This is a genomic window from Nostoc sp. (assembly GCF_036917315.1).
GTDB lineage: Bacteria > Cyanobacteriota > Cyanobacteriia > Cyanobacteriales > Nostocaceae > Nostoc.
In genome coordinates, this window is the sequence record NZ_JBALDR010000071.1 from 173,015 (window position 1) to 230,685 (window position 57,671).

Consider the following 57,671-nt stretch of genomic DNA (forward strand, 5'->3'; position numbering starts at 1 on the left):
ATTAAATCGCGGATATCTGGTTCATCGTCCACTACCAAAACTTGAGTGTCTGCAAGCAGCGAGGATTCCGGCTCAGAATATGAAGACTGATTTTCTTCACCCCGAACCTGTTCGCTTCTAACCAAAAGCGGTAAATCGACAGTGAAGCTTGCACCCAATCCTTCTCCAAGACTTTCGGCTTGAACATTTCCCCCATGCATTTCTACAACCTTACGCACAATCGCTAGTCCTAAACCTAGTCCACCAAATGTGCGTGTAGTTGTGCCATCAGATTGACGAAAGTAATCGAACACATAAGGCAAAAAGTCCAGGCTAATTCCCTTACCTGTATCGCTGATCTGAATTTGAGCCTGATTACCAGCTTCCATGAGTCGAATTTCTACCCGTCCGCCTGTTGGTGTAAATTTTACCGCATTAGAAAGCAAGTTCCACACAACTTGTTGCAGCCGATTTGGGTCGCCCATCACTTGTCCCAAATTGGTATCAAATACGGTCTGAATTTGAATTGACTTGGCTTGTGCTGCTAATTTTACCGTTTCTAGTGCTGCTTCAACTACCATTACCAAGCTGACAGGACAGATATTCAAGTTTAATTTTCCTTGGAGAATGCGCGACACATCCAACAAATCTTCAATTAGCTGGGTTTGTAACTTGGCGTTGCGTTCAATGGTTTCTAAGGCGTGGTGAGTAGTTTTTTCATCAAACTTGCGAGTCCGCAGCATTTTCGACCATCCCAGAATAGAGTTGAGTGGGGTTCGCAGTTCATGGGAGAGAACCGCCAGAAATTCATCTTTAATTTTGCTGGCAATTTCTGCTTGTTGTCGTGCTGTCTTTTCGCACTCTAGTAGGCGATCGCATTCTTTTTCAGCCAATTTGCGCTCGGTGATGTCGAGTACAAAAGCAACACCATGTTCTTGAGAATCATTCAGCAAGGCTACCCCTAAAACAATCGGTACTCGCTTGCCGTCGCGGTGGATGTACTCTTTCTCATAAATTTTGGAAACTCCGGTGGTTTGCACCTCCAAAATGGCGCGATCGTCTAAATCTTGATACTCAACAGGAGTAAGTTCTTTCCAATTAATTCTGCCTAAAGTAGCAAACTCATCACGAGTGTAGCCAGCTAGTTGAAGAAAGGCATCATTGGCATCAATCACAAAGCCATGCACATTCCAAAAAGCGACCCCAATCAAGTTAGATTCAAACAAACGCCGAAATCGCGCTTCACTTTCACGTAAAATTTTTTCTGCCCGTTTGTGTTCGGTAATATCGCGAGAAACAGTAATTACGCCTTCAATAGTTTGGTCAACATTCCGTAATGGTGTGAGAATATATTCATAATAATGTAGCCCATCACGATTAACATATTTACACTCATCTTTAATCGGTTGACCCGTTTTCATTACAGCAAGTCGTTGATTCTCTACCTGCGTGATTAGGTCTGCGGGTAAATCCATTTCTGACAACGTTTTACCGATAATATCTTGGGTATCTAAACCTAGTATAGTTGCTCCATCACGGCTGACATACTGATAACAACCTTGGCGATCAAAAATATAAATATGATCCACTGAAGCGGTAAGGATGGCATTTAAAATATTTGCCTGTTCTTGGACTTGTGTCGTGAGTTCGCGAGTACTTTCTACTGCTTGCTTACACACAGTAGTTTCCATACAAACGCCGATCATTCGCACCGCTTGTCCTTGAGAATTATAGATAAATTTTCCGTTGGCAGAAATCCAATGTGTACTTTGGTCTGAGCGAACTATCCGAAATTCATCATTGTAGTCAGTCTTTTGTGCCAAAGCCTGAGCGATCGCTTGCATTACAGATTGGCTATCTTCAGGATGAACGAACTTTTGAAACGTCTCATAAGGGCTATCAAAACTACTTGGAAGTAGACCAAAAAGCAGTTCATAATTTTCCGACCAGATGACTTGGTTGGTAACAATATTCCAATCCCACAAGCCCATCTGGGATACATCTAGAGTTAGCCTCAGCCGTTCTTCACTCTCCCTGAGAAGTCCTTCTAGCTGCTGACGCGCCGCAATTTCTTGTTGGAGTTGCTCTAAAATTACTGCTACCTCTGTTGACAGATTGAGATGTACAGATGTTTCCTTAACTTCAATCTGAGAATTTTCTGCTTCTACTGGCAGCTTTCTTTTTAGTTCTGTTAATTGTTCCTCAAGTGCTGCTTGCCTTTGTTGATAAAATCTCTCTGATTGCTCTAACTCAGCTATACGCTGCCGTAAAATTGCTAATTCATCAGTGAGTTGAAAGTTAACTTTATCAACATTTTGCATTTTGTACACCGCTAATATTTAACTATATCGACTTGAAGATTATGTATTCCCTAGTTTGATCTATGAATTTTTCAACTATCAAATGTAATCTATCAAAGGTTACATAAAAATAAAATTAAAAAATAAATAATAATTATACTAATCATTTTGCTTATTGAATATATGCTTTATTAAGCAAAAACAGTTGAGTAATTTCAGCCAAAAGGTATATATGAGTTTTGATAGCTGTAGGGTAAGCACTGCCAAAAATATTAAAATTGAGCTTTGTGACATCAGTTAGTTAATAGTGCCCACCCTATAAAAATAGCTAGATAGCTAAATAAAGTTTATCTCTTCAATCGAATGAAGGCTGCGCCAATTAATAATCCCACAACCTGCCCTAAGAAGACAACACCCGATTGATTTACGCCAACAGGAGGAATATTTAAGCTACCGATACCATAAAATAATTGTTGTAAAAACCACCAAAATATATAGAAGAAGGCTGGTATTTGGATAGGGATATACAAGATTATTAGGGGTAAAACAGTGTCAATTTTAGCTTTAGGAAACTTCATAACGTATGCTCCTAAAATAGCTGCGATCGCACCATTTGCCCCAATCAATGGAACTGTCAAACTCGGTTCAAGCAGAATTTGTATTACCTCTGTCATTACACCAGCAGCCAGATAAAACCCTAGATAGCGTCCATGTCCTAGAAGATTTTCTACAGTTTTTCCAAAAACCCACAAAAATAGCAGATTTCCTAATATTTGACTAAAACTCCCGTGTAGAAATATGCCAAAAAATAGGGTAAATACCCGCCAAATGACAACTATCCAAGCAGCAGAGTTGAAAAAGAGAGCATTGGTAACTGCTCCACTAATCTGCGCTGGAATCATACCCCAAGTATTCACAAAATAACCTAATTGACCGCTAAACTCTAGTTGAAGTTCCCATAAAAATACAGCCAGATTAATGGTAATCAACCAGTAATTAATAATTGGTTTACTTCGACAACGAATATTATCACTAATAGGAATCATATAGATTGGTCATTTGTCATTTGTCATTGGTCATTGGTCATTGGTCGTTAGTTTTCTATTTCTGCTCCTCTGCTCCTCTGCTCCTCTGCTCCTCTGCTCCTCTGCCCCTCTGCTCCTCTGCTTCCTACTCCCCCACTCCCTCCACTCCGTCAGTCCTCCTTAACCTGTGGCAAGATTGAAATCAGATCGCATCCCACTTAACTAGGCAAACAAGATGCTAGGAAACACACTTGTAGGAAGATACCAAATTATTAGTAACTTGGGAGGTGGGGGTTTTGGTGAAACTTTTGTGGCTTGTGATACCCAATTACCTGGTTCACCTCTATGTGTTGTTAAGAAACTCAAACCCCAGTCCAGCGATCCGGTAACTTTGGAAACAGCTAGACGTTTATTTGATACGGAAGCACAAGTTCTGTATAAATTAGGAACTCACGATCGCATTCCCCAACTTTTAGCTTACTTTGAGGAAAATGCCGAATTCTATCTTGTACAGGAATTGATCGAAGGTCATGACCTGAGTAAAGAATTAACATCAGGTAAAATCCTCAGTCAAGAGGAAGTAATTTCACTTTTACAAGAACTTTTGGCAATCTTAGAATTTGTCCATCAACAGAATGTAATTCATCGTGATGTTAATCCCCACAATATCCTCAGACGCCAACCAGATGGCAAATTAATTTTAATTGATTTTGGTGCAGTTAAACAAATTGCAACTCAAGTTATTACTCCCCAAGGTCAAACTTTAGCAACAGTAGCTATCGGTACGCCTGGATATATTCCTGGCGAACAAGCTCATGGTACGCCAAAATTAAGCAGTGATATCTATGCTGCGGGAATAATTGCTATTCAAGCTCTCACTGGATTATCACCAGAAGAAATAGTAAAAGATGCTGATACTAATGAAATTATCTGGCACGATAAAGCTACAGTAACACCAGAATTTGCTAAATTCTTAGATAGAATGGTCTGCTACGATTTTCGGCAACGCTATCCTTCGGCAACGGTGGCATTACAAGCGCTGAAAGAGTTAAGACAACCACCTGTTCAGACAATAGCGTTAACTCCTCCTTCTCCACCAAAAAATATCAACAAACCTGAACCAAAAAAAGGTATTTTAGGTAAAATTTTACTAACAATATTTTTCTTTGCTGTTGGCGGAGTAGCATCAATATTTATTTGGAATTACATTAATTCAAATAATGCCATAGAATTATCTAAACAAGGAAATACGTTTTTTGATTTACAACGCTATCAAGACGCGCTAGAAGTATATGAAAAAGCCGTTAATATTAGACCAGATTATGCTCAAGGTTGGAATGGTCAAGGTAAAACACTAAATAAATTAAGAAAATACAAAGACGCATTAGTGGCGTATGATAAAGCAATTCAAATTCAGCCAGATTATTTAGATGCTTGGATTGGACGTGGTACTGTATTGGGAAATTTACAGCGATATCAAGAAGCGATCGCCTCTTTTGACAAAGCCTTAGAATTAAAGAATGACAACTCAGAAGTCTGGAATGCTAGGGGTGAAGCTTTCAGTAATTTAAACCAATACGACCAAGCAATTAAATCTTATGAAAAGGCAATTGAACTCAAACCAGATAATTACGAAGCTTGGTATAAAAAAGGATTAGCTTTGCAGAATTCTAGGCAATATGAAGAAGCGATCGCAGCCTATCAAAAAGTCGTTGATTTAAAACCAGACTACGAGCAAGCTTGGTATAATTTGGGTAATGCACTAGTCAATTTAAAACGCTATCAAGATGCATTTGCAGCTTATGATAAATCGGTGCAATATCAGCCAAATTATTACCAAGCTTGGTTGTCCAGAGGTAATATACTGCTGAATTTACAACGTTATCCAGAAGCGATTGAATCTTTTAATCAAGTAATTAAATACAGTCCGAGAAACTATCAAGCTTGGTATAATTTGGGATGGTCGCTGCATCAAAACCAACGCTATGAAGAAGCAATAAAATCTTATAATAAAGCGGCAACGATTAAGCAAAATGACTATCAACTCTGGTATAATTTAGGGAATTCACAATACATATTGCAGAAATACGAAGATGCGATCGCGTCTTATAATAAGGCAGTTCGATATAAAGTAGACCATTCCGAAAGCTGGTTTAGTAGAGGCAATGCTCTATTAAATTTAAAACGATATCAAGATGCGATCGCTTCTTACGATCGAGCAATAAAATACAAACCTAATTACCAACAAGCAATAGACGGCCGCAATCAAGCCCAAATTCAACTGCAAGGCGAAAAAGCAAAACCTGTACCTGTAATTGTACCAACTCTTCCATTTCCTAATTCCACTAATCCACCGCAGACAACACCCTAAGCAACCTATCAAATTGACGGGTTAGGATTGGATCGTGTTTATTGAATTGCCATAATAAAAGAACCTCAAAGAGTTTATTGTCTAATCAATCCTGCGACTAGGTAACTTAGTCCCGCACCTCTGACAAAACCCAGCATTTACATCATGGAAAGCTAAACCACAACCCGAACAAACTATTTCTACCTGATTAGCAGTTTTCACCACTTGTTTAATTAAATCCCCCACTTGCCAAGGAATCAGTGCGATTCCGGTAAAAATCATCAATACTGTTAGCAAACGTCCTAATTCCGAAATTGGAATAACATCACCAAATCCTACAGTTGTCATTGTGACAACAGAGAAGTAGAATGCATCCAAAAATGTACCGTAATTTTCAGGATTAACCGGATGCTCGACTTGATAAATTAAGCCAGAATAAATAAAAACAATTGCAAACAATGTAAATAATATTCGCGCGAAAATCATCCCATCTTCACTGCTGATACTAGCGAATAAAAACTTTCTATCTATAAATCTAATTAATCGTAAAATCCGAAACCATCGTAATAAGCGGATAAAACTAATATCCACCATACCTAGAAAAAATGGCAGAATCGCCATTAAGTCAATAATCGAATAAAAACTAAAAATATACTTAATTTTGTTTTCCGCACTCCACAAGCGGAGTAAATATTCCACAGCGAAAATGATGACGATCGCAGTATCAGCTACATTTAACTGAAACCTCATATAATCAGGAATGTTATATGTTTCTGCCACAAAAATTCCTGATGATATTAGCACCAAAGAGGCAAGGGTTAAATTAATCGCTTTACCTATTGGTGTTTCTAGGTCTTCTAAGTAAAACTCTGTTTCTTGTCTGCTCAGTAACATATTCGACCATTAATACATCTTAATTCCCAGTTATAACATTAGAAATACGATATTATTAACCATTATCCTTATGTTAACCTCAGCTTATATGAACCCAGAATCTTTTATGCGTTTAGCATTGGCAGAAGCAAAAGAAGGTGATGCGCCCTATGGTGCAGTGATTGTTAAAGATAACGAAGTCGTTGCCGTAGCTCATAATACTGTGAGGAGAGACAACGATCCATCAGCCCATGCAGAAATCAATGCTATTCGTAGTTTAACAGCTAAACTGAAAAACCCCTCTTTAGAAGGTTATAGCATATATACAACTGGCGAACCTTGTCCGATGTGTGCAACTGCCTGTGTTTGGAGTGGTTTATCAGAAATTGTATATGGTGCTTCAATCCAAGATTTAATTTCAGTAAATCAATCACAAATTAATATATCTTGCGAAGAGGTAATCGATAATTCATTTAGGAAAATAAAAGTCACAAAAGGCGTTTTAAAAAATGAATGTTTGGAGTTATTTAAATAAGCTATAGCGCTTCTTAGTTGAGTTCAATACAGACCTAACCCTCAGCCCCTTAAGAAAGCTAGCGTTGGGGAGTAAGCCTCAAAACCTCTCTCTTTTTAGGAGAGAAGAATGCAAGCAAGGTGAGAGTGTATTGCATACCAACAAGAAGCGCTATATCAAAAAACTTATTTTTAGGACTAGCCCTTTGAACTACTTCTGTTAATGTGTAAGTCCTCAAATGATTCAAAATCTTTTACTGTAGCACTCGTCCTCTGGTTATCCAAACCGAGTTCCCTACAAATAATTTTATAAATCTCTGGAGGAAATCCCCCAGGAAACTCCCATTCTGTACCTCCATCTTCCATTGTCACAATACCTGAGATATTTGGATACCTATAACCAAGTCGATATCTTACAATATGTTTCGAGAGTTGCCCACTATGTGTAAAACCTAAAGGACGCATCTCCGTTAGTAGTTGATGCAACTCATCAGCCTTCGTTTTCTCTAAGCGATGCTTCTTAGCTATTCTTGCAATTTCATTTTGGAGTAAAGCTTCTGCCTCCCTGCGTCGCTCCTCCTCTGCTGCTCTAAGTTGGCTCTCTAAGTTATCTCGCTCAACACTTAGTTCATCCCTGCGATCAACTTCAAGCAACTCTATCGTTACAAGGTCAAGCCAACTAGGTTTTGGAGAGTCTACATTTTTCCAGATACTCTCTATTTTTTGGATCAAACCACATAATTCATGTCTGTAGCTTTGAGGAATATTTTCTTTGCCTAGCCAAAGTTTACTAACTTGTTCGCCTTTTTCATTTGTTTCAATTTCATACCAGAAATTAACTGTTTCAAAAGCAACTTCGCTATTATCCAATTTTTGGGCTAATTCAGGATGTTCTTTCTTGATTTTTTTGATATGGAAGAAAACTTTTCCATTAGGATTAGAAAAAGTACGACCGACAAACCCAAATCCTCTATCACCATTGTAGCTTTTGATACTGCCGAAGTCTATCATCATAAAACCAAGCCATGCTCCTAAACTTGATTGATAAATTAAAAAAATATAAATTTAGGTGTTGTGATCGCCTACAACGGAGCATTAGCGCAGCTCGCAACACTATTAAAATCACCTACTTCCTTTCGCAATAAATCTGGCATATCTTTTTGAGAGGTAGAGTATGGTGAACAACCCTTAATTCCTAGTGGGACTGCTTAAATAGGTTGTTCTCAATCAGCTTCCTGATTACCTTGATTATACTTTGGTAAATATTGATACCAAATCGCATGATTACGGGTGTTTTTATTTTTTACATATATTAACTCAGTATATTTGGGGGTTCTCTTGTTGCAAGCTTAATATTTGTTGGGATCGAACGCTGCCCACCTATAAGTAGTAGTAATTTATTTGTTGGAAATCCCTTACTTAGGGAAAAGTAGCTGACTTCACAATAATTACTTAGCTTTACAGCAGTTTTCATGTATTTGAACAACATCTGTCATAGGGGCACAGCAATGCTCATTGGTGTCAACTTAAGCCTTGGCGAATGGAATTCGCTACACAAACAAAGTCCACCTTCGTGGACTAATACAAAATCAAGGATTCTTAACCCACGAAGGTGGGTTTTGTCTGTGTAGACGCGGTTTCTAACCGCCCTTTTAACGTTAAGTTGACACGCATGAGCAATGCTGTGCCCCTACCGCGTGGTCTATTTACCTGAAAATAGCTGTAACTTGGTCTTTATAAAAAGAACCGTGGTATTGACAAAATAAAACTTTAAAATAATAAGCACAATATTAAACACTAATCACCCTTACTAATATAGGTAATAACTGCTATTGTTAATTTTAAATTATTTAACTTGGCTCATTCAAATAGGATAAATAAGTATTTGCCCAAATTGCAGCTTGAGTGCGATCGCGCAAATTTAATCTGTTTAAAATATTCGTAACATGATTTTTTACTGTCCCCTCAGAAATGTAGAGTCCGTGAGCAATTTCTCGGTTACTAGCGCCTGTGGCAATTAAGCGCAAAACCTCTTTTTCTCTGGGAGTAAGTTCAGCTAAACTAGATGGTAAAGGTGGTGAATGAGTTGGTGCAACAGGAGAAAATTGGGTCAACAGCTTTTTAACTATACCTGGGCCCAAGTGAGTATATCCTTTATGAACGGCACGTATAGCAACAGCTAATTCTTCTGATGGTGTATCTTTCAATAAATAACCCATTGCCCCATTCTTTAAAGCTGCTGACACATATTCATCATCATCAAAAGTCGTTAGTACTAAAATTTTAGTTTTGGCAAAACGTTTTTGAATCTCCTTTGTGGCTGCAACTCCATCCATAATCGGCATTCTGATATCTAGCAAGATTACATCTGGCTGAAATTCTGCAACAAAATTAATCGCTTGTTCGCCGTTTTCTGCTTCTCCAACTATTTCTAAATCTGGTTCTAGTTCCAATAATGCTCTTAATCCTTGACGAATTAAACTTTGGTCATCTACCAGCAATACTTTAATCATTATGTTAACCATGTTAATGGAATATTAACTGTAATTTTGCAACCAGAGCCAAGAGCGCTATTAATATTAAACTGACCCCCAAGTGCTAAGGTGCGATCGCGCATACTATGAAGTCCAAAACCAGTAGTATTTTGCCCTACATCAAAACCTTTACCATTATCCTGAATTATCAATCGCAAATTGCCTTTAGTCGTAGTGAGTTCCAATTTTACCTCTGTTGCATACGCATATTTAGATATATTAGTTAAAGATTCTTGAGTAATCCGGTAAATAGCAGTATTTATTTCAGGTGGTAGAGAATATTCCAGGTTGATTTGATAAATTGGTAATATTCCATTAAAGCGATGAAAATTTTCTGAAAGACTAGCGATCGCATCTTCTAAAGATTGTTCTTGTAAGGGATTAGAACGCATAGTAGAAACAGATTGACGGACATCTTTTAGCGCCTTTGAACCCAATTCCTTTGCAGTTGCAAGAAATGTTTCAGCCTTACCTGGGTTAGATTGCCATAGTTTTAAAGCAGTTTCTAATTGCAGATTTAAAGCAGTCAGAGAATGTCCTAATGAATCATGAATTTCACGAGCAATGCGATTACGTTCTTCTAAGGTAGCTTGATTTTCAATTTGCATGGCATATTGACGGAGTTTGTCGTTAGCATGAGCTAGCTTTTCTCGACTTTGTCGTTCAGACAAAACTGCATTCATCATCAACAACACAAAAACCAAACTTAAGCCAAATACTAGCGACGAATTCAAAATCAAAAATCGATATCGCTCTTGTGCCTGCGGCGATGCTTGAAAATTGAATAACTGATATTTTAGTTGTGTAGTAACTAAAAATAAGGCAAATGACAAAGCTGTAACAAATAAGCGCCCATTTAACTGAAAAATCAGACAACTGCGAGTCACTAAAATTATATAGAGAAAAGGGAAAAGGCGAGAGAATCTTTCCCCAAACAGTCCAACTATTAAAATTAATAAAAATTCAATAGCTGTATATATTACCTTATTTGTCTGGTTATTTCTGGGTAATCTTAAGCCCATTAACGCAAAAATAATCAGACTATAAATTGATAGTTCTGGCAATATGCTACAAACTGACAAGTCTGGAAATGCACTACAAATTGATAGTTCTGGAGGCTTTGGACGAAATCGCCGTAACGGAGGTGGTATAACAGCTGTCAATGCGGTGATTGCCAGTAATGTCCACTCCAGATAAAGCAGAGACGGAAAAGGATGTTTCTTAATTTCAATTAGACGACTCATTAGTCGCATTGCTCCAGTTAGAAGTTATAAGTGAGAAATTAGAAGTTAATAATTCCGAAAAATTGAGCAAATGGTTTCACCGCTGAAATTTTTCGCGCTGAGTGAGAAATAAAAACTGAATTAAAAGAACAAAACAGTTAGTTAATCAGCTAAATAATGACTTATGAAATCATCATAATCAAAATTTCCAGAATTTATAACTCCTAACTTCTAACTTCTAACTCTTAACTATCTATTGTCAATCATGACTAAAGTCATGGGTATAACCATGACTTTCTCCTCATGTAACTGCTGAAGATAAGTTCTTATGATGGTGGCATCCAACCAGGAAAAACCCACCAAACAAGTAATGAAACTCAAAGCATTATCGCTAGTTGCTTCCGCGATCGCCTTAACTTTAACCGCAACCTCCTTTGCTGTTCACGCTCAAACAGCCTCTCCTTCACCCCTGTTACTTGCACAAACTCCACAAAAAGAAAGAGGCCCTTGGAAAGAGTTGGGTCTAACAGATGCCCAAAAAGTGCAAATTCAGACGATTCGCCGCGATAGCCGCGCCAAATTTGAAGCAGTTTTGACCCCAGAACAAAAAGCAAAATTAGAGGCAGCGAAACAAGCACGTCGGGCTGAGTGGCAAGCGCGTAAGGCTCAAGGGCAAACAGTTCAAGGTCAACGCCAACCCGGCCAACGTCGAGGAAAGGGTGGTTTTGGTGACTTAAATCTAACTGAAGCACAAAAAACCCAAATGCGACAAATCCGCGAGTCTGAAAAACAACAGATTCAAGCAGTCTTAACCCCGGAACAGCGTCAAAAATTAGAGCAATTCCGTCAAAATGCTCCTTCACGTCGTCAACAAGGCAATCCTCAATAATCATCTTTCAAAAAAGAATAATTCTGGGGTGGGCAATACTCGCCCATCTCAATCCCAAATAGGAACAAAATTTAGCGTAACTAACTTGATGCTGGGACTAGGACTGTTGCGAGTCATCCATAAAAACTTAAATTCTCGACAACAATTCACCTGGAACAGACTTTGGCAAGCATACCAACGCGGTTGTCACTCTCACTTTGACCCAGATACTTGGCAACCAGAGTTACTTTGGCACTTACCCTTGACTGATGTCTAGGCATTGTTTTCTATAGTTAAAAATTAACAGGCTTCTTGCAGAAGATGCGGAAAGGGGAAAAACTTCATCCCCTTTCCCTTTCCCTATTTATTACCTTCATTATTGCTGAGGGGAATGGCACTAAGTTAAGACACAGCCCCTGTCCTGACTGGTTCCCAGCCTGGAGGCTGGGAGGCTCTGCCTCCAGTGGCTTAATGAGAATACATTCCCAGCCTGGAGGCTGGGAGGCTCTGCCTCCAGTGGCTTAATGAGAATACATTCCCAGCCTCCAGGCTGGGAACGAGGCAACACAAGACTTTGGGCTTATCTTAGTGCCATTCAGTGCTGAGGGCTTAGGGGATAATCTCATTTATTTACTCAGTAATGGCTAAACGCCACGCTACTGCTAACAAAAGTATTTTGCTTAATGCCCAATTTAGTAGACTTTCAAGATCGTTTTGAGTTATGAGTTAATTCAAAACTCCTAGCTTGATTAAGATGTCCAAAGAATTCGCAATTGGTAGTAAAGTCCGTGTTGTGGCACTACCAGCCTACGTCAAAACTGCTGAACCTATGCCCATGCTGCGCCCTCCTAATGTAATTCACATTGGTGAAGAAGGTATAGTCATTGACCGCAGACCCGGTGGATATTGGGGTATTCGCTTTTCTAGGGGGGCTTTTCTCCTAGATAGTCAATACATCGAAAGCACAGATACCCCTGCCGAATCTCACTTAGAATAAGATTTCTCGCAACCAAGAATTGTAAACTTGTGTAAAGTTGTGATTCTGGTTTACACCATGATTTCCCGCCGCACTTTTTTAAGCATATTATTTGCCAGCTGTATTTCTGTCATCAGCTGGCTGAATTTTACCCCTACTGCTAATGCTCTTGGTGGTAAACTTCCGGCAATTAATCAACCCGCACCAGAGTTTACTTTGCCAACCAATACAGGTGATGGCAAAATTTCCCTCTCTGACTTGCGCGGTAAATGGCTAGTCCTGTACTTTTATCCTAAAGACTTCACGTCTGGTTGTACTATAGAGGCTCGTCGTTTTCAGCAAGACTTACCCCAATACTTTGAAAAAAATACTCAAATTATTGGTGTTAGTGCCGATGATATTGATTCTCACGCCAAATTTTGCGATTCAGAGGGACTAAAATTCCCCCTGTTGGCTGACACTGATGGTTCAGTGAGCAAAGCTTACGGTTCGTGGCTCGGCTTTTTATCTATGCGCCACAGTTTCATCATCGATCCTCAAGGCGTTTTGCGCGAGACTTTTGTTAAAGTCAACCCAACTATTCACAGTTCAGAAGTGCTGGGACGACTAGAAAAATTACAGTCCACAGCTTCTTAAACTTCAATTAATCAGATAAGGGGCGTAAGCCCCTTGTTTTAACTCACAATAAACCCATATTTTCTGAGTACAGTTTTGGCTTCACTGCCAGATAAAAACTGGACAAATTCTTTGGCAGCAGAAGGATTTTTACTGCTTTTAATTATTGCTACCGGATAGACAATTGGGGAATGAAATTTATCATCAGCAGTAACTACGACTTTTACTTTGTTGGAAATTTTGGCATCAGTGGCATAAACTAAACCCGCTTCGGCGTTGCCACTTTCTACTGCTGCTAAAACTTGACGCACATTGTTAGCAAAGACAAATTTCGACTTGAGGCGATCGTAAAGTTTCAATTTCTTCAAGACTTGTTCGCCATATTGACCGGCGGGTACGCTTCTGGGTTCACCGATCGCAATTTTTTTAATCTTACTATCTGTTAAATTGTAGAAGCTATTGATGCCAACAACATCCTGAGCCACAATCAAGACTAGACAGTTATTTGCTAGGTTAGTACGGCTACCCGGTAGCAATAGTCCTTTTTGTTCCAAGGCATCCACTTGCTTTTTGCCAGCAGAAATAAAGATATCCGCTGGCGCACCTTGCTCAATCTGTTGCTGCAAGGCACCAGAGGCCCCAAAGTTATAACTAATATTGATATTTGATTTACTTTGTTGGTACAAAGGCTTAATTTCTTCCAGTGCCTCTTTTAAGCTGGCGGCTGCGGATACAAGTATGCTGGTGTTCGACTGTGCTATTACAGGAGAAGGAGGAACCAACGGTAAACCAATTGCTAGCAGCAAGCCAGCGATCGCTATACCCAGGAAGCCAAAAATTTGTCTTCTTTTCATAGAAAAGGCGTTTGAAAGGTTTCTTCCATAAAATTGATGCTAGGTAAAATAGTACCAAAAATACCAACAATTAACCAACTAAATCGGTAAAAGATATGCCTAGAAAAGAACAAGGGTGGGTCACATTCCAAACCTCAGAAGAGGAGCGAAAGATTTTGGAAGAGTTTTGCGGCCAGTCTCAGCGAACTAAGACCGAGATTCTCCGGGAACTGGTACGTGGTCTTAATCAACACTCTTCACCATCAAACTTGCTACCATCCATAAACACAGAAGAGGAAGATATCTACACTCAAATGCCTGAGATAGAAATTAGTTTTCAAAAGAAACCACTCAAAGTTAGCTCTCGCAATATTCTCAAGGGTGTTGTTAAGCGAGTTGTTACTGGAGTCGTTAATAGTGAAGTAACGCTGGAGATTGTTCACAAAGTTGAATTAACTTCAATTATCACCAGAGTATCGGTAGAAGAGTTGGATTTATCTGAAGGGAAAGAAGCTTATGCTGTTATTAAGTCCAATGATATAGTTATTGCCAGGGAATAGGCTGTGGTGATGTCTCTGAACCATTGCTTGGGGTTCACTATTAACTCAAAAGAAACGATCGAAATGTTCTCATGAATCATTCGGAGTTGCTGTAAAAATTACTTAATGCTAGACAAATAAATTTATATTTCGCTAAATACTTTAGTAGGTAAACTGGGCTACGAACAGCGCAGCCCTTGTTTACCACTCTGTAGCTTATGAAAGCGCTGCTACTGCTTCTTGCTTCTCAGTTTTGCTCTTCAATACGGTTGGTAGTTCGCTATTGAACGCCTCACCTTCAACCACTTGCGATCGGAAACCATCGGGCCCAACTGGAACATCGCCCGTAATGGTGGTGCGATAGAGGACGCGCTCGACTTCCAGATGATCCAAGTCTTGAGGGGCCAAATGGGAGGTGGCGCGGTTGTCCCAGAACGCAATGTCACCGTTATTCCAGCGGAAGCGGGTGGTGTAGGCGGGCTTGGCGATCTGGTTGAAGAATAACTCAAGCAGTAGATCGCTCTCTTGTCGTGATACGTCAAGAATGTGCGAGGTGAAGCCAGGATTGACGTACAATGCGCGTTCACCAGTCTCAGGATGAACCCTTACTACTGGGTGGATTGAAACCAGGGGATTGGCTGCGATGCGCTGGGCAATCTTGCTGTTGCTGGGGAAATTCAAACGCGCATTGAAACGATGTTCGGCTTTTAATGTGTCTGCCAACGCCCGCAGGGGTGCTGATAGACCCTCATAAGCTGCAACTAAATTTGTCCATTGTGTGTCACCACCGAAGCTAGGGACATTAACCGCACGCAAAATTGATGCCGCAGGTGGGTTGACAACTGCTGTGACATCGGTGTGCCAACGGCTCTCGTAGCTGGAACGGCGTAGACCATTGCGCCGCTCGTAACGACTGCGGTCAATGGGCAGGATTTCTGAGAAACCTTCAATCGGCTCATCTTCGTGGGGATGCGCGTAAGTCACTTCGCCGAAACGAGCCGTGAATGCAATCTGTGCCGCATGATCGATGTTTTGACCGCGAAAGAACACGACTTTCCACTTCAATAGTGCTTGACGAATTTCTTTGACCGCATCATCGTGCAAAGGACGCGACAAATCTACGCCGCTGATTTCAGCACCGATGAAACCTGCTACTTGTTTGACTTCAATGTGTTTGTTGCTCATGTCAATTCTCCATAGTTTGATCGATAGGGCGGTACGGTGTTCGCACTCGTCCGTTTACTTGAGATATGTTGCTTGCGCTTAATGGCTACATATCAAGCGATCGCAATTTCAATATCATACTATAAACCGATAAATTTACCGTAGTATGCAGATGCCGTATTTTAGACTGCTGGAACAACGGTCGATTTAGCCCAGGCAAGGGCAAGTTAAAATTCGCAACACAGAATTAAAAAGCTTCTTAACAGAGGCGACAAGCAAGCTACGGATACCGGATACTGTCGGGCAACCATATTGGTAGGTGAGAGTAAATGGTACAACTCTTACGCTTCTGTCAAAAAAGGGTCTTTTTGGAACTTACAACGATTCCACAATAGCGTCTCTGTATTCTTTGCTACTTCCAGACGTATTTATAATAATATTTTCATCTAAACTTTATAAAATCTTTTTATTTGTAACTCCAGTATTTTATTAATTGATTAATTTATACTGTAGGATGACAAATAAACAATTATATTTACTATAAGTATAATTTTGTCCAAAGCTGCAAAATCAATTAATACTTGTTAAAAATAAAATAATACCTTGTATTTATTTTTTAATTTCTAAATTATAAATTATATAAATCAATCTTAATTTTAGTCCACTCTCCTATTCCAAGATACTAATTTTATTTTGTTATTAGCCTGTTGCTAATAACAAATTATGAGTTGCCTTTTTACCAAGGTTAATTAAGGCTTTGAGGAGATTGAAAACTACATGAAAAAGCAATTATCACAGAAATGGACTATTTCTAAATATTGGTTACGTTTTTTCATTATCATCCTATTAGTAATAGGTGTATTTTTTCGTTTCGTCAATATTGACAAAAAAATTTATTGGGGTGATGAAGTTTTGTCATCATTACGCATATCTGGCTATCAGCTGTCCGAAATGAAAACGCAATTAAGTAATGGTCGTTTGATTAGCATAGAAGATTTACATAAATACCAGCATACTAATCCTGACAAAAATGTAATTGATACAATTAAAGGGCTTATTTTAGAAGACTCGCAGATATTGCCACTATATATCTTGATGACCCGGTTTTGGGTAGAGTGCTTTGGCAATTCTGTAGCAGCGATCAGAAGTTTTTCGGCATTTATTAGTCTGCTTACCTTTCCTTGTCTTTATTGGCTATGTCAAGAATTATTTGAGTCTTCACTAGTCGGGTGGATAGCCATCGGGTTAGTAGCCATTTCACCGATTCATATCGTGTATGCACAAGAAGCGCGATCGTACAGTTTAGGGATAGTAGCCATCTTAATGTCGAGCGTAGCACTGCTGCGAGCCATGCGCCTTCAAACAAAAGTTAGTTGGTGCATTTATGTAGCAACATTATCAATAGGGTTTTATACTCATCTATTTTTTACCTTGGTTGCTTTTGCACAGGGAATTTATGTAGTTATAATCGAACGCTTTCGATTGAGTAAAACATCGATTTACTACGTCCTATCATTGCTTGCGGGGTTTATAAGTTTTGTACCTTGGATTTGGATTATTATTACCAATCCTCAACCAGAAGCAGTCACTTGGGCGAATACTAAACAAACATTATTTATGTCAGTTACAAGGTGGGCTGGTATCTTTAGTCGTGCGTTTCTTGATTTAGGTATTAGTCCTAATGAACCTGGAAAACTCAAGTTTGTCTTAATTCCTTTTATTTTAATTATTTTAGCTTTAATCAGCTACTCAATTTATGTTGTGTGTCGAAAAACCTCTAAAAAAGTTTGGTTATTTGTCTTAACCTTGATTGGATCTTTAGGGCTTCCTTTACTGATAACAGATTTCGTATTTCAAAAGCGATTCGCGACTAGTCGATATACACTTCCTTCAGTTTTAGGTATACAGTTAGCTGTGGCTTACCTATTTACAACTAAGATCGCGTCTACTTCTACTAAAGCTTGGCAAAAAAAGTTTTGGTCGCTTGTAGCGTTTATGGTGATTATGGGTGAAGTTGTATCTTGTGTGGTTCACTCTCAAGCACAGATTTGGTGGAACCAAGTGCCTGATAAATACCAAGAATATCCTCAAATTGCTAATATCATTAATCAAGGAAAGAAACCGCTTTTAATTAGTGATGAGGATAATATTATTCCGCCACTACAAGTACTTAGTGAATTAATCGACCCAAAAGTGCAATTTCAAATTGTCGGAAAAAATAAATTACCAGAGATTACTAATGGCTTTAGTGACATATTTTTGTTCTTGTTCGAGCCGTCTGACTTTTTAAAAGCTGGAATTGAAAAAGTTTATAACTCAAAGTTACAGCAGGTAAACCACTATCTCTGGAAAATAACAAAATCTAATTAAACTAAGTATACGAGCATATCTAGGGATATCGTAAAGACGCGATAAATCGCGTCTCTAGATCGGGGTTTTGGGTTTATCTAAACTGTATTGGGTTAAAAATTAATATCAATTAGCCTGATAAGTGGCACAGTTAGAGCAAAAATATACTTTAATTAAACAAATAATTTAAGTATATACTTGTACTGCTGCCGCTTATGTCATCGCCCCTTGAGCGCCCGCTAAAAATTGAAATCAGACTACCATCTTCCCATCCTGAATTATTAGAAGGACTGGATATATGGCTGCGTTTAGGTTTGATATCTGATGCCCAAGTCAGGCAGTTATGTCGAGAGTTTCTGGTTTGTGCGGTGGTGTTGCAACCTCAAGCTGAAGTTCAAACAAAGGTAGTATTTGCAACTTCCGATTCCGTGCAGCAGTTGCCCATAGCAGCTTTACAATCTAGTAGCGGTAAACAACCACAACAAAAACCAGCTAAACCCAACTTCATCGGCACAATGTTGCAGTCCTTGGGAGCAGAACTGAGTGTGCGTTGGCTACTTTTTCTAGGGGTTTTCCTGGTAGTTGTATCTTCTGGGGTACTGGCTGCTAGTCAATGGGCGAGGTTTCCTGCTTCTGGACAGTACGGGGTTTTATTTGCTTATACTTTGAGTTTTTGGGGATTAAGCTTTTGGGCGACTAGGCAAAATAACCTCAGATTGACGGCTCAGACATTGCTGATTGCCACTCTTTTGTTGGTGCCAGTGAATTTTTGGGCAATGGATAGCTTTAAATTGTGGCAAAATCCTGTGGATTGGATTGTAGTTGCGATCGCCTGTCCTACCCTCACTGCTATAACTGTTTTACTCTCCAAAAATCGGACTATTTTTACCAATTTACATCCTGGCAAATTACCTCTGGTAAATATTCTGGGGCTGAGTTATCTGCATTGGGGTTGGCAGTTAAGAGGATTTCCTTTAATTGCTGTTTATCTGGCAACGATCGCCACAACTATTATTACCGTTTATCACAATCTTTTCCAACAGCCTCATACTGTCAGCGAGGAAGATCGAGGCGAGCGCCGTAGCTTAAGTATTAGTTTACCTGCCGCTGTAATTATTTATTCTTTAATAGTATTGTTGGTGCGGGCAATTTTTGTTACTAAAGTAGATGTCACACTGTTGGGGTTAGCTATTGGCATTTGTGGCTGGTTGATGACTTGGTTAGCGCAGCAGGGAAGGAGGAAGGCAGGGGAGCAGGGGAGCAGGGGAGCAGGGGAAGCGGGGGAAGTAACATTAATATACTCCTCGTCTCCCTTGTCTCCCTCATCCCTCTTACTCTGGGAAAGATTTGGTGGGGTTTTACTCTTTTTGGGTTGGGTGGTATCGGTAGTAAATTATCCTTGGCAAGCAATAGCTGTCAGTGGTTTGGGTTTGTGGTTTGTGGGGAGTCGCTTGTGGCGGTACAGTTTAAAGCGAGACTTTGCAGGGGTTTTCGCGATCGGCTTAGAGACGATTTTGCTAGGTTGGCGATTAGTACCCGATAACTTACAGAAATTAGCGATCGCAACTAGTACCCAACTTACCAATTCTCAAAATGAACCTTGGGCGCTACTGGGTATAGCTTTATTTCCCTACGTAATTTTGATGGTGGCGCTTACAGATAGTTTGTATCGCAGCCAAAAGCGAGAATTAGCTAGGTTTGGCGAACTCCTCGCCCTGTTATTTGGAGCTTTTTTAACAACGATCGCTCTCGTAAATCCCACATTGCGATCGCTAAATCTGCTATTTTCTACCGCCACTCTCGCATTCGTTACTCAACGCCGCTCCCCCTCATCCCTTCCCCTGGTATATCTAACCCACATTATGGGGGTGCTGACATTTTGCTTTACCATTAATTGGTTATTCCCAACCCTGAGTCAACAAGTTTGGGCAAGTATTTTATTGGCTCTCATGGTTGCAGAATGGCGATTTAGCTTGCAGGAAGGACTATGGCAACGTAGTGCATGGGATATCGGTTTAGGATTAGCCGCAGCGAGTTTTTTCCTTTTGTGGATGAATACAGAATCATCTTGGTATGGCATCACTGATAACCGATCTGATTGGGGAGTTTTATGGCTAGTTACGCCTTTAGCTCTCACAGGTGTTGCCAATGCCGCAATTATAGAGCGGCGGATTACTAGCCGTTACTTGAGTGTTTTAGCTGTGATAATTGCCCAGCTACTAACTTTACAACTACCAGGAATCAGATTAATCGGTTTGGCTATAGGTGCTGGATTGATGTTTGCAAATACGCGCTATTTGCGAAACCAAGTATCTGCGGTAATTACAGAAGGATTTGTTTTAAGTTTCATTGGGGCGCTACTGTGGACGGGTGTACCTGGTTTGCCTCGCCTAGCGGTAGCAGGTTGGTTTGTTGTAGGAGCGATCGCAACTCTCAGTCTATGGTTAGCGCGGACAGTTTTGAACCAACGCGGTAACGAATTAGCAGTTATCTATGCAGCCGCTAGCGATAAATGGGCGATCGCTTTGTGTAGTGTTGAATTATTAAGTTTGACACTGCACACAGTGCTGATTTACCAAGGGTTTACGACTTCAGGATTTTTGTTCTTAATTGCCACTGCAATAACCCTGGCAGCCATTGTTTATCGCAGTTGGCTCGAACCGACAAATTGGGCATTTTATGGTATTGGTTGGTGTTTGGAATTGTTAATTACCCAAGTGCTAGGGTTGGGGGAACGCTCACTTGTGAGAATTGCAATTGCAAACATCGCTTTGGGTTTAATTACTCAACTTGTCGGCGAGTGGTGGCGACGACGACATCAATTAGAAAGGTTTCCTAGCAGCCTGCACATTTTGCCATTAATTTATGGTGCATTTAGTGTATTGCTGCGTTTGAACACCTTCACCCAGTGGACAGGTTTGTATTCCTTGGGTGTAGCTTTAATTATTATTGGCATAGGGCGACGGCACACAAGCTTTAAACCCTTACTTTACTTAGGAATTATTAGCGTATCAATTTCTGCTTATGAACTTTTGTTCTATCAAATGTCACAAGCTTCAGGAGGAGCATTAGGTGATGGATTGATTGCCATGTCTGCCCTTGGCGCGAGTATCATGTATGCTTACCGGATTCTGTCGCCAAGGCTAGTCAGCTACTTACATCTAACTCCTCAAGAATTAAAAAGAATTGCCCATATTCATTGGGTTTGGAGTAGCTGTTTATTAATGGCTGCCATTCCTCTTCCCATTGCAGTTAACCGTTTGGTGGGATTGGGAACGGGAGTATTTTTGATTCGCTATGCCATCTTTCAAGGACGAAATTCGCGTATTTCCCCCAGTATCTTTGCAGGAATTACAATCGCCGAAATGTGGGTTTACCTTGGCTTATTAGAGGTAGCCGGGATGAGGATTTATTGGCGGGAGACAGCAGTAGGGCGATTTTGGGCTGGGCCATTAGTTCCTTGGAATGGTGCGATCGCTTGTGTGGTAGCCTACTTTTTGTACATCCTACCTTGGGAAAATTGGAGTTGGTCTAAAAGACCTTGGCAACAAGCTGCATACATCATACCTCTGATAATTTTATGGGAAACTAGACTGCAAACTTACCCCATAACCTTAGTACTCGCAGCTGGTTTTTACATCTTTCTAGCAAAAGTAGGTGAAAACATCCGTTTCACCTATATTAGTGTGGCGTTAATTGATTGGGCACTTTACCGTTGGTTTGATTCTTTACGCTTGACTGATGCTTTGTGGTATGTAACACCAATTGGGTTATCACTGCTTTATATGGCTCAAGTGGATACCCAACTGAAGTTACCAGAGTACAAAATATCTCGTCATTTTCTGAGAGTGCTAGGTAGTGGTTTAATTTGTGGATGGGCAATTTTATTTCATCAAAACGCAGCTTGGATACCGGGAATTTTTAGTCTCATCGCCATTTTTGCCGGATTAGCTTTACGAGTGCGCGCTTTTCTCTACATTGGTACAGCCACTTTTTTAATTACTACAATCTATCAATCAGTAATTTTCAGCTTACAGTACTCCTTTTTAAAATGGATTATTGGTTTGCTAGTTGGCATTTTACTGATTTACATCGCCGCCAACTTTGAAACCCGTCGCGCTCAAATAACTTCCTTAATTCGTAGTGCCATTAATGAATTTCAATCATGGGAATAGGTAAGCTAAGGATTAAACTAATCAAACAGGCGATCGCAAGTAGAATTACCCCCCTTAATCCCCCCGATGCATTGGGGGGAGACCGGAAATCTAGTTCCCTCCCCTTTACAAGGGGAGGGTTAGGGTGGGGTAAAACCCTGGTTAATCAGCTATTTCAGACTTGTGTGTACACCGTAGCCCTGTCAAATTGCCAAACGAACAATATTATCAAATATATCAATCGTCCGACCCAAAATTTCTAAGAAACCTACAGTATCATTTATTTCCTGAATTTCTTGATTTATCGCTTTAATGCCATCTTCAAAACCTTTCTCATTTTGCTCCAGTTTGTTGACCAGAACAGTAGCAGTATTGATCTGGACTGTGTTGACAAACTTTGTCCATTTTTGACGATGATTTTTAAATTCTTCTTTCTGTTTTGGATCGGTAAATTTACTTTCAACACCAATTTGATATAATTTCTCGTCTATAGCGCTGATATTTTTAAGAAATGCTAATTTTTTCTTGCTATCGATATTAAATGCTATCTCTGACATAAAATTAATTCTCCTTTGGTTTCTTAGTTGTTTTTGATTTCTTCGGCTACATGAACTAGGGAATTGATATCAGACAAAAGTTCATTAGCACGTGCAATAGTAAACTTATCTTCTAGGAGTAGCTTAAAAGCTTCTTTGAAGTCTTTGGCTGATTCACTTGCATTATTCAAAGCTTCTATCGAAAGTGTGATCGTTAAGATATCCCGCCGTTTTTCTATCCATTCGTCAGGATCGCTAATTGAATCGGCAGCCGTATAAGGTTTAAAAAGTAAACGATTTTCCTGATTGTCTTGAATTGTTTTTAAACTACTTTGTAGTTGAATAGTAAGAAGTTCCAGTACTGATTCCTGAATAGCAAGCTCTCGATAAATCGTTTCTTTCCTCTGCTCTAATTCTTTTCTCAACGCACCTTTAATTTTATTACTCAATATAATTTTAGGAATTTCAGATAAAGCAGAGCCAGTTTCTTCAGAGACAAGAGGATTACCTTGAATATTAGCGCTGACATTATTTAATTGAGTGAAAATATCTTCAGTAACTTCTTGCGCTTGTGTTGGAGCATCGGAGGTTGCTAAATTTTCTAAAGCAATAAAGTAGCGTTTGAGTAGATCGGTATGTTGGCGCATTTGTCCAATTAATATAAGCCATTGCTTATCTTTTTTAGTCATGTCGACATACATTTCTTCACGATCTTTGACTGTATCTTCTAGGCGATTCCTAAGCAATTTTTCCGAATCTGCATCAACAGCATAGTTTCCTGATGTAACTAATAAAGTATCTAGCGCAATTGCATATTCTTGTCCAGCGTTGGCAAATTTTTTATACTCTCTTAGAGAAGCACCACAGGCAACTAATGAAGCTCCAAGAAAAGAGATGATTGATGCTCTAATAACAAATTTATATTTGATAGTAATCTCCTTTCTAAACATAAAACGTATATCGCTGTTATTTCCTTCTCCACTCCCTAATTAGTCAATTTCGGAATTTTTCGATCGCGTTAGAGGTTTTTTTCTAAACTTGATGCCTTTGATGAAACCAATCTCAAACACAAAAATGCTTTCATGCCCTCTTCTATCTCCCTTTCAAAGGAAGGTATTTAGGTTTCCAAGAAATTAATTATTGATAAAAATTTTCATTATTGCTGATATGGATAGACTCACAAAGCGATCGGTTTGTGCAAAATCTTGGTCAATCCCTGCAAGATTGGATAATTTATTTGTTGGAAGTCCCTAATACATCAAAAAATATTGCTCCAGGGTTGACGTTTCAGTGTTTCGTGCAGTCTGTAGCAACTTCCGCCTTCCCTGCAAGAACTTCTGCCTAGCATTAAATCTATCAGTCCTACTCTAGATGTAGGAGATAATTTAACAGTTAAAGATTATACTGAGAAAATTGAAAGTCTTCGTCAATCACTGGAAGCTTACAATACTACCCTCTCTACTATTGATGTTTTACTAACCCAAATCACCGAAAATGAACGGGCTTTGGCAGATTATTCTGAAAAAATTTTACTTGGCGTTGCTTATAAGTTTGGAAAAAATAGCCATGAGTATCAGATGGCTGGAGGTACTCGTAAAAGCGAGCGCAAGCGTGCTGTGCGCCAAGGTGTTGTTTTGACTACCAGCTAAAGGCAAGACGGTTAAACAGATAAAGAAAAAGAGGAAAATTAGAAAGATAGGGAATACAAAGATTTTACCCACTCCCATTCCTGCGTCAAACCCTCTTTTAGGGAGACTTGCGGCTGATATCCGAGAATTTTCTGCGCTTTAGATACATCAGCAGCCGTGTGGCGCGCGTCTCCCATCGCTTTTTCTATGTAGTTTCTTTTGATTGGCTTCCCAACAATTTCTTCAATCGTATCTAAGACTTCTGCTAAAACCACCCTGCTACCACCACCGATATTAAAGATTTCTCCCACTGCTTCGGGTGCGGTAGCGGCGGCTAAATTAGCGGCGACAATATCACTAACAAACGTAAACTCCCGCGTTTGCTGGCCATCGCCGTAAATGGGAATCGCCTCATCGCGCAAAATGGATTGAAAAAACTTATGAAATGCCATATCTGGGCGCTGTTTGGGGCCATAAACTGTGAAATAGCGCAATGTCACACAGGGCACACCAAAGTTCTTGTAATACAGTTCGCATAAAAACTCTGCTGCTAGCTTCGTAATGCCGTAAGGAGAAACCGGTTGAGGACAAATTCTCTCGTGGGTAGGTAATGTTTCTGCATCACCATATACACTAGATGAAGAGGCAAACACTAATCTTTTCAGGTGTTTAGCATCTTTAGCTGCTTCCAGCAAAACTTGTGTAGCGTTAACATTTCGTTCTGTATAGCCTCGAAAAGCTTTACCCCAACTTGCTCTGACCCCTGCTTGTGCCGCTTGATGGTAAACTACATCAACATCTTTTAGGAGTTTCTGCCAATCTAAAAACTGCATATCTCCTTCAATTAATGCAAAACTAGGTAAACGATATAAATGTGCAACATTGTTTCGCTTTAACATCGGATCGTAATAATCATTGAATTCATCAATCCCGATTACTTCATTTCCTTGTTGTAGCAATGTTTCTGCAAGATGAGAACCAATAAAGCCTGCGACTCCAGTAACGATAATTTTAGCCATTTTGCTGATTTTTTATATCTTGATTAACCGCAATATTCACAAGTTAATAATTATAATCAAAAATTGGTTATTGATTGATGATTTTTCCCTAGATAATTTGATTTGTCTCAGCAGAAAAGATAATTCAACTAATACAGTTGTGCTGAAAAGATGTTACTAACTTTATTTAGTAATTGTTGACAATAAAAATTAAAATTTTACTAATTAGTTAAATTTAATTTTTAAGACAAAACTTACAATTCAGATAAGCCCAAAATACTTGTAGAGACGGCGATTTATCGCGTCTCAAGTGTATGTGGGACAAGCATTTGACCTTAAATTGACACCATAAGCCTATTCTGACTCCTAAATCCTGACTCCTGAATTCTCCTGTAAACCAGAATAAACTTGCACAAGTGTGAGAATTGATGAAAAAATTGATCCGCGAGAGCAGTTAAGGTATTCTCATTTTGCAAGGGACGCACGAGGAAATCAGTGAAAGTTTTAGTTGTCGGTAATGGGGGGCGCGAACACGCTCTGGCATGGAAACTGTTGCAATCTAAGCAAATTGAGCAAGTTGTCTGTGTACCAGGGAATGGGGGCACGGCGAGTATGGAACGTTGCCAAAACTTGCCCTTAGCAGTAGACGATTTTGAGGGTATGAGCCGATATGCTCTAGAACATGGCATAACTCTGGTAATAGTTGGGCCAGAAGTCCCCTTATCTAAGGGAATCACTGATTACCTCCAAGATAAAGGATTGATGGTATTTGGCCCAGTCAGAGCCGGAGCGCAAATTGAGGCGAGTAAAGCTTGGGCAAAAGCCTTGATGCAAGAAGCAGGGATTCCGACGGCACGGGCTGCGGTATTTACGGAAGCTGCGGCAGCAAAATCTTACGTCAAATCTCAGGGTGCGCCAATTGTTGTTAAAGCTGATGGCTTGGCGGCTGGTAAGGGTGTAACGGTGGCTGAAACAGTTGCACAAGCGGAAAGTGCCGTTGATGCAATTTTTCAAGGACAATTTGGCAGTGCTGGGGAATTTGTCGTCATTGAAGAATGTTTGATTGGGCAAGAGGTATCAGTTTTAGCATTGACTGATGGGTTAACAATTAGACCCTTGTTGCCAGCCCAAGATCATAAGCGAATTGGTGACGGCGATACAGGCGAAAATACTGGCGGGATGGGAGCATACAGCCCCGCACCCATCGCTACACCAGAGTTGATGGCACGCATTCAAACAGAAGTATTAGAAAGAGCGATCGCCACTTTAAGAGCTAAAGGCATTGATTACCGAGGCGTGTTGTATGCTGGGTTAATGATTGCACCCGATGGCGACTTGAAGGTTTTGGAATTTAACTGTCGCTTTGGCGATCCCGAAACCCAGGTGATTTTGCCACTGTTAGAAACACCCCTAGAAGAGTTGATTCTAGCCTGTGTACAGCAGCGCTTAAGTGAATTGCCGCCCATTGCTTGGAAAGGGGGAGCATCTGCCACTGTGGTTGCCGCTTCCGGTGGTTATCCAGGAGAATATGAGAAGGGCCAGGTGATTACTGGCATTGAGGAAGCAGAGGCAACAGGAGCAACTGTATTTCATGCAGGTACAAAATTGAACCAGCAACAAGAAATAGTCACAGATGGGGGTCGAGTATTAAATGTGACAGGAATTGGAGAAAATTTTGAGCAAGCGATCGCCCAAGCCTACGCAGGTATCAAATATATTCAGTTTGAAGGGATATATTACCGGAGAGATATCGGTTATAGAGTTAGGAGTTAGGAGTTAGGAGTTATTTACCATGCCCAATCTCCAATACTTCGACTTACCTCGGCTCCGCTCGGCACTAGTCGCTCAGTACAAGTGTCCTATGCCCTATTCCTCCTTCCCCTGACATATTTGTCAAATTAACTGTTAATTTTTAAGTTGTTGGACTTTATAACAAAGACTACTAACAACTTTATTTAAGATGCTAAGTCTGTTAAAAACAATTCGAGATGCGATCGCTAGTTGGTGGTCAGAGTTCACCCTCCAGACTAAACTGCTAGCTGTGGCCACAATGGTAGTTTCGTTGGTGATGAGTGGTTTGACCTTCTGGGCTGTGAATACAATTCAGCAGGATGCGCGGATGAATGACACCCGCTTCGGTCGTGATTTGGGGCTGCTGCTTGCTGCCAACGTTGCCCCCTTAATCGCGGATAATAATCTCACAGAGGTTGCCCAATTTTCCCAACGCTTTTATAGCAGCACCTCTAGCGTGCGTTATATGCTCTACGCCGATGAAAACGGGGAAATCTTTTTTGGCATTCCTTTTTGGGAGGCTGAGGTAGAAAACTCACTCACCATTAAACGGCGGATACAACTGCCAGAAGATTACCCAGGCGATGGGGAAAAGCCGATGGTGCGGCAACACATAACCCCAGATGGGATAGTCACCGATGTATTTATTCCCCTGATTGTCAATAAAAAATACTTAGGTGTATTAGCGATCGGCATCAACCCCAATCAGACCGCTATTATCTCCACCAATTTTACCCGCGATGTCACCATTGCCGTTTTTATCACAATTTGGGTAATGGTGATTTTGGCAGGAGTGATTAACGCCTTGACCATCACCAAGCCCATTAAAGAACTGCTAGTGGGGGTAAAGCAAATTGCTACCGGGAATTTTAAGCAGCGCATTAATTTACCTTTAGGAGGCGAACTAGGGGAATTAATTTTAAGTTTTAATGAAATGGCAGAGCGATTAGAGCGCTATGAAGAACAGAATATTGAGGAACTGACCGCAGAAAAAGCCAAACTAGAAACCCTAGTTTCCACGATCGCAGATGGCGCTGTGTTGATTGATAACAATATGCAGGTGATTTTAGTCAACCCCACAGCAGAGCGAATTTTTGGCTGGGAAGCCGCTAATGTAGTAGGTTGCAATGTCTTGCATCACTTGCCAGCATCAGTACAAATCGAAATCACCCGTCCCTTGTACGAAATGGCAGCAGGCGAATGCGAAAGCGCCGAATTCCGAATCTTTATTAACCAACCGACCCCACGGACGATCCGCATTCTCTTAACTACAGTACTCAACCTGCAAAGGGAAAGTATTAAAGGTATTGCGATTACTATTCAAGATATAACCCGTGAGGTTGAACTAAACGACGCAAAAAGTCAATTTATCAGCAACGTTTCTCACGAACTGCGAACGCCTCTATTCAACATTAAAACCTATATTGAAACCCTGCACGACTACGGCGAAGATTTAGCTTTACAAGAACGCCAAGAGTTTCTGCAAACAGTCAACCATGAAACCGATCGCCTCACCCGCCTAGTTAACGATGTTTTGGATTTATCAAAACTCGAATCTGGTCGCAACTACAGTTTCGATGGCGTAGATTTAGCCCAAGCGATCGAGCAAACTCTGCGTACTTACCAACTCAATGCAAAAGATAAAGGTGTTGAACTTGTTCAGGAAGTTGCCCCTAATTTGCCGCTAGTATTAGGTAATTACGATCTGTTAGTACAAGTGTTTGGCAACCTAATTGGTAATGCCCTTAAATTCACCAAAGCCGGTGGTAAAGTAGCAATCCGCGCCTACCAACTAGATTTCAAACCCAGTCACACCGAATCTGCACCAGTGCGAATTGAAATTTCCGATACTGGAATTGGCATCGCCACAGAAGATCAACACTCAATTTTTGAACGCTTCTTCCGCGTAGAAAACCGAGTTCACACCCTAGAAGGCACGGGTTTAGGTTTATCGATTGTCAGAAATATCATCGACAGACATCGTAGTAAAGTCCATCTAGTGAGTGAAGTTGGCATTGGCACCACCTTTTGGTTCGACTTAGCCACCTTTGAGGAAAAAGCGCCACTGATACAAGTTGAACCTATTGCGGAAGCATCCAAAATCACCACAGCTTGAAGATTAGGGATTGGGGATTGGGTACAAGAGGCAGAGGGGCAGAGGGGCAGAGGGGCAGAGGGGCAGAGGGGCAGAGGGGCAGAGGGGCAGAGGGATAAACTTACTGCAACTCTCCCCTGCTCCCCTGCCTCCCCTGCTCCCCTGCCTCCCCTGCTCCCCACTAAACCCAAATCAAGACCTTAATATAACGAACAACAAACAGACCAATAATAAACCTAATAGCAACAGCAAAACCTGATTGCGTTTTACCTAACTTTTTACAGTTACAGCAAAACTGTTAGTGTAACGCTGCTGTTCTAACTCTAACTTTGTCTCTTCAATATTTTGGTAGAGGGTACAATCTTTGGCGTAGGGACGTTTAGGAAAATTGCAAGTATCATCAGCGTGATAGGTGCAGGTGTCGCACAGATACCCATCCCCAGCGGCGCGGTGCAATGGAATACCGGGATGACCGTAAGCTTTGAGTGTTGTCCGGCAATAAGGACAATTAAGAGCTTGACTATCAACAAGTTGATGGCAGTGGGGACAAGATACAGTAGCCAAAAGCTTTAGTGAAAATAGGTAAACACTTTGATTCTAGCCATTCTTGGATTTTACGAGTAACAGAGACCAAATTTTTTACAAGGAGAAATTCTTAGATACGTTTGCCCTGCACGATCGCTTTGATTGGTTAAACGTCAATTAAGCAAGCTGACTACTAAACTAGCTTTAGTCCTTGTCAAAAAACTGCGATCGTAAATTCCCTTTATCTGCACTTGAGTGAATAGCTGTGTTCAAATCTCGCAGCAAGTCTTCTTCCGCATCCCGCTCTTGCTTGAGTTCTCGAATCATTTCTTGACTAGAGCCAATTAGCAAGCCAGCAAATGCACCAACGATCGCATATTTTTGTTCCAAACCTTTATACATTTGACTTGTGTACGGGCAAGGAAGTAAACTAGCAGTAATAAAGCCAATTCCTGCACCTACAAATGCTGTCACAAAGGCAGAAAAAACGATTAATTTAGCGTTCATTTGCTTCGCTCCAATGCTTATAACTTTGCTAAATTATTAGGAGATACTTTATATTGTCTCAGTGGTTCCCAAAGTTACAGCTTAATCTTTACCTCTTGTAATAATACTGATTCTGGGTTGAGTTGGTACTGAATCCCCTCTCCGCTCTTCGAGAGGCAGGATGGTTTCATAGAAACAGAGAAAAAATGAAAGTAGCTTTCTAAGTACAGCTTTGCGTAAAAGCGTAGTGTTTTTAATGCAAGGCGATGCATTAACATTGCAAGCCGATGCATTAGCATTGTCGTGTATTGCCAAATTTAATAATTTGCTACGAATTAATGAAATGCTGTACTAAGCCTCTCTCCGCTTGCCTAATGGCAGGCTGACGCCTAATACGGTTTGGTTAAGGTTTTTTGATGAAAATTTTAGATTGCGAAAGATACGATAAATCATCACGAAGACGCGATAAATCGCCGTCTCTACAAAAGACTGGTTATTGTAGAGACGGCGATTCATTGTGTTTGTTGGCTTAACCCTCTTCCTTTTTTATTTACTCGAATCATTACGTCTGTTATCATCAGCATTCTGCTTGATAATTACAGATGAATGTTGATGAGCGTTCGTCGTTCGCGCACCGTCTCCGGCTGGAGTTGGCATCGCTCTTGATTGTCCATCTTCGTTTCCATCTGGGGATGGCGGTTGCGAGGGTTTAGCAGGTTTTTTCTTCAAGAAGCGTTCTTCCAAAGTCTTGATGATTACGTACAGGACTGGAACAATCAGCAAACTCAAAATCGTTGCCACGAGTAACCCACCAAATAAGGCTGTTCCTAACGACCAGCGCGAGGCAGAACCGGCTCCGGTGGCAATTACTAGGGGGAAAAATCCCAGCAAGGAGGCGCTTGAAGTCATCACAATCGGTCGAAATCTTTCTTGCGCTGCGGTTATGGCTGCTTGTCGAATTGTCACACCTTCTTCTAGGGCTTGATTGGCAAACTCGACGATCAAAATCGCGTTCTTTGACGCTAATCCAATCAGCATCACTAACGCCACGTTTGCGTAGACATCATTCACCAAACCGCGCAAAGATAAGGCACTCAATGCGCCTAACAACGCTAACGGTACAGTTAACAAAATAATCGCCGGATCGATATAGCTTTCATACTGAGCAGCCAGCGTCAGAAACACCATAATGATCCCGAAGCCAAAAATCAAAATCCCCAAGTTACCTGCACTTAATTCTTCGCGGGCAGTTCCAATCCAATCACTGCCAACCCCCGGTGTTGCTGCTTCAGTCACCGCTTGTTGCATTGCTTGAATTGCCTGTCCACTACTGTAGCCCGATGCTTCTCTACCTTGTAAATCGATCGCGCGGAAGCCGTTGTAATGGGAAATCACTGATGGCCCTGTAGTAGGTGTGATTTTTGCAACCTCACTCAATGGAACCATTTGATTATTTGCCGATCGCACATAAAGCCGTCGAATATCATCAGGCGATCGCCGATAGTTCGCATCTGCTTGAACATATACGCGGTAGGTACGCTGTCCCAAGGTAAAATCGTTAACATACTGAGAACCAATTGCAGCTCCGAGTGTGTTCACAGCTTGTTGAAAATCGATGTTAAGCGCTTCTAAACGAGTGCGATCGAAGTCAATTTGAAACTGTGGTGTACTGGCAGTAAACTGGGTAAAAACGCCGCCATTGAGCGCCGGTTTTTGATTTGCTTGGGCGATTACCGCTTGAGCATTTGCATAAAAATCATTGATTGTCAGTCTTCCGTTGGTACGGTCTTCTAGCTGTAATTCAAATCCCCCTAACGTACTAAAGCCTTGAATTGGTGGGGGACTGACTGCGGTGATAATAGCTTCTGGAATTGTTGCAAACTCTTTATTTATTCGGGCTAAGATTCCAGAGGCAGTTTGATTGGGTTGAGTGCGCTCCTCCCACGGCTTGAGTTTTGCAAAGAACACGCCGCGATTTGAGCCACTACCTGCAAAGCCAAATCCCGAAGTGGCAAAAACGTTACTCACCTCTGGTTCTTTTTCGAGAATCTGTTCGAGTTTGGTAATTACTTGGTCGGTATAGTTGAGGGCAACTCCATCTGGGCCTTGAATAATACCTAAGACAATTCCCTGGTCTTCACTCGGAACAAATCCGGTGGGAACATGGGTAAACATGAAATAAGTTGCAGCTAAACCAACCACAAATAATCCGATTACCGCATAACGAATGCGAATCAGAAAATTCACCGTCGCTAAATACTTTTCAATTATCCATTGTAAAATTTGATTGAAACGACCAAAAAACCAACCAAGCGGGCCGCGTGCAGGGCGAGGTGGGCGGAGCAGAATTGCCGATATACTCGGACTAAAGGAAAGGGCATTAAACGTTGAGATAGCGATTGAAAAAGCAATAATCAACGCGAACTGTTGATACATTTTTCCTGTCGAACCTGGGAAAAATGCCACCGGGATAAACACCGCCATCAATACCAGCGACGTTGAAACTACCGCTCCGGTAAGTTCATCCATTGCCTCGACTGATGCTTGCAGTGGTCGCATTCCCTGTTCAACTTTGCGGGCGATCGCTTCAACAACGATAATGGCATCATCTACAACTAATCCTGTTGCCAAAATTAAGCCAAATAACGTTAAATTATTCAACGAGAATTTAAACACGTAAGCGAATGCTAACGCCCCAATCAATGAAACGGGAATGGCAACCAGGGGAATAATTGTGGCTCGCCAGTTTTGCAGAAACAGAAAAATCACTAGTACAACAAGAGCGATCGCTTCAACTAGTGTTTTCAATACTTCTTCGAGTGACGCTTGCACAAATCCAACGGTATCGTAGACAATCTGGGCTTTTAACCCTGGTGGAAAGTCTTTCATCAACTCATTCATCTGAGCCTGAACGTTTTTCGAGACATCCAGGGCGTTACTACCAGGTAATTGATAAATTGCGATACCAATTGACGGCTTACCATTATTTCTAGCATTGCTGCTGTAAGTCTCCGAACCAAGTTCTGCACGACCCACATCTTGGAGTTTAATTAAACTGCCATTACTTCCGGCTTGAATGACTAGATTTTCAAACTCTGACGCATCTTTAAATTGACCATTGACTCGCAACGGAATTTCATAACTTTGACCTGGAGGGATAGGCGATTGACCTAACGTTCCGGCTCCGGCGAGAATGTTTTGCGATCGCAATGCCGTGGAGACATCTGCCACAGTTAAGCCTCGACTTGCCAGTGCATTTGGATCGAGCCACAACCGCATTGCATATTGCTTTTCACCAAAAATTGTTAAATCTCCAACTCCCGGCGTTCTCAGCAGTTGATCTCGCAAATTTAGGTCGATATAGTTACTAATAAACAGCGCGTCATACTCATTATTTTCGGGATAAAGAGCATAGACTAACAAAATACTTGTAGAAGATGTTTGTGCTGTCACACCGAATTGTTGCACCGTTGTCGGTAGGCGAGGTGTAGCACGGGCGAGGCGATTTTGGACGTTAACTTGGGCAATATTTTTATCTACCTGCGAGCCAAAATATACTGAAATTTGGCTACTACCTGCGGAACTGTTCGAGGTCATGTACTGCATTCCCTCAACGCCGTTAATCTGTCGCTCCAGCGTAGTTGTCACCGCAGTTTCGACAGTTTCCACATCCGCCCCAGTATAGGAAGCTGAAACTTGAACGCGAATCGGTGCAATATCTGGCAAGTAATTAAGCGGCAGCAACGGAATACACACGCCACCGACAATCAGAATCAGTAAAGTGCAAACGGTAGTTAATACCGGGCGTTTGATGAAGGTATTCGCGATCGAAAAAATCATAAATTATCCATCCTGGATTTATGATATCGGTTGAATTGGTGCGCCTTCTCTAAGTTTGAGAATGCCAGAAGTTACAATCGTTTCGCCGGATTTAAGCCCATCGATAACTTGATAATTGGGCCCTTGAATATCTCCCAGGCGCACTAAACGTTGATGTACAACTTGCTGCTGTTGTCCATTGACGGTTTTGTTTTCGGTGACAAACACAAAACTTTGCCCACCAATGCGAGAAATTGCAACAGTGGGAATCAAGATACCTGGTTGTCGATTCCAAATCACGCGACCTCTAACGTATTGTCCATCGCGCAATCGCCCTTGTGAATTCCGAAAGCGGGCTTTGCTCAGTATTGACTGTTGATTAGAACTTACATTCGGAGAAATGTAGCTAATCGTACCCGTCCCAATCAATTGCTGGGTGGTGGGATCGATTAACTGAACGGGTAAGTTCGTTCGTAATTGACGCAATCGATTTGAGGGTATAGAAAGATTGAGATCCAGTGAATCGTTTTGTGTGAGTGTGGTGATTGTTTGTCCGATGTTGACATAATCTCCAACCTTGACCGGAAATTCACCAACTACGCCAGTAATGGGTGCTACCACTTGCTTAAAATTGAGGCTGACTCGCGCCGCAGCCGTGCTAGCTTGAGCTTGGCGGATATTTGCCTGTGCTTGGCGGACAGCTGCTCTAGCTGCTGCGACTTGCTTTTCGGATGTTTGCAGGTCTGCTTGAGCAGTTTGTAAATTATTTCTAGCAATGTCTAACTCTTGTCTAGCTATGGCTCCTTCGTTGACCAACTGTTGGCTACGATTAAACTGTGTCCGTTGCAGTTGAACATTTGCAGCTGCTTTGGTGCGTTGGGCTTCGGCTTGTTGTTGTTCTGCTTGAGCAGTAGCCAATGCTGCTTGCACCGAATTAGCAGCTGCGATCGAACTGGCGACATTAGCCTGAGCCTGATCTAAACTCAAAGACGCGATCGGCGTACCCTGCTGCACTCGCTGACCACTCGAAACGAGAATTGATTCGATTCTACCTTGAGTTTGGGGCTGTAATATGACTTTTTGCTGTGCTTCCAACGATCCGACAAACTCGGAACTTTCTTCGATTGTGCCTGCATCAATTCTCTGAAGTTTTACTGGCAATGCTGGTGGGCTTTGAGCATTCGCTGCCGGATCGTTTTTTTGACAACTACTCGTCAATGTTGTAAGCATTAGTACGATAACTAATACTGGATTTGCGAGTAAACAGTTTAAGTATTTGAGTAGATAATCGCGTTTTAGCATGAAACAAAATGTTAATTAGCTAAATCTATACAACACTGCATAATATTTCCGTCTCAATCCAAGGTATTAAGAAAGAATAATGGCTTCAATGCCGCAGTAAATTTTTTATATGTCTAATTATTTGGTTTATCATTGGATTCATCTTTAATCTGAATTACGGATTTACCTCAAACAAATTCATCTTGAAAAAATCTCTCGATTAAGACATTGCAGCCAACTTTGCACGCTGTCGATCGTTTATGTCAATGTATTTAGCCCTTTGTTCCAAGCGGTTTTCAGCTGGTAGTAGTTTAATTTGTTTTAGTTCTTCGTGTGTTTAGTCTGCTAGTTTGTCATGCAGTTCTTTAATCTCATAAGCATTAGACCTTGTTTCTCAGAATGCATTCCTTCCAAACATAATTTTGACCAGCCATCGGCTACGGATTCAAGTCTTGCTGCCACTCATCTAGCTGGCCATCTGTTGGTTTTCCTTGTTTTTGAGCTTGAGCAAATAATCTCCTTTCGCTTTCTTATCAGTACACCTAATTTGGATTTAGATGCCGACTGCTAAAAGAGGGAATTTAAAAACTGTTTCCCACAGCAAAAGGGTCGCTCGAACATGAAAATATTAGCCTGTGGATGGATTCCATTCTGTGACAAAAACTGATGTAGGTTGCTACATTCGAGCAAATTCCGGCATCACAACCCTGGTATATTAGACTGTTGCGATCGCTCTTAACAGTAGCACGCCTCAGATTCACTCCTTTGCGCCAGGAGTATTTCAGCAATCAGATAAGGACGATTAAGCTACTTACTTAAATTACTTATTTTGGTGCAACACCATCTGTCTGTAGAATGAAGCACATCATCAAGAGTGCGACGTATTCTCTAATGTAGTAAAGACGGCGCTTTCACATTCAGGATACAGACTCACGCGATCGCACTTTGAAGATACAATCCGTATCTTCTGTCCCCTATCCCACCAGCGAACTTAAATGGCTAATAAAGAGCTAGAAACGCTCAAAAAACTAGCTTTTGACCAATCTGAGCGCAGTTCAGAACAAGTGTTGTCACCACTAGACTCCAAGGCTAGCTTACCCAAAGAAAAGCCTAAGCCAAGTATGAACTGGTGGTTTCTAAAAATAGCGTCTATTACAGGATTATTGTATTTACTTTTTATTGTACTTTCTCCTACCCCAACTCCTCAACAAAACCGTAGAATTGGAAATACAGAAGTTATTATATTTAGTTTGATTTTACTGTTTAACTCCGGTTTGTTAGATAGCATAGATGATATCTCAATTTCCGGTACAGGAATTGCGCTCAGGAGACTTAAGCAAGAAGTTCGGGATGATATCAATAACTTGCAAGATGAGCAAATCGCCGAACTGAATAGACAACAAAAGCGAATTGACTTGCTTCAGGAGCAACAATCAGCAACATTGCAATTTTTAGTTAGATATCTGATTGATGGCAATGAGCTTCGTCATCTGATTAAGCTTAATTCCCAAGAAGAATTTCACTTTGAATTTGACAATGATTTAGCAAGGGAACTGAAGCATCTTCGAGCTATGGGATTTATTAATAATTTTCTGGGGAAAGGAATTGAAAAAGTTCAACAAGAGGTAAAAGGAGATTTAAAAAACTATTTTCACATTACAGAAGAAGGAAAATCGTATTTGGCTCTGAGAAAAACTTTAGGAATTAATGAAATTCCTGGACTGGGTGAAGATGGACGATGGCATCGAGACATTAGGGAGACTTCAAGTCAATGAGTTTATAGTGGTTCTCGTTTGATGTATTACAGTTTGACCTTTCTCCTAAAAGGAGAGATATTTTAAATTTTATTCCCCACTCCTAGAAAACCCAAATCAAGACCTTAATATAACGAACAACAAACAGACTAATAATAAACCCAAAAGTAACAGCAAAACCTGATTGCGTTTTACCCAACTTTTTACAGTTATAGCAAAACTGTTAGTGTAACGCTGCTGTTCTAACTCTAACTTTGTCTCTTCAATATTTTGGTAGAGGGTACAGTCTTTGGCGTAAGGACGTTTAGGAAAATTGCAAGTATCATCAGCGTGATAGGTGCAGGTGTCGCACAGATACCCATCCCCAGCGGCGCGGTGCAATGGAATACCGGGATGACCGTAAGCTTTGAGTGTAGTCCGGCAATAAGGACAACTAATAGCTTGACTATCAACAAGTTGATGGCAGTGGGGACAAGATACAGTAGCCAAAAGCTTTAGTGCAAATAGGTAAACACTTTGATTCTAGCCATTTACAGGGATAATGGGGAAATACATACGTAGCCTGTTAATTTTGAATATGGCTAGCTCTCAAAATTGGTTACTTTATCAGCAGAAGTACTAATTTTGTGATGATTTTTTATATTTTATAAGTGATTTCTATCACTCAACCTAATTAAGGCTATGCCATAATCTAGCAAATATCAGGTTTTGTCCCAAGTCCAATAATTATTTAGAGGTAGAAAAATATTGCCTTTTAATCCTGAGATGTGCCGTAACGAAAGCGAAGTTGAAAGCAAACTCATAGTGCAATATTTGCTACCACAGCTAGGTTATACTCCTGACACTTGGCATCAAGAGGTTGCCATTGGTAGCATCCGCTTAGATTTCTTGGCATTTGCTGCACAAGTGATTCCCTTTGTCTTAGATGCCAACTCACCGCTGAGTGTCGTCATGGAGGCAAAGCATCCCAAACAAAACTTAAATCATCATGTCCCTCGACTCAGGCATTATTTAACCAGCTTGAATGTCAGGCATGGATTGTTGACTAATGGCAAAGAGATTAGAATTTATCAAAAATTACAGACTGATATTCAGTTAATATTTCAATGTTCTGGCAAAGAAGTTGAAATTAAGTTAGATGAAATTAAAAGTTTAATTGGTCGAGAGAGCCTTAAAGAAGGACAGCTAGTAGATAAGCAAGAAGCCCAAATAACTGAAAATAATTCCAAACTTGAAACCAAAAGGGAACATTCAATGAAAACAATCGCGGTTTACCATAATAAAGGTGGCGTTGGTAAGACAACAACTGTAGTTAATTTAGCTGCTGCTATTAGAAAGAAGGGGAAAAGAGTTCTAGTTATTGATTTAGATAGTCAAGCCAACACTACATTTGCTACTGGGTTAGTCAAATTTGATGATGAAGAGTTTGATGATATTAAAGATTCTAATATTCGTCATATTTTGCAATCAGAAGATTTTTTTCCTATAAATCAAGTCGCCAGAAAATCCCAATTCACAAATCCAGAAATTAGCGTTATTCCTTCTCATATTAGTTTGATGAATTATGAAAATGAGTTAATTCAGCAAGAAGATAGTAAAATGATGCTTGCTCAAAAACTAGATGCAGTGGCAGAAGAATATGATGTAGTATTGATTGATACTCCTCCTTCATTAAATCTGTACGCTAGAATTGCTCTAATTACTGCTGACTATCTTATTATTCCTTCTGATCTCAAACCATTCGCTAATCAAGGACTAATAAACGTTAGGGAATTTCTCAAAAAAATAAATGGATTTAGAAAACAAATAAGAAAGCCTCAAATTAAAATTCTAGGTGTATTAGCTTGCAAAATATCTACTAATAACCAGTTTGTTAAACATACTTTACCCAAACGACTCGAAGCTATTCCAAAACGGTATGATTTTGAGATGATGAATACGGTAATTTATGATAGAGATGACCTGGCAAAATGCGCTGAAAGGTTTCTTATTATAGGAGATATGGAGGTGGCTGATCCTATTTCTGTGCTTGATTTTAAGCCCGATTCAACTGCTGCACAAGAATTTGAATTATTAGCAATAGAAGTTTTAGAAAAAATAGGGTTGAATTAATGAAATTATCTACATCACTTGTTGCTATCAAGAAAATTACTTCTACTGTACCTCGTTCAAGTTTTGGAGATGATAAACTAGAAGAGGCAGCAAATCTTATTTTAGAAGCGGCGGGAGTTATTAATCCTATAGTTATTCGTCGCTCAAGTATCAATTCCTTTGAGGTAGTTGATGGACACTTTGAATATCATGCTGCTGCTAGGGCTAGAGAGATAGAGCCTCATAAGGGCGAAATGATTGGAGCAATTATTATTGAGTCTGAAAATGAGGAAACTTTAACAAAGCAAGTTCAATTATTTAGACAACAAAAAGCTGATTCTTCAGAAAAAACATCTTTACAATCAAAAGATATAGAACAATTTTTAATAAATTTGGAATCACGTTTTGAAAAGATAACGAACCAAATATTAGAACAAGCAACTACTAATGCAAAGTTAGAAAATGAAGTTAAAGAGCTTAAAAAGCAGATGGCTGATAAGACTGAACCAATAGAAGTTTTTAAAACACTTAGTCAAGTTAAAATTGTCTCAAAATTACAAAATGCTGGTTTTAATCAAAAAAAAGCTTCTCAGATAGCAGAAATAGTAGAAAATGAGCGCAATAAGAAACAATTTCAATCATTGAATGATGTAGTGGAAAGGGTTAAAATCCCGCGTGGGAAAGGGATGGTTAAAGCCATAAGTATTGAAAAAATGCTCGAAATAGTTCATCGGTGGTCAGAAAATAATTGACTAAAGAAATTAGGAAAGTACATTAATGCAGCTAGTAGGTTGGGTTGAACGAAGTGAAACCCAACAATTAACGCTTAATGTTGGGTTTCGTTCCTCAACCCAACCTACACAGCTTTTCCAAATAACGTCAAAAGTAAGTTGCACAATATGTCAATCTCTAACCCTGCATCTGTCGCAGTGCATTAAACGCTTTACCTCGCAACCCAACTGGTAACAACGATAAACCTAAACCTGTCCAAGCTTTAGCAGTCGAAAAAGACTGTCCCGCCAAAACTAGCTCTCTGCCTTTTTGCGTTTCACCCTTTTCAATTAAACGCAAACCTAATAATAATTGTGTTTCAGTTAAACGATTTTTTCTGACTTTCTCTAATTTCTCAGACTCAAACTTATAATTTTCTAAATACTGAATTTTATCAAATAAATAAGGAATGGCTCGATTAATACCTTGCTGCTCTGCATGGTAGCGATATTCCATCAATAATTCTGGTAAGTAATAGCCCTTTTTTCCAGCCAAAGCCAGACGCACAAATAAATCATTATCCTCACAATTTTGCAGATTTGGCTGCATATATCCTAATTCTTGCAAGGTTCTACGGCGAAATAATGTCGCCCCTACTTGAAAGCTTTGCTGAATAAATACAACTTCTAACAAATTATTTACAACACCTGCGGGTAACTTCTTCCTACCCCAGCGATGAGAATTTTCTTGAGTTTTTGCCTCATCCCGGACATTGTTAATATCAATTATCCAATGGTCTGTACCAACAAAATCAATGCTAGAGTCTTCAGCAAGAATAGCTGCTGTACTTGCGAGAAAATCGGGTGTTAGCCGGTCGTCATCATCAAATTTGATAAAATATTCACCACTGGCAGCATCAAAGCCAGAGCGCATATTATTACTTTTACCAATATTTTGCTGATGACGGATATATTTAATCCGATTGTCTGTATATTGTGACATCAATTCGGGTGTGCGATCGCTAGAACCGTCATCACAAATAATTAGCTCAAAGTCTTGCTCAGACTGATTGAGTACACTGTCGATTGCGAAAGGCAGTAAATTAACTCGATTAAACGTGGGAATGGAAACACTAACTTTAGGCATTTTTGCAATATGTAGAGTGGACATTGCTCATAACTAAATGCATAATATATATCTTGCAAAAGTCCCTAAAACTCCATCCTTTAATCCCCTCCCTTTAGCAAGACCATTTCTTTGTAAGGCTGCGCCAAACCCTTTTAACTTCTTTACTTTGTGTCCTTCTCTGACGAGACGCTGCGCTTTTGCGGTTCGTTTTTGTTTCTTTTACTTATCTTATGGTTTAGCGCATCTTCATACAGAATTGGTACAAGATTACGGTGTACACATAAGTCATTTTAACCCCCTCTAACTCCCCCTTGGCAAGGGGGAGAACCAGATATTTCCCCCCTTGTCAAGGAGGGATTAAGGGGGGTAAATCCAAGGTTTGGGCTTCATTACCAAGATGTGTGTACACCTTAGTTAGCAAGGCGAGGGGAGATAAAGCGTAGCTTGCGTGAGGTTCTTATTTTTGATTTATGCAAAAGGTTTAATGAGCAAGGCTGGGCGAAAGCTAGGTGTAAGAAATAGTTTGATTAATTTTATTCCAAACTTTTTTGATAAATCGATTGCTTCTAGCCGCTATGGTAGGTGGCTTTAATCGCTTCGGTTTTTGCTCTGGTTGCTTCAGAAAGCGATAGTGCAAAAATTCATTTTTGTAACGAATATCAACATCTTCACCTTTACACAAGCGGGTAAATCCAATAGCAGAATAGCCCATATAGTGAAGGCGATGAATTGGTTTTAATCCCTGTTGGTTGTAAAGAACATTATCAATGTTCACAAATGGATTTGCATTAGCACAGTTGCCAGTTCTATCTTCACCATTGGGACTGAGTGTAAAGTTAAATAGTGGTCGAGCAATTCTAAAAGTCATGTAACTAAATAAATCTGCGTCACACCACCAAGCGATTTCGTTAATCAATTCGACTTCCTTATCTTCTATCAATCGCTTTTTGAGTATTTGTAATTCTTCAACGCCTAAAATACCCTTTTTTGAACCAAAAAAACTAGAACAGTGGATTTCTCGTCTGATTTCAGCTTCAGGCAAAGACATTTTTTGTTCTAACTTCGGCAAGTCGAAAGCTGCAACTGAAGTTTGTTTTGTGTGTTCCCAGTCATCAAAAACAAAGTCGTATTGGTCTAGTTTTTCTAAAACCTTGTCCAACTTATTCATTGCCAAACTATCAGCATCATAAAATACAAATCTTTCAAACTCACCATCAAAAGCACACATTTTTCGGATTAAATTATTTTTTTTATTCCATTCGATAGAAGGTTTATTTTTTCGGCTATTTCTTGGATAAGCGTTCCAAACTTGAACGGCAAAATCCTCCCATTTTTTGATCGAGCTTTTATCGTCAAATAGCGTAACATTAGGTCGAGAACGTATCTCCTGCTTAACTCTTTTTAAGCGGTCATCATAGGGAATAATACAAATCGGAATATCTGGACTAACATTCACCTCAATGCTGTTTAGCAAAGCTACTAGTTGGTCAAATACCACGTCATTAGCAAGTGTGTAAATCCCAAAATTATCCATTGTAATAAATTCTTTTGATTTTTGATTTTTGATTTACTGAGTAAAGCCAATTCTCTGTGAAGCTGCACATCATTTAGACCCCTCCCAACCTTCCCGAACTCGCAGGAAGCGCCGCAAGTAGTGGGGTTATTTCTACACATCTTGATACAGAATTGGTCTAACGCGAATAATGCGATCGCTATTTTTTGACCGATTATTCTCAAATAATAATATAGCTATTTTGGTTAGTTTGGATGATACTAACATTACCCCCTTACTTAGAAGCGTCTAAAACTCTAGCTGTTAAACAATTGCCTCCTAGAGAATAATTTCAGCAACCCGGCGGTTCCTACACCCCAAGCACCATTAACCAATAAACCTGTCACTATTCCCACAAGTTTCCAGCCGCCTGCGATGGGTTGACCCTTGAGTGGTGCAACCACAAACCAAGCCACTAGCGTTGGAGCAATTGCACCAAAGACTAAAGCTCCTAACCAATAGTTTTTATCGTGTCGAAAACGAGGTGCAATTACTACTAAAATCAGTCCCCAAATGCCTCCCCAGAAAGCATTTGACCAAATTTGTGGGATTCCTAATGGTTGTGTCGGTGTAGTTGAATAAGGAGCGCGAGGTGTAAAATTTACTGCATGTAGCAGCGCCAACATACCTTGATGAAATAGCAAAACAGAGACAAAGCCTGCAAGAAATCCTAAAGCAAATCGAGAGAAGGCAACTTTTTGAGTCATTACTTATACAAAAAGGTACTTATTTGCAGTTGCAGATGTAACTTTAATAATTGACATTTACCATTCCCTATTCTCCATTTTCTCTAGAGCTTGCTTCTGAGAGTTGTCTATGATAGGTTGCTAACTAGTTTAAAGTACAGTAACTCAATCAAGTTACCGTATTTTGTTTATCTCTATCGTTAGCTATAGCCGAAGGAGTGCAGAGTTAAGAGTACTTAAGTACTTTACCAAATATATGACAAGTGGAAAAGCCAATCTTGCCGATTGGGAAGTAGATACCTGTGTTGGGGAAAGGTTAAAGGGAAAAGGTTAAAGGGTAAGGGAAAATTTCAGACCTTTACCCTTTACCCCTTAACCTTTTCCCTACTTCTGCAAGAACTCACGTTAAACTTAGTTTCCCGAACTTGGTGGCGAGGATAGCACCCTACAATGAATATACGTATGCAAACTATTCACAACCGTAAAGTCAAAGGTGGAGGCTAAACATTGGCACAATTCCAAGCAGAACCTCTGGCTTTATCAGGCTCTCAAAAAAATTGGGTTTTATTCGGTGTGGGACTTGGGGTATTCATGTCTACCCTGGATGTGGGCATCATTAATGTTGCTTTGCCCACATTAGTGCAAGCCTTTGGCACTAGTTTTCCTACCACCCAATGGGCTGTATTGAGTTACCAGTTGGTCAGTTCTGGTTTAGTTTTGGGAGCAACCCGCTTGGGGGATATGTGGGGTAAAAAGTCCTTATACCAAGGGGGACTGGTTCTGTTCACTTTCAGTTCGCTGTTGTGTGGTTTTGCACCTAGTATCGAGTGGTTGATCGGCTTTCGGGCGCTTCAAGGATTAGGTGCTGTGTTCATTTCTGGGCTTGGTTTGGCAATCATCACAGAAGTTTTTCCCTCTTCCGAGCGAGGTCGGGCTGTTGGCATCATCGGTAGTGTAGTGTCACTGGGAATTGCTTTTGGCCCCTCTGCTGGCGGATTGCTTTTAAGCTGGTCAGGCTGGCATAGTATATTCTTCATCAATGTACCCTTGGGGATTATCGCTAGTTTCTTAATAGCTCGTGTAGTGCCACCTTCTGCACGCATTGAGGGCAAACAGAAATTTGACTTTTTGGGAGCCATATTGGCTTTATTGACTCTGGGTAGTTTTGGTTTAGGTATGACGCTAGGGCAGAGCCAGGGTTTTGGCAGTACTAATGCATTGATATTATTAGCGATCGCTACCGTGAGTTTCATTACTTTTTTGGTAGTTGAAGCGATTCTAAAGCAGCCACTACTAGAGCTAAAGCTGTTTCGCAATCTCCAGTTGAGTATGGGTTTGCTAAGTGGCTGGCTAGCATTCATTGTTATTGGCGGTTCGCTACTCATCGTCCCTTTCTTTCTAGAGAGGGTCAAGCATTATCCAACGGTAAAAGTAGGGCTGTTACTAGCTGTATCGCCTGTACTGAGTGGGCTAATTGCCCCCCTAGCTGGAATACTTTCAGACCGCTTTGGCGCACGACTGATCAGTTCAATTGGGCTGGGGTTGATGATTGGCGGCTGTCTGGGGATTAGCACCTTTAATGCTCAAATTACTGAGCTAGGCTATGTATCGCGCTATTTTATTTACGGCATTGGTCTGGGTTTATTCCAATCGCCCAATAACAGCACTGTTATGGGATCGGTACCGAGGGAACGGCTAGGGATTGCTTCTGGGCTTTTGTCTTTGTCACGTACATCAGGTAATACCGTAGGAGTTTCTGTAATCGGGGCAGTATTTGGAGCCTTAATCGCTAGTATGTCTGCGGGTGCAGATGTCTCTGTTGCCCCTCCTGATGCGATCGTTGCAGGGTTCCAAGGAACTTTTCGCTTTGCAGCCCTCATACTGTGTGGGGCGGCTGTTGCGTCTGTTTTGAGGATTGGTAAGAGGCAGGGAGGGGAGGCAGAGGAGCAGGGGAGCAGAGGAGCAGAGAAGCAGGGGAGGAATAATTAATGTCCAATGCCCAATTAACAATTATCAATTACTAAGGAGTTAGATAAATGACAGGTAAATTAGAAGGAAAAGTGGCAATTATCACTGGGGCTTCAGCGGGAATTGGAGAAGCAACTGCGATCGCTTTGGCAGCAGAAGGAGCAACAGTAGTACTCGCTGCTAGGCGTAGCGATCGCATTCAGGCGTTAGCAGAACGCATCGAATCTAGTGGTGGCAAGGCATTGCCTATTGTCACTGATGTGACTGATGAAACTCAGGTAAATAACTTGGTGGCAAAGGCCAATGCAGAATTGGGAAGGGTCGATATCCTTGTCAACAATGCAGGGATTGCCTTACTGGGCACGATTGAAGCGGGAAATAGCTCAGACTGGCGGCGATCGTTTGACCTCAACGTATTAGGACTGCTATATGCTACTCATGCTGTTTTGCCTCTGTTGAAGGCGCAAAAATCGGGGCATATAGTCAATATCTCTTCAGTGGCTGGACGGACAGCGCGGGCGGGCATTGGTGTTTACAATGCTACCAAATGGGGTGTCAATGCCCTCTCGGAAGCATTGCGTCAAGAAGTCCACAAGGACAACATCCGCGTCACCATTATTGAACCTGGTTTAGTGGATACGGAAATTGACAACCAAATTACCGATCCAGTTGCCAAACAACGGATTCAAGAACGACGCAAGTCAATAGAACCTCTGCAAAGCGAAGACGTTGCTGCTGCGATCGTTTACGCTCTTACGCAACCGCCGCGCGTTAATGTCAACGAAATCCTCATCCGACCAACGGGACAAGAACATTAAAGCTAAAGGGCAGGCTTAACGGGCGTGCCCTTTTTTAGATAGTGTAAAATTTTTAACCAAATTACAAGTATTTACTAACTCTTAGCAAGAATCGCTTGGGCAGCAGCTTCATCGGTAATCAATCCTGTAATTAATTTGCCATGCAGAGCAGCCAAAATCGCCTCAGCCTTTCTCACACCACCCGCCACACCAATAATTAGTCGATGAGCCGGTTGTTCGAGCGCTACACTGGCAACCCGACTGTTTGTCCCCTGTTGCAGCAATACTCCGCGATCGCTGTAAGCCCAACCTGCAATTTCTCCTACTGCTCCCAGTTCAATCAATTCAGCCACCTCATCGTCATTGATGAAACCGTCTTGATGTAACGGAGCATTCCACGCAATGTGACTAATTCCGACAAAGGTTACTTTGGCTTGCTCTGCAAGAGTTTTGACAGCAAGAAACGATCGCTGAGTCTGCAAGAGTTCTCGTTCTTCGACACTAGTCGCTACAACGGGAGTCGGCACTGGGTAAGCTTGGGAACCGACGCGATCGGATAAATGCATAACCACTTCGTGACGACCTGCACGCCCAGAGTGGGACATATTCCCAATAATTGACACAATTTTATGCTGGGGTTGGTTCATTGAGGGTATTTGCTCTACCATTGTTCGCAACGTGCGACCTGATGACAACGCCAGTATCGTTGGGGTTTTAGCCATCAGGTAAGTCTCTAGGTAGGTGGCAGCACATACACCAATTCCGTATAATGTATCACCACTACCTGCGTCAGTTGGTACTACTTCACAAAGTGACAGAGCAAAGCGATCGCGTAACGACTCAGCCAGAGCAATGCATTCACTCAGGGGATGATCGAGTCGAAATTTAATCAATTTTTCACTGACTGCCAATGCCACTAAGCGTTGTGCAGCTTGCCGGGACACATTGAGCTTGGCTGCAATTTCTTCTTGTGTATTGCCGGCGATGTAATAGAGCCAAGCAGCATGAGCAGCCAAGTCTAATTTGCGCGCCCGAAGGGGCAAGCCAGCTTTGCTGGCATCGCGCCGCTCTAAAAAAGGTTGTCCCATATACTACCTGCAAAAACTATGTATCTATCAAAGGCATGATTGGATAATTTCGAGTATATGCCCAAAGATATAATCTTTGCTCAATTATTTTTAAATTTCTATTATCCCCCAGTAACCTCCAAGTTAAACCCAGTAATGTAGCTTGCCTCTTCGCTCATCAAAAACGCTACCCCATTTGCCACCTCCTCCAAACTTCCCAAACGCCGCATTGGCACTGAATCGATCATCTGTTGCTCAACTACCTTGGGATCGGCATCAAAGTACTGGGAACCTACTGCTGCTTGTAATTCGGTTTGCCGCGTCCACATAAAACCAGGGCCAATAAGCGCAGGGGAGAGTGCATTTACCCGAATGCCGTAAGGAGCCAAGTCTTTCGCTGCCGTTTGAGTAATTCCAATGACAGCAAACTTTGAAGCGGCGTAAGCCAACATATTTGGCGGCCCAACCACCCCCGCATAACTCGCCATATTAACGATCGCGCCTCCACCAGCATCGCGTAGTTGCTGTGCAGCGGCTTTGAGAATGTGGAAGACGCCAACAACGTTGATGTTGATAACCTTTTGAAAATCGTCTTCAGGATATTCGTCGGTCTTGGCAAACACTCCTTGATAACCCGCATTATTAAATACATAGTCGATCCGCCCAAGCTGCTTTACAGCATCAGTAAAGGTTTTGGCAACATCATCAGCAGATGTTACATCACAGCGAAATGTGCCGACTGAAACGTTGTAGCTTTTTAGTTCCTCAGCCACATCTGCCATCTTCGGTTCATTCAAATCTAGTAGTGCTACACCTGCCCCATTGGCAGCAAAACGGTGTGCAGTTGCTTTGCCAATATCTCCTGCACCGCCAGTAATTAGGATGGTCTTACCTGCAAACTGATAGGTTGCTTTCGCTGTCATGATTTAAACCTCTTATTGAAGAATTGTTGCAAATTCCCGTCATTGAAATCAGATTGGTATGATTTCTATTATTGAGCTTTTGCCCAAAATTAGAGCATAAAATCAAAAATTTATTTCGTTCGGTTTTTTACTTTAAAGGAGTTATGCGATGCGTATTCGCCGCTTCGCTAAAGTGCTAGCTGCATTTCTCGCTGGAGTGATGCTGGCGCATCTGCTATATGCTTGCTCACCACGCTCCCAAGCCGCAGAGAAAACTAAACTAACGATCGCCACTGTTAATAATGGCGACATGGTGGTGATGCAAGGGCTTTCTCGGAAATTTGAGGAAGCTAATCCTGATATTCAACTCCGGTGGGTTGTGCTGGAAGAAAATGTGTTACGCCAACGCACAACTACAGATGTTGCTAGCCAAGGTGGGCAGTTTGATGTCATGACCATTGGTTCCTATGAAACACCAATTTGGGCTAGGCGGGATTGGTTAAGACCCTTGGATCTAGGCGCAAACTATGACGTAAATGACTTGCTCAAACCTATACGAGAAGGACTTTCCAATAACGGCAAATTATATGCCGTGCCATTCTATGGGGAAAGTTCCATGCTGTACTACCGCAAAGACTTGTTTGACAAAGCTGGGATTGCAGTTCCTCAACAGCCAACCTATCCCCAAATGAGAGAATGGGCAAGCAAAATCCACGACCCAGCACATGGGGTTTATGGAGTTTGCCTGCGTGGAAAACCCGGTTGGGGTGAAAACGTCGCATTTGTTTCCACATTGGTTAATACCTATGGTGGACAGTGGTTTGATATGAAGTGGCAACCGACGATCAATACTCCAGCTTGGAAAGAGGCGATCGCCTTTTATGTAGATTTGCTCAACAAATATGGGCCGCCAGGAGCCAGTTCCAATGGATTTAATGAGAATCTGGCGTTATTCTCAACGGGTAAGTGCGGGATGTGGGTAGATGCAACCGTTGCTGCGGGGTTGTTATCCAATCCCAAAGAATCCCAAGTTTATAACAAAGTTGGCTTTGCTCGTGCGCCGATTGAAAAATATCCCAACGGCTCAAACTGGCTTTGGGCTTGGGCGCTAGCAGTTCCAAAAACCTCAAAATCACCTGAAGCCGCACAAAAATTTGTTGCTTGGGCAACATCAAAAGAATACATCCAACTAGTTGCTAAGGAAAATGGCTGGGTTGCTGTACCACCAGGAACTCGGACTTCCACTTATGAGAATCCCAACTATCGAAAAGCTGCACCCTTTGCAGAAACAGTGCTGGCAGCAATCCAATCTGCCGATGTTACCCGTCCATCTGCACAACCAACTCCGTATAAAGGAGTTCAATATGTTGATATTCCAGAATTTCAGGCGATCGGTTCTTCTGTCGGACAAACCTTAGCGGCGGCGTTAACCAATCGAACTTCGGTAGATCAAGCGTTGCTGCGATCGCAGAAATCAACTGAACGCTTCATGAAACACACGGGTTATATCGAGTGAAAAGATTTCTCTCTGTGTCTCTGTGGTGAAAAACGAACCGCAAAGGACACAAAGGACACGAAGGAAAGAAAGTTTCAGAAAGATTTTGGGTAAGTGCTGTTATTTTGAATTTTGAATTGCTTATGTCTTCTTCATTAGCGGTAAAACCTCAATCCGAAACGCCACCACCCAGCAAGCAACGGACTACGCGGCAAGTGTCAACTTTACCTCTGGTTGCGCCTTCAGTCGTTCTCCTATTGCTGTGGATGATTGTGCCTCTGGTGATGACTATATGGTTTTCCTTTCAGCGTTATAACTTGCTGAATCCAGATGCACGCAAATTCATTGGGATTGAAAATTTCACTTTCATCCTCAGTGACTCAGCTTTATGGACATCGATCGCCATCACAATAGTTTTGGTTGTTTCTGTTTTAGCAATCACAATTGGTCTGGGTACATTACTAGCAATTCTCTTTGACCAAGATTTTTATGGTCGTGGAGTGGCGAGGGTGTTGGCAATCTCACCATTTTTTGTTATGCCCACAGTTAGCGCCCTGATCTGGAAAAATATGCTGATGCATCCAGTGAATGGGCTATTTGCTCAAATTACTAGAGGTTTGGGTTTCGGGGCGATAGATTGGTTTGCCAGCGTTCCCTTACTTGCCATCATTATCATTGTGTCCTGGGAATGGCTGCCCTTTGCCCTGCTGATTTTATTGACTGCAATTCAGTCACTCGATCGCGATCAGTTAGAAGCTGCGCGGATGGATGGAGCAAATGCGATCGCTCTATTTCGTTTTGTCATGCTACCCCATCTGAGCCGCGCTATTTCTGTGGTCGCCATGATTGAGACAATTTTCTTCCTGACCATCTTTGCCGAAATCTTTGTTACCACAGGCGGCGGACCGGGACTTGCAACCACTAATCTAGCTTATTACATCTTCTTAAAAGCCTTGCTGGAATTCGATGTCGGCGGTGCTTCAGCCGGTGGATTAATTGCCGTAATCCTTGCCAACATCGTGGCAATCTTTTTGATGCGTAGTGTTGCTCGTAATTTGGATACTTAACATGGCACGTAAAACCTCTAAAATTTGGCTATGGACATTGCTCGGCTGGCTTGCTGCCTGCATATTGTTTTTTCCAATTTTCTGGATGTTTCTCACCAGTTTCAAAACTGAAGTCGCGGCAGTATCAACTCCCCCTCAATTGTTTTTCCGCCCGACATTGGAGAATTATATTGCCATCCAAGATCGGGCAAATTATTTCAATTATGCATTTAACAGCGTAGCGATTTCCCTTGGCTCGACTATAGTCGAGCTGCTGCTTGCCGTACCTGCCGCCTACGCAATGGCATTCTTCCCAACCAAACGCACCAAGGGCACTTTACTTTGGATGCTGTCTACTAAAATGCTGCCACCCGTTGGTGTGCTAGTACCAATCTACATTTTGTGTCGCAACGCCGGATTGCTGGATACTCACATCGGTTTGATTATCATTTATACCCTGATTAATTTGCCAATCGTCGTTTGGATGATTTACAGCTTCTTCAAAGAAGTTCCCAAAGAAATTCTCGAAGCCGATCGCATGGATGGAGCAACCACACAGCAAGAACTTGTGCATGTGTTGTTGCCATTGGCAGTACCCGGAATTGCATCCACAGCTTTGCTTTCGATTATTTTGTCATGGAATGAAGCATTTTGGAGCTTGAACTTGACAACAGCAGATGCCGCCCCACTCACAGCCTTTATTGCTTCTTTTTCCAGCCCTCAAGGATTATTTTGGGCAAAACTTTCGGCAGCATCAACACTAGCGATCGCACCCATCCTCATCTTCGGCTGGCTGAGTCAACGCCAATTAGTCCGGGGTCTGACTTTTGGTGCTGTGAAATAAACTCTCTGTGTTCTCTGCGTCTCTGTGGTTCGTAATTTATTTCTTGGAAATCCTAAATCAACACAGAAGTTCTTAAACCACACTCCTCTCTACACAATAAAAAAACTTAAACCCATTAATGGAAACAACTTATGTCAACAGTTGCTTTAAGAAATATCCATAAAACCTACGCCGACACAGAGATTATCAAAGGCATCGATCTCGACGTGGGCGATCGCGAATTCGTCGTCTTCGTCGGCCCCTCCGGCTGTGGAAAATCAACCTTACTCCGCATGATTGCTGGACTAGAAGAAATTTCCTCCGGCGATTTACTCATTGATGGACAAAAAGTCAATGATGTGCCACCCGATAAACGTGGTTTAGCAATGGTGTTTCAAACCTACGCCTTATATCCCCACATGACAGTTGCAGAAAATATGGCCTTTAGCCTGCGGCTTGCGGGTATGCAGAAAGCCCAGAGGTATGAAAGGGCGCGTGAAGTCGCTCGTATCCTGCAACTGGAGCCACTCTTAAACCGCAAGCCCAAAGAATTATCAGGAGGACAACGGCAACGGGTAGCGATCGGTCGTGCTTTGGTGCGTAATCCCAAAGTATTTTTGTTTGATGAGCCACTGTCCAACCTGGATGCTTCATTGCGGGTGCAGATGCGGATTGAGCTTGCCAGTTTACACGACAGCCTGCAAGCCACCATGATTTATGTTACCCACGATCAAGTTGAGGCAATGACCCTTGCCGACAAGATTGTGGTGTTGCAGGGCGGTATTATTGAACAAATGGGTTCTCCCCTGGAACTGTACCACCATCCCCGCAATCTATTCGTTGCCGGATTTATTGGCTCACCGAAAATGAACTTTATTTCGGTGACAGTTTCAGCCGTCAATGACTCTGGGGCAACAGTCAGACTCCCTGGTGACGCAAGCGTAACGATTCCGGTGAAACCCAAAACCCTCTCAGTTGGCGATAGAGCAACATTAGGGATTCGTCCCGAACATCTGCGGCTCGATCGCAATAACCCAAGCGTGAATGGTGAAGTATTAGTTGTAGAACGATTAGGCGGAGAAACCTTTCTCTACATCAAGATTGCGGGTGGTGAAACCATAGTTGTGCAAACAGACGGAGATAATCCAGCCAAAATGCACGATTACGTTCCGATTTACATTAATGGTGAGCTTTGCCATTTGTTCGATCGCGACGGTGAAGCCATCCCCAAAGTTCATCGTCACCACCTAACCCAGAATGAATCCCATGAACAGCAATATCAGCACAGACTCAGCAATCAAGCTGAATGAAGCATCTCTGTCTCATTTAGACAATAACGTTCGCGTACCCAATTACGATCGCCATCAAATCACAAACGGTATTGTCCATATCGGTGTGGGTGGGTTCCATCGCGCACATCAGGCTTTATATTTGGATAATTACTTTCATCAAAATCCTGGTAGTGAATGGGGAATCTGTGGGGTTGGTCTACTAGAATTCGATAAACGGATGCGGGATGCACTGAAATCACAAGATTGTTTGTATACCTTAGTTGAAAGATCCCCAGAAGGCGATCGCGCTCGTGTAATTGGGGCAATCACAAAATATCTGTTTGCCCCAGATAACCCCCAAGCTGTGATTGACACCTTAGCAGATCCCAAATGCCGCATCGTTACCCTCACCATTACCGAAGGGGGCTACTACTATATTGAAGGTAGCGGCGAATTCGATGCCAATCACCCAACAATCCAGTTCGATTTGCAGCATCCCGACGAGCCAATTGGAGTATATGGCTTTTTGACAGCAGCCCTTAATCGCCGCCGTCAACAAGGAATTGCACCATTTACCGTGTTGTCTTGCGACAATCTGCAAGGTAACGGCAACATTGCCCGCAAAATGTTAACCGCATTTGCCCAAATGCAGAACCCGGAATTGGGGCATTGGGTTGCTGAACAGGTAGCCTTTCCTAACTGCATGGTCGATCGCATTACCCCCGCCACAACCCCAGCAGATATCAAAATGGTGGCGGAACAGTTTAACATCGATGATGCCTTTCCAGTTGTTGCCGAACCATTTCTTCAGTGGGTAGTCGAAGACAATTTCAGCGCAGGTAGACCTGATTGGGAATCAGTTGGCGTTCAAATGACCAGTGATGTTCATCCCTACGAGATGATGAAAATCCGGTTGCTCAACGCCAGTCACTTGTTGATTGGTTATCTCGGCTCCTTGGCAGGTTATACCTACGTCCACGAAGTCATGGCAGATCCATTGCTCCGACAAGCTGTCGATCGTTTGATGGCAGAAGTTACGCCCACACTTCAACCTGTACCTGGAATTGATTTAGATAATTATAAAAAGACCTTAATTGAACGCTTTGCCAATCCCAAGATTCGGGATCAACTCCCGCGTCTTTGCCTCAATAGCTCCGCCAAAATGCCAAAATTTGTTTTAGGCTCAGTCCGTGACGCGCTGCGCGAAGGAAGTCCAATTGAATACATGAGCCTAACGGTTGCTGCTTGGTTTTGTTACCTCAACGGACAAGATGATCGAGGTAACACCATTCCCATTGATGACCCAATAGCAGGTACTCTGACTCAACTAGCTCATTCAAGTGGCAGCGATGCCAAACCATTGCTCAATCTAACTGAGATTTTTGGCGATTTATCGCAGTCACCGCTTTTTGTTGATGCAGTTACGAACCATTTACACCGATTGTATGAGTTTGGAGCTAAAGAAACATTAGCCCGATTTTGAGAAAAAACTTAACAAGAGGTGAAAACCGCAACCCTTTAATCCCAATTCTCTGTAAACTCGCATCAAATAATTATCCTTCTTTTCCTTGGCGTTCTTGGCGTCTTGGCGGTTCGTTTTATTTTGTGCATCTTCATACAGAATTGGTATTACTCATTCAGGATTGACGCAAAAATTCCTAAAAAGCTTAATTTATCGAACCGCCAAGAGCGCCAAGAGCGCCAAGAATTTGTAAGTCCTATCATTTTAAAATTGCTAATTGAGGATTAAGAATTTGGAGGGGCAATTGACTGACATCGTAGTTGGCTTAGACTTGGGTACAGGAGGAGTAAGAGCGATCGCAGTTGACCTACAAGGGCAAATTATCGCTCAGTCAACCAGAAGCTATCCCCTGTTAACTCCACAACCTGGTTGGACGGAACAAAACTCATCGGATTGGGTGGAAGCCAGTTTGGATGCTCTCTTCGATGTTACTCAACAGCTAAACGGACATCGGGCGATCGCTCTCGGTTTATCTGGACAAATGCATGGTATGGTTCCTCTCGACGCGGATGGCAAAGCGATTAGACCAGCAATTTTATGGAACGATCAGCGCACAGGTAAAGCTGTTGCTGAGATTGAAGCGGCTATTCCCCGACAGGAGTTGATCCAGCGCACTGGAAATCCGGCAATTACAGGATTTCAACTGCCGAAGCTCTTATGGTTGCGGACTGAAGAACCACAAGCATACACTCGGTTATGGCAGATTCTTTTGCCCAAAGATTATCTGGGATATGTGCTAACAGGCGAAGCAGTAACAGAACCATCTGATGCGTCTGGTGTCGGCTGTCTGAATCTGGCGAATCGACAATGGGATACAGATATTCTCCATGCTCTCGATATCAGCCCCACGTTATTCCCCCCAGTCATCGAATCTACCGCGATCGCTGGACGGCTAAAATCAGAAATAGCCGCCCGTGTGGGTTTATCAGCCGGATTACCTGTGGTCGCAGGTGGAGGTGATAATGCCGCAGCAGCGATCGGTTTGGGCATCTCATCAAGCAACCTGAGCCGGGGTAGTTTGAGTATTGGCACATCAGGAGCGATATTTGCACCGTGCGATCGCCCAATTCCCGATCCCGAAGGTCGGGTGCATTTGTTCTGTCATGTGGATGGTGGTTATCATCTGCTGGGAGTGACGCTAGCAGCAGGTGGTTCTCTGCGTTGGTATCGAGATACATTTGCCCCGCATATATCCTACACCGATTTGATGGATATGGCAGAGCGATCGCAGCCTGGGGCGCGTGGTGTTCTATTTCTACCCCACCTCGCCGGAGAACGCAGTCCTCACCTCGATCCAGATACTCGTGGTGCTTTCGTGAATTTGTCATTAGCTCATACACAAGCAGATATAACTCGTGCTGTGCTGGAGGGGGTTGCATTTAGCTTGCGGTCAGCATTGGAAGTTATTAGTGCGATCGCTCCCCTCGATCAACTCTTAGCAACGGGTGGAGGCGCACGTTCTCATATCTGGTTGCAAATTTTGGCAGATGTTTTGCAAATCAAACTCATTGCCCCCAAAGCTGAAGAAGGAGCTGCTTACGGAGCTGCTATTTTGGCAATGGTGGGGATTGGTGTTTATCCGAATTTAGAAGCTGCACTCAACATTTTATCGCAGGATGCTAATGTAGTACAGCCGCAGCCAAATCCTTTGTATGAAGCAGGATTTAAGCGCTACAAGCTACTTTACGATACATTGAAAGCTGTTCGTTGAGAATTCAGTTACCCTGAATTACTGAAGATTTACAGAAAAAATAATCTAATTATGTCACTGAGTCGTAGCGACCTCGAAGCCGGAAACATACAGACGAGACTATTAGAAGCATCACACTCTGGAATCAAGCTAACTACCTTGAGCGAAGATGAGTTACAGCGATCGCTCGATGAAACACTACAACAGCAGCCACCAAATTCTGATATCTGGATATTTGCCTACGGTTCCCTGATTTGGAATCCCCTAATCGCATACGTCGAGCGCCGTGCTGGCATCGTTTATGGTTGGCATCGGTGCTTCTGTACATGGATGATCCTCGGTCGCGGTACTCCAGATAATCCCGGATTACTCTTAGGACTCGATCGGGGCGGTAGCTGTCGTGGCGTTATTTATCGCATTGCAGCTGCTGATGTCCCATCTGAATTACTGCTGATTTGGCGACGGGAGATGTTGGGTGGTGTCTACATTGCTCGTTGGGTGAAGGTTTTTGACGGTACGCAGGAATTCCCAGCGATCGCTTTTGTTGCTAATCGCCAACATCCCAGGTACGCTCATCAGATACCATTAACAACCACTGTTAATAGCATTGCTACCGCTTCGGGAAAATTGGGTTCCTGCGCTGATTATCTGATCAAAACAGTGGAGGGATTAATCGCAGAAGGCATTAAAGATAGACAATTACTCTTGTTACATAAACAAGTGTTGGCAAAACAACAAGCGCTTTTAGTTAGTAGCGATCGCTCTATACCGCCTATTTCCGGGCAACAGCCATGATGTGAGCGCTCATCCCCAGTATAGAAGGTTCGGTTTCTAACCAACGAATTGCTTCTAAAAGGCGATCGCGGCGACCTACATCATTCCAGTGTTCCTGAAAGTTTTGTAATAACCAGCCTGGCCCTTCAATCGCTAAAATCTTGTCAGAATGTAAACCCGCTTCTTCAACTTCTGCTCTAAGTTCTTCTGGATGATGAAAGAAGGTTTTTGTAAAGTAGCGAGGATGGTTGTTTGGGTTGCGGTGTTGACCATCAATCAAATCCTGTTTAACAATCTCTACAAACTCTGGATCGTCTAAATGTCCCCGAAATAATCCATCTAAGGTTGAAGCAAAACGAGAGACTGCCGCAGCGAAAACAAAACCTCCAGTTTTTAAGATCCGATGAGCTTCACGCAAAGCAATAATCCGATCTGTGCGCTCAGTCAGATGATACAAAGGCCCAAGTAACAGAACAGCATCAACGCTATTATCCGCCCGATTGAGTTGCCGAGCGTCTCCAACAGCCAAACTAGCTAGAGGATATTCCGGTTGAGCTTGAGACAAATTCCGGGCTTGCTCTATGTGCAAAGGAACCGCATCAATGAGATGAACTTCATAGCCTTGTTGAGCAAGCCAAAAAGAATAAACGCCAGCGCCACCGCCAACATCGAAAATCACAGCGGGAGGAGGCGGTAGGTAGCGGCTAATAAGTTCTTGGCTTCGGGCTAATTCCAGCAAACCTGCACCTTTTGATAACCGCTCTTGCTCCCGACCACTCGCGTAATGGATTAACGCTTCATCTCCAAGTAGATTGTTTAATTCAGATAAATCTAACATCGTGAATCTCAACTTCAATCAAATCATTATCTTTAAGGTTATATAGCTCCCGAAGTTTCACATCGCAAGCTATCTCAATAATTGTTTTTGGACGATCTCCAC

At 41.8% G+C, this 57,671-nt stretch carries 46 protein-coding genes and 1 pseudogene (2 of these 47 running past the window's edge); 24 read left to right on the plus strand and 23 right to left on the minus strand.

Features of this window, described 5'->3' with window-relative positions:
* Window positions 1-2,300 carry the 5' portion of a PAS domain-containing hybrid sensor histidine kinase/response regulator gene (locus V7K84_RS33470; RefSeq protein WP_334844699.1) on the minus strand. The gene continues 325 nt to the left of window position 1, outside the view, so the window shows 2,300 of its 2,625 coding nt (coding positions 1-2,300); its start codon is at window positions 2,298-2,300; its stop codon lies beyond the left edge, outside the window.
* A gap of 326 nt (window positions 2,301-2,626) precedes the next feature.
* On the minus strand, window positions 2,627-3,325 hold the full coding sequence (locus V7K84_RS33475) for a rhomboid family intramembrane serine protease (protein WP_334844700.1): 699 nt from the start codon (window positions 3,323-3,325) through the stop codon (window positions 2,627-2,629).
* A 214-nt stretch (window positions 3,326-3,539) separates the two neighbouring features.
* Here V7K84_RS33475 and V7K84_RS33480 point away from each other — a divergent pair, with 214 nt between their 5' ends.
* Window positions 3,540-5,675, plus strand: coding sequence for a tetratricopeptide repeat protein (locus V7K84_RS33480; RefSeq protein WP_334844702.1), 2,136 nt, complete (start codon window positions 3,540-3,542; stop codon window positions 5,673-5,675).
* A gap of 81 nt (window positions 5,676-5,756) precedes the next feature.
* Here the strand turns inward: V7K84_RS33480 and V7K84_RS33485 are convergent, their stop codons facing one another.
* Window positions 5,757-6,548, minus strand: coding sequence for an ion transporter (locus V7K84_RS33485; protein WP_334844704.1), 792 nt, complete (start codon window positions 6,546-6,548; stop codon window positions 5,757-5,759).
* 88 nt (window positions 6,549-6,636) lie between these two features.
* On the opposite strand from V7K84_RS33485, the gene V7K84_RS33490 reads away from it, so the two are divergent.
* Window positions 6,637-7,062, plus strand: coding sequence for a nucleoside deaminase (locus V7K84_RS33490; RefSeq protein ID WP_334844705.1), 426 nt, complete (start codon window positions 6,637-6,639; stop codon window positions 7,060-7,062).
* 176 nt (window positions 7,063-7,238) lie between these two features.
* Here the strand turns inward: V7K84_RS33490 and V7K84_RS33495 are convergent, their stop codons facing one another.
* The 3 genes from V7K84_RS33495 to V7K84_RS33505 form a co-directional block, all read right to left on the minus strand.
* Window positions 7,239-8,051, minus strand: a complete 813-nt coding sequence (locus V7K84_RS33495; protein ID WP_334844706.1) for a cold-shock protein — start codon at window positions 8,049-8,051, stop codon at window positions 7,239-7,241.
* Window positions 8,052-8,890: 839 nt separating this feature from the next.
* Complete coding sequence (locus tag V7K84_RS33500) at window positions 8,891-9,553, minus strand: response regulator transcription factor (protein WP_334844885.1); 663 nt, start codon at window positions 9,551-9,553, stop codon at window positions 8,891-8,893.
* Window positions 9,553-10,818 (minus strand): sensor histidine kinase, encoded by a 1,266-nt coding sequence (locus tag V7K84_RS33505; protein WP_334844707.1) that lies wholly within the window; start codon window positions 10,816-10,818, stop codon window positions 9,553-9,555. Before V7K84_RS33505 ends, V7K84_RS33500 begins: the two co-directional genes overlap by 1 nt.
* 349 nt (window positions 10,819-11,167) lie before the next feature.
* Between V7K84_RS33505 and V7K84_RS33510 the strand changes: the two genes are divergently transcribed.
* The 4 genes from V7K84_RS33510 to V7K84_RS33525 all read left to right on the plus strand — a co-directional run bounded on the left by V7K84_RS33510 (window position 11,168) and on the right by V7K84_RS33525 (window position 13,277).
* A complete protein-coding gene (locus tag V7K84_RS33510; protein ID WP_334844887.1) occupies window positions 11,168-11,686 on the plus strand; it encodes a Spy/CpxP family protein refolding chaperone in 519 nt (172 codons plus the stop codon).
* 28 nt (window positions 11,687-11,714) lie between these two features.
* On the plus strand, window positions 11,715-11,942 hold the full coding sequence (locus tag V7K84_RS33515) for a hypothetical protein (protein ID WP_334844708.1): 228 nt from the start codon (window positions 11,715-11,717) through the stop codon (window positions 11,940-11,942).
* 477 nt (window positions 11,943-12,419) lie between these two features.
* Window positions 12,420-12,662, plus strand: coding sequence for a regulatory protein SipA (gene sipA, locus V7K84_RS33520; protein WP_334844710.1), 243 nt, complete (start codon window positions 12,420-12,422; stop codon window positions 12,660-12,662).
* A 57-nt stretch (window positions 12,663-12,719) separates the two neighbouring features.
* The gene (locus V7K84_RS33525; RefSeq protein ID WP_334844889.1) at window positions 12,720-13,277 is read left to right on the plus strand and encodes a peroxiredoxin; all 558 of its coding nucleotides are present in this window, start codon (window positions 12,720-12,722) and stop codon (window positions 13,275-13,277) included.
* Window positions 13,278-13,315: 38 nt separating this feature from the next.
* On the opposite strand, the gene modA is transcribed toward V7K84_RS33525, so the two are convergent.
* Complete coding sequence (gene modA / locus V7K84_RS33530; protein ID WP_334844711.1) at window positions 13,316-14,110, minus strand: molybdate ABC transporter substrate-binding protein; 795 nt, start codon at window positions 14,108-14,110, stop codon at window positions 13,316-13,318.
* A gap of 95 nt (window positions 14,111-14,205) precedes the next feature.
* Between modA and V7K84_RS33535 the strand changes: the two genes are divergently transcribed.
* On the plus strand, window positions 14,206-14,649 hold the full coding sequence (locus tag V7K84_RS33535) for a TOBE domain-containing protein (protein ID WP_334844713.1): 444 nt from the start codon (window positions 14,206-14,208) through the stop codon (window positions 14,647-14,649).
* Window positions 14,650-14,844: 195 nt separating this feature from the next.
* On the opposite strand, the gene V7K84_RS33540 is transcribed toward V7K84_RS33535, so the two are convergent.
* Window positions 14,845-15,813 carry a TauD/TfdA dioxygenase family protein gene (locus V7K84_RS33540; RefSeq protein ID WP_334844714.1) on the minus strand — a complete coding sequence of 323 codons (969 nt, stop codon included), beginning with the start codon at window positions 15,811-15,813 and terminating at the stop codon, window positions 14,845-14,847.
* A gap of 756 nt (window positions 15,814-16,569) precedes the next feature.
* Here V7K84_RS33540 and V7K84_RS33545 point away from each other — a divergent pair.
* The gene (locus tag V7K84_RS33545; protein WP_334844715.1) at window positions 16,570-18,162 is read left to right on the plus strand and encodes a glycosyltransferase family 39 protein; all 1,593 of its coding nucleotides are present in this window, start codon (window positions 16,570-16,572) and stop codon (window positions 18,160-18,162) included.
* 194 nt (window positions 18,163-18,356) lie between these two features.
* Entirely contained in the window at window positions 18,357-22,316 is a 3,960-nt protein-coding gene (locus V7K84_RS33550; RefSeq protein WP_334844717.1) for a DUF2157 domain-containing protein, read from the plus strand.
* Window positions 22,317-22,498: 182 nt separating this feature from the next.
* On the opposite strand, the gene V7K84_RS33555 is transcribed toward V7K84_RS33550, so the two are convergent.
* Both V7K84_RS33555 and V7K84_RS33560 read right to left on the minus strand, forming a co-directional pair.
* The gene (locus V7K84_RS33555) at window positions 22,499-22,852 is read right to left on the minus strand and encodes a hypothetical protein (protein ID WP_334844719.1); all 354 of its coding nucleotides are present in this window, start codon (window positions 22,850-22,852) and stop codon (window positions 22,499-22,501) included.
* A 23-nt stretch (window positions 22,853-22,875) separates the two neighbouring features.
* Window positions 22,876-23,781 (minus strand): hypothetical protein, encoded by a 906-nt coding sequence (locus tag V7K84_RS33560; protein ID WP_334844721.1) that lies wholly within the window; start codon window positions 23,779-23,781, stop codon window positions 22,876-22,878.
* Between the two features lie 555 nt (window positions 23,782-24,336).
* On the opposite strand from V7K84_RS33560, the gene V7K84_RS33565 reads away from it, so the two are divergent.
* Window positions 24,337-24,480, plus strand: a complete 144-nt coding sequence (locus tag V7K84_RS33565; RefSeq protein WP_334844723.1) for a hypothetical protein — start codon at window positions 24,337-24,339, stop codon at window positions 24,478-24,480.
* A gap of 38 nt (window positions 24,481-24,518) precedes the next feature.
* Here V7K84_RS33565 and V7K84_RS33570 read toward each other — a convergent pair whose 3' ends face one another.
* Window positions 24,519-25,478 (minus strand): NAD-dependent epimerase/dehydratase family protein, encoded by a 960-nt coding sequence (locus V7K84_RS33570; RefSeq protein WP_334844725.1) that lies wholly within the window; start codon window positions 25,476-25,478, stop codon window positions 24,519-24,521.
* A gap of 474 nt (window positions 25,479-25,952) precedes the next feature.
* Between V7K84_RS33570 and purD the strand changes: the two genes are divergently transcribed.
* Together purD and nblS are read left to right on the plus strand one after the other, a co-directional pair.
* Window positions 25,953-27,230, plus strand: a complete 1,278-nt coding sequence (purD, locus tag V7K84_RS33575; RefSeq protein WP_334844727.1) for a phosphoribosylamine--glycine ligase — start codon at window positions 25,953-25,955, stop codon at window positions 27,228-27,230.
* A gap of 187 nt (window positions 27,231-27,417) precedes the next feature.
* A complete protein-coding gene (nblS, locus tag V7K84_RS33580) occupies window positions 27,418-29,364 on the plus strand; it encodes a two-component system sensor histidine kinase NblS (protein ID WP_334844729.1) in 1,947 nt (648 codons plus the stop codon).
* Between the two features lie 171 nt (window positions 29,365-29,535).
* On the opposite strand, the pseudogene V7K84_RS33585 reads toward nblS, so the two are convergent.
* The 4 genes and pseudogenes from V7K84_RS33585 to V7K84_RS33600 all read right to left on the minus strand — a co-directional run bounded on the left by V7K84_RS33585 (window position 29,536) and on the right by V7K84_RS33600 (window position 35,403).
* Window positions 29,536-29,907, minus strand: a pseudogene (locus tag V7K84_RS33585) (hypothetical protein).
* 165 nt (window positions 29,908-30,072) lie between these two features.
* Window positions 30,073-30,375 (minus strand): hypothetical protein, encoded by a 303-nt coding sequence (locus V7K84_RS33590; protein WP_334844730.1) that lies wholly within the window; start codon window positions 30,373-30,375, stop codon window positions 30,073-30,075.
* 525 nt (window positions 30,376-30,900) lie between these two features.
* Window positions 30,901-34,194 (minus strand): efflux RND transporter permease subunit, encoded by a 3,294-nt coding sequence (locus V7K84_RS33595; protein WP_334844732.1) that lies wholly within the window; start codon window positions 34,192-34,194, stop codon window positions 30,901-30,903.
* A gap of 18 nt (window positions 34,195-34,212) precedes the next feature.
* Complete coding sequence (locus tag V7K84_RS33600) at window positions 34,213-35,403, minus strand: efflux RND transporter periplasmic adaptor subunit (protein WP_334844734.1); 1,191 nt, start codon at window positions 35,401-35,403, stop codon at window positions 34,213-34,215.
* Window positions 35,404-36,449: 1,046 nt separating this feature from the next.
* On the opposite strand from V7K84_RS33600, the gene V7K84_RS33605 reads away from it, so the two are divergent.
* Window positions 36,450-37,229: a hypothetical protein gene (locus V7K84_RS33605; RefSeq protein WP_334844736.1), complete on the plus strand. Its 780-nt coding sequence runs from the start codon at window positions 36,450-36,452 to the stop codon at window positions 37,227-37,229.
* 96 nt (window positions 37,230-37,325) lie between these two features.
* Here the strand turns inward: V7K84_RS33605 and V7K84_RS33610 are convergent, their stop codons facing one another.
* A complete protein-coding gene (locus V7K84_RS33610) occupies window positions 37,326-37,697 on the minus strand; it encodes a zinc ribbon domain-containing protein (RefSeq protein ID WP_334844737.1) in 372 nt (123 codons plus the stop codon).
* A gap of 258 nt (window positions 37,698-37,955) precedes the next feature.
* Between V7K84_RS33610 and V7K84_RS33615 the strand changes: the two genes are divergently transcribed.
* Both V7K84_RS33615 and V7K84_RS33620 read left to right on the plus strand, forming a co-directional pair.
* Window positions 37,956-39,320 (plus strand): AAA family ATPase, encoded by a 1,365-nt coding sequence (locus tag V7K84_RS33615; RefSeq protein ID WP_334844739.1) that lies wholly within the window; start codon window positions 37,956-37,958, stop codon window positions 39,318-39,320.
* Entirely contained in the window at window positions 39,320-40,051 is a 732-nt protein-coding gene (locus tag V7K84_RS33620; RefSeq protein WP_334844741.1) for a ParB N-terminal domain-containing protein, read from the plus strand. Before V7K84_RS33615 ends, V7K84_RS33620 begins: the two co-directional genes overlap by 1 nt.
* A gap of 157 nt (window positions 40,052-40,208) precedes the next feature.
* Here the strand turns inward: V7K84_RS33620 and V7K84_RS33625 are convergent, their stop codons facing one another.
* The 3 genes from V7K84_RS33625 to V7K84_RS33635 form a co-directional block, all read right to left on the minus strand.
* Complete coding sequence (locus tag V7K84_RS33625; protein ID WP_334844743.1) at window positions 40,209-41,156, minus strand: glycosyltransferase family 2 protein; 948 nt, start codon at window positions 41,154-41,156, stop codon at window positions 40,209-40,211.
* Window positions 41,157-41,643: 487 nt separating this feature from the next.
* Entirely contained in the window at window positions 41,644-42,672 is a 1,029-nt protein-coding gene (locus tag V7K84_RS33630) for an Npun_R2821/Npun_R2822 family protein (RefSeq protein ID WP_334844746.1), read from the minus strand.
* A gap of 275 nt (window positions 42,673-42,947) precedes the next feature.
* Window positions 42,948-43,397, minus strand: coding sequence for a hypothetical protein (locus tag V7K84_RS33635; protein ID WP_334844748.1), 450 nt, complete (start codon window positions 43,395-43,397; stop codon window positions 42,948-42,950).
* Window positions 43,398-43,883: 486 nt separating this feature from the next.
* Here V7K84_RS33635 and V7K84_RS33640 point away from each other — a divergent pair, with 486 nt between their 5' ends.
* Together V7K84_RS33640 and V7K84_RS33645 are read left to right on the plus strand one after the other, a co-directional pair.
* Window positions 43,884-45,365 (plus strand): DHA2 family efflux MFS transporter permease subunit, encoded by a 1,482-nt coding sequence (locus V7K84_RS33640; RefSeq protein WP_334844750.1) that lies wholly within the window; start codon window positions 43,884-43,886, stop codon window positions 45,363-45,365.
* A 47-nt stretch (window positions 45,366-45,412) separates the two neighbouring features.
* Window positions 45,413-46,162 carry an SDR family NAD(P)-dependent oxidoreductase gene (locus V7K84_RS33645; RefSeq protein WP_334844751.1) on the plus strand — a complete coding sequence of 250 codons (750 nt, stop codon included), beginning with the start codon at window positions 45,413-45,415 and terminating at the stop codon, window positions 46,160-46,162.
* Between the two features lie 74 nt (window positions 46,163-46,236).
* Here the strand turns inward: V7K84_RS33645 and V7K84_RS33650 are convergent, their stop codons facing one another.
* Window positions 46,237-47,229, minus strand: coding sequence for a sugar-binding transcriptional regulator (locus V7K84_RS33650; protein ID WP_334844753.1), 993 nt, complete (start codon window positions 47,227-47,229; stop codon window positions 46,237-46,239).
* Between the two features lie 101 nt (window positions 47,230-47,330).
* On the minus strand, window positions 47,331-48,131 hold the full coding sequence (locus tag V7K84_RS33655) for an SDR family NAD(P)-dependent oxidoreductase (protein ID WP_334844755.1): 801 nt from the start codon (window positions 48,129-48,131) through the stop codon (window positions 47,331-47,333).
* Window positions 48,132-48,279: 148 nt separating this feature from the next.
* Here V7K84_RS33655 and V7K84_RS33660 point away from each other — a divergent pair, with 148 nt between their 5' ends.
* From V7K84_RS33660 to V7K84_RS33690, 7 genes are all read left to right on the plus strand, one after another.
* Window positions 48,280-49,626 (plus strand): ABC transporter substrate-binding protein, encoded by a 1,347-nt coding sequence (locus tag V7K84_RS33660; protein ID WP_334844757.1) that lies wholly within the window; start codon window positions 48,280-48,282, stop codon window positions 49,624-49,626.
* A gap of 122 nt (window positions 49,627-49,748) precedes the next feature.
* Window positions 49,749-50,672: a carbohydrate ABC transporter permease gene (locus V7K84_RS33665; protein WP_334844760.1), complete on the plus strand. Its 924-nt coding sequence runs from the start codon at window positions 49,749-49,751 to the stop codon at window positions 50,670-50,672.
* Between the two features lies 1 nt (window position 50,673).
* Window positions 50,674-51,495 carry a carbohydrate ABC transporter permease gene (locus V7K84_RS33670; protein WP_334844762.1) on the plus strand — a complete coding sequence of 274 codons (822 nt, stop codon included), beginning with the start codon at window positions 50,674-50,676 and terminating at the stop codon, window positions 51,493-51,495.
* Window positions 51,496-51,626: 131 nt separating this feature from the next.
* Entirely contained in the window at window positions 51,627-52,784 is a 1,158-nt protein-coding gene (locus tag V7K84_RS33675) for an ABC transporter ATP-binding protein (protein ID WP_334844765.1), read from the plus strand.
* On the plus strand, window positions 52,741-54,228 hold the full coding sequence (locus tag V7K84_RS33680) for a mannitol dehydrogenase family protein (protein WP_334844767.1): 1,488 nt from the start codon (window positions 52,741-52,743) through the stop codon (window positions 54,226-54,228). The genes V7K84_RS33675 and V7K84_RS33680 overlap by 44 nt, the downstream gene beginning before the upstream one ends.
* A 283-nt stretch (window positions 54,229-54,511) precedes the next feature.
* The gene (xylB, locus tag V7K84_RS33685) at window positions 54,512-55,978 is read left to right on the plus strand and encodes a xylulokinase (RefSeq protein ID WP_334844769.1); all 1,467 of its coding nucleotides are present in this window, start codon (window positions 54,512-54,514) and stop codon (window positions 55,976-55,978) included.
* A gap of 51 nt (window positions 55,979-56,029) precedes the next feature.
* The gene (locus tag V7K84_RS33690) at window positions 56,030-56,752 is read left to right on the plus strand and encodes a gamma-glutamylcyclotransferase (protein ID WP_334844772.1); all 723 of its coding nucleotides are present in this window, start codon (window positions 56,030-56,032) and stop codon (window positions 56,750-56,752) included.
* Here the strand turns inward: V7K84_RS33690 and V7K84_RS33695 are convergent.
* Window positions 56,730-57,569 (minus strand): class I SAM-dependent methyltransferase, encoded by an 840-nt coding sequence (locus tag V7K84_RS33695; protein WP_334844774.1) that lies wholly within the window; start codon window positions 57,567-57,569, stop codon window positions 56,730-56,732. The two genes, V7K84_RS33690 and V7K84_RS33695, sit on opposite strands and share 23 nt — an antisense overlap.
* Window positions 57,553-57,671, minus strand: partial view of a DUF120 domain-containing protein gene (locus V7K84_RS33700; RefSeq protein ID WP_334844775.1) — the final stretch only. Its footprint extends 271 nt past the window's final position; the window shows 119 of its 390 coding nt (coding positions 272-390); its start codon lies beyond the right edge, outside the window; its stop codon occupies window positions 57,553-57,555. Before V7K84_RS33700 ends, V7K84_RS33695 begins: the two co-directional genes overlap by 17 nt.

What these genes read in the sequence shown, in the direction of transcription:
- V7K84_RS33475 (WP_334844700.1), bottom strand. Translation starts at nt 3,325, where the DNA reads ATGATTCCTATTAGTGATAATATTCGTTGTCGAAGTAAACCAATTATT.
- V7K84_RS33480 (WP_334844702.1), top strand. Translation starts at nt 3,540, where the DNA reads ATGCTAGGAAACACACTTGTAGGAAGATACCAAATTATTAGTAACTTG.
- V7K84_RS33485 (WP_334844704.1), bottom strand. Translation starts at nt 6,548, where the DNA reads ATGTTACTGAGCAGACAAGAAACAGAGTTTTACTTAGAAGACCTAGAA.
- V7K84_RS33490 (WP_334844705.1), top strand. Translation starts at nt 6,637, where the DNA reads ATGAACCCAGAATCTTTTATGCGTTTAGCATTGGCAGAAGCAAAAGAA.
- V7K84_RS33495 (WP_334844706.1), bottom strand. Translation starts at nt 8,051, where the DNA reads ATGATAGACTTCGGCAGTATCAAAAGCTACAATGGTGATAGAGGATTT.
- V7K84_RS33500 (WP_334844885.1), bottom strand. Translation starts at nt 9,553, where the DNA reads ATGATTAAAGTATTGCTGGTAGATGACCAAAGTTTAATTCGTCAAGGA.
- V7K84_RS33505 (WP_334844707.1), bottom strand. Translation starts at nt 10,818, where the DNA reads ATGAGTCGTCTAATTGAAATTAAGAAACATCCTTTTCCGTCTCTGCTT.
- V7K84_RS33510 (WP_334844887.1), top strand. Translation starts at nt 11,168, where the DNA reads ATGAAACTCAAAGCATTATCGCTAGTTGCTTCCGCGATCGCCTTAACT.
- sipA (WP_334844710.1), top strand. Translation starts at nt 12,420, where the DNA reads ATGTCCAAAGAATTCGCAATTGGTAGTAAAGTCCGTGTTGTGGCACTA.
- V7K84_RS33525 (WP_334844889.1), top strand. Translation starts at nt 12,720, where the DNA reads ATGATTTCCCGCCGCACTTTTTTAAGCATATTATTTGCCAGCTGTATT.
- modA (WP_334844711.1), bottom strand. Translation starts at nt 14,110, where the DNA reads ATGAAAAGAAGACAAATTTTTGGCTTCCTGGGTATAGCGATCGCTGGC.
- V7K84_RS33535 (WP_334844713.1), top strand. Translation starts at nt 14,206, where the DNA reads ATGCCTAGAAAAGAACAAGGGTGGGTCACATTCCAAACCTCAGAAGAG.
- V7K84_RS33540 (WP_334844714.1), bottom strand. Translation starts at nt 15,813, where the DNA reads ATGAGCAACAAACACATTGAAGTCAAACAAGTAGCAGGTTTCATCGGT.
- V7K84_RS33545 (WP_334844715.1), top strand. Translation starts at nt 16,570, where the DNA reads ATGAAAAAGCAATTATCACAGAAATGGACTATTTCTAAATATTGGTTA.
- V7K84_RS33550 (WP_334844717.1), top strand. Translation starts at nt 18,357, where the DNA reads ATGTCATCGCCCCTTGAGCGCCCGCTAAAAATTGAAATCAGACTACCA.
- V7K84_RS33555 (WP_334844719.1), bottom strand. Translation starts at nt 22,852, where the DNA reads ATGTCAGAGATAGCATTTAATATCGATAGCAAGAAAAAATTAGCATTT.
- V7K84_RS33560 (WP_334844721.1), bottom strand. Translation starts at nt 23,781, where the DNA reads ATGTTTAGAAAGGAGATTACTATCAAATATAAATTTGTTATTAGAGCA.
- V7K84_RS33570 (WP_334844725.1), bottom strand. Translation starts at nt 25,478, where the DNA reads ATGGCTAAAATTATCGTTACTGGAGTCGCAGGCTTTATTGGTTCTCAT.
- nblS (WP_334844729.1), top strand. Translation starts at nt 27,418, where the DNA reads ATGCTAAGTCTGTTAAAAACAATTCGAGATGCGATCGCTAGTTGGTGG.
- V7K84_RS33590 (WP_334844730.1), bottom strand. Translation starts at nt 30,375, where the DNA reads ATGAACGCTAAATTAATCGTTTTTTCTGCCTTTGTGACAGCATTTGTA.
- V7K84_RS33595 (WP_334844732.1), bottom strand. Translation starts at nt 34,194, where the DNA reads ATGATTTTTTCGATCGCGAATACCTTCATCAAACGCCCGGTATTAACT.
- V7K84_RS33600 (WP_334844734.1), bottom strand. Translation starts at nt 35,403, where the DNA reads ATGCTTACAACATTGACGAGTAGTTGTCAAAAAAACGATCCGGCAGCG.
- V7K84_RS33605 (WP_334844736.1), top strand. Translation starts at nt 36,450, where the DNA reads ATGGCTAATAAAGAGCTAGAAACGCTCAAAAAACTAGCTTTTGACCAA.
- V7K84_RS33620 (WP_334844741.1), top strand. Translation starts at nt 39,320, where the DNA reads ATGAAATTATCTACATCACTTGTTGCTATCAAGAAAATTACTTCTACT.
- V7K84_RS33625 (WP_334844743.1), bottom strand. Translation starts at nt 41,156, where the DNA reads ATGCCTAAAGTTAGTGTTTCCATTCCCACGTTTAATCGAGTTAATTTA.
- V7K84_RS33630 (WP_334844746.1), bottom strand. Translation starts at nt 42,672, where the DNA reads ATGGATAATTTTGGGATTTACACACTTGCTAATGACGTGGTATTTGAC.
- V7K84_RS33635 (WP_334844748.1), bottom strand. Translation starts at nt 43,397, where the DNA reads ATGACTCAAAAAGTTGCCTTCTCTCGATTTGCTTTAGGATTTCTTGCA.
- V7K84_RS33645 (WP_334844751.1), top strand. Translation starts at nt 45,413, where the DNA reads ATGACAGGTAAATTAGAAGGAAAAGTGGCAATTATCACTGGGGCTTCA.
- V7K84_RS33650 (WP_334844753.1), bottom strand. Translation starts at nt 47,229, where the DNA reads ATGGGACAACCTTTTTTAGAGCGGCGCGATGCCAGCAAAGCTGGCTTG.
- V7K84_RS33655 (WP_334844755.1), bottom strand. Translation starts at nt 48,131, where the DNA reads ATGACAGCGAAAGCAACCTATCAGTTTGCAGGTAAGACCATCCTAATT.
- V7K84_RS33660 (WP_334844757.1), top strand. Translation starts at nt 48,280, where the DNA reads ATGCGTATTCGCCGCTTCGCTAAAGTGCTAGCTGCATTTCTCGCTGGA.
- V7K84_RS33665 (WP_334844760.1), top strand. Translation starts at nt 49,749, where the DNA reads ATGTCTTCTTCATTAGCGGTAAAACCTCAATCCGAAACGCCACCACCC.
- V7K84_RS33670 (WP_334844762.1), top strand. Translation starts at nt 50,674, where the DNA reads ATGGCACGTAAAACCTCTAAAATTTGGCTATGGACATTGCTCGGCTGG.
- V7K84_RS33675 (WP_334844765.1), top strand. Translation starts at nt 51,627, where the DNA reads ATGTCAACAGTTGCTTTAAGAAATATCCATAAAACCTACGCCGACACA.
- V7K84_RS33680 (WP_334844767.1), top strand. Translation starts at nt 52,741, where the DNA reads ATGAACAGCAATATCAGCACAGACTCAGCAATCAAGCTGAATGAAGCA.
- V7K84_RS33690 (WP_334844772.1), top strand. Translation starts at nt 56,030, where the DNA reads ATGTCACTGAGTCGTAGCGACCTCGAAGCCGGAAACATACAGACGAGA.
- V7K84_RS33695 (WP_334844774.1), bottom strand. Translation starts at nt 57,569, where the DNA reads ATGTTAGATTTATCTGAATTAAACAATCTACTTGGAGATGAAGCGTTA.